General features: G+C 75.4%; 55 protein-coding genes and 1 pseudogene (1 of these 56 cut by a window edge). 25 read left to right on the forward strand and 31 right to left on the reverse strand.

The annotated features are described in order from the left end of the window. From ABZ806_RS21730 to ABZ806_RS21760, 7 genes and pseudogenes are all read right to left on the reverse strand, one after another. Window positions 1-185: pseudogene (locus tag ABZ806_RS21730) on the reverse strand (hypothetical protein); the annotation flags it as partial. Between the two features lie 48 nt (window positions 186-233). After that, window positions 234-1,466, reverse strand: coding sequence for an ROK family transcriptional regulator (locus ABZ806_RS21735; protein WP_500219156.1), 1,233 nt, complete (start codon window positions 1,464-1,466; stop codon window positions 234-236). Between the two features lie 132 nt (window positions 1,467-1,598). Further along, window positions 1,599-2,138, reverse strand: coding sequence for an FHA domain-containing protein (locus tag ABZ806_RS21740; protein ID WP_500219157.1), 540 nt, complete (start codon window positions 2,136-2,138; stop codon window positions 1,599-1,601). Window positions 2,139-2,312: 174 nt separating this feature from the next. Next, entirely contained in the window at window positions 2,313-3,518 is a 1,206-nt protein-coding gene (locus ABZ806_RS21745; protein WP_500219158.1) for an acyl-CoA dehydrogenase family protein, read from the reverse strand. A gap of 110 nt (window positions 3,519-3,628) precedes the next feature. Continuing rightward, window positions 3,629-4,699, reverse strand: coding sequence for a DUF3616 domain-containing protein (locus ABZ806_RS21750; protein ID WP_500219159.1), 1,071 nt, complete (start codon window positions 4,697-4,699; stop codon window positions 3,629-3,631). A gap of 61 nt (window positions 4,700-4,760) precedes the next feature. Continuing rightward, window positions 4,761-5,915: a cytochrome P450 gene (locus ABZ806_RS21755; RefSeq protein ID WP_500219161.1), complete on the reverse strand. Its 1,155-nt coding sequence runs from the start codon at window positions 5,913-5,915 to the stop codon at window positions 4,761-4,763. 61 nt (window positions 5,916-5,976) lie between these two features. Beyond that, entirely contained in the window at window positions 5,977-7,368 is a 1,392-nt protein-coding gene (locus ABZ806_RS21760) for a KamA family radical SAM protein (protein ID WP_500219162.1), read from the reverse strand. A 142-nt stretch (window positions 7,369-7,510) separates the two neighbouring features. Here ABZ806_RS21760 and kdd point away from each other — a divergent pair, with 142 nt between their 5' ends. Both kdd and ABZ806_RS21770 read left to right on the forward strand, forming a co-directional pair. Continuing rightward, window positions 7,511-8,569 carry an L-erythro-3,5-diaminohexanoate dehydrogenase gene (kdd, locus tag ABZ806_RS21765; protein ID WP_500219163.1) on the forward strand — a complete coding sequence of 353 codons (1,059 nt, stop codon included), beginning with the start codon at window positions 7,511-7,513 and terminating at the stop codon, window positions 8,567-8,569. A 52-nt stretch (window positions 8,570-8,621) separates the two neighbouring features. Next, window positions 8,622-9,953 (forward strand): DUF2252 domain-containing protein, encoded by a 1,332-nt coding sequence (locus ABZ806_RS21770; protein ID WP_500219164.1) that lies wholly within the window; start codon window positions 8,622-8,624, stop codon window positions 9,951-9,953. 28 nt (window positions 9,954-9,981) lie between these two features. Here the strand turns inward: ABZ806_RS21770 and ABZ806_RS21775 are convergent, their stop codons facing one another. Further along, complete coding sequence (locus tag ABZ806_RS21775) at window positions 9,982-11,574, reverse strand: PP2C family protein-serine/threonine phosphatase (RefSeq protein WP_500219165.1); 1,593 nt, start codon at window positions 11,572-11,574, stop codon at window positions 9,982-9,984. A 97-nt stretch (window positions 11,575-11,671) separates the two neighbouring features. On the opposite strand from ABZ806_RS21775, the gene ABZ806_RS21780 reads away from it, so the two are divergent. After that, window positions 11,672-12,472, forward strand: coding sequence for an SAM-dependent methyltransferase (locus ABZ806_RS21780; protein WP_500219166.1), 801 nt, complete (start codon window positions 11,672-11,674; stop codon window positions 12,470-12,472). Between the two features lie 72 nt (window positions 12,473-12,544). Here the strand turns inward: ABZ806_RS21780 and ABZ806_RS21785 are convergent, their stop codons facing one another. Together ABZ806_RS21785 and ABZ806_RS21790 are read right to left on the reverse strand one after the other, a co-directional pair. Next, entirely contained in the window at window positions 12,545-13,114 is a 570-nt protein-coding gene (locus ABZ806_RS21785) for a hypothetical protein (protein WP_500219167.1), read from the reverse strand. Between the two features lie 2 nt (window positions 13,115-13,116). After that, window positions 13,117-13,881, reverse strand: coding sequence for a bestrophin-like domain (locus ABZ806_RS21790; RefSeq protein ID WP_500219168.1), 765 nt, complete (start codon window positions 13,879-13,881; stop codon window positions 13,117-13,119). Window positions 13,882-14,153: 272 nt separating this feature from the next. On the opposite strand from ABZ806_RS21790, the gene kamD reads away from it, so the two are divergent. The 6 genes from kamD (at window position 14,154) to ABZ806_RS21820 (ending at window position 20,737) form a co-directional block, all read left to right on the forward strand. Beyond that, window positions 14,154-15,773 carry a lysine 5,6-aminomutase subunit alpha gene (kamD, locus tag ABZ806_RS21795; protein ID WP_500219169.1) on the forward strand — a complete coding sequence of 540 codons (1,620 nt, stop codon included), beginning with the start codon at window positions 14,154-14,156 and terminating at the stop codon, window positions 15,771-15,773. Next, window positions 15,770-16,648, forward strand: coding sequence for a lysine 5,6-aminomutase subunit beta (gene kamE, locus ABZ806_RS21800; protein ID WP_500219170.1), 879 nt, complete (start codon window positions 15,770-15,772; stop codon window positions 16,646-16,648). Before kamD ends, kamE begins: the two co-directional genes overlap by 4 nt. Then, entirely contained in the window at window positions 16,641-17,036 is a 396-nt protein-coding gene (gene kal / locus ABZ806_RS21805; protein ID WP_500219172.1) for a 3-aminobutyryl-CoA ammonia lyase, read from the forward strand. Before kamE ends, kal begins: the two co-directional genes overlap by 8 nt. Before the next feature lie 562 nt (window positions 17,037-17,598). Beyond that, window positions 17,599-19,329: an apolipoprotein N-acyltransferase gene (lnt, locus tag ABZ806_RS21810; protein WP_500219174.1), complete on the forward strand. Its 1,731-nt coding sequence runs from the start codon at window positions 17,599-17,601 to the stop codon at window positions 19,327-19,329. Between the two features lie 5 nt (window positions 19,330-19,334). Continuing rightward, window positions 19,335-20,081 carry a polyprenol monophosphomannose synthase gene (locus ABZ806_RS21815; RefSeq protein WP_500219175.1) on the forward strand — a complete coding sequence of 249 codons (747 nt, stop codon included), beginning with the start codon at window positions 19,335-19,337 and terminating at the stop codon, window positions 20,079-20,081. Window positions 20,082-20,188: 107 nt separating this feature from the next. Then, window positions 20,189-20,737: an FxsA family protein gene (locus ABZ806_RS21820; protein WP_500219176.1), complete on the forward strand. Its 549-nt coding sequence runs from the start codon at window positions 20,189-20,191 to the stop codon at window positions 20,735-20,737. Window positions 20,738-20,759: 22 nt separating this feature from the next. Here ABZ806_RS21820 and ABZ806_RS21825 read toward each other — a convergent pair whose 3' ends face one another. The 3 genes from ABZ806_RS21825 to ABZ806_RS21835 are packed head-to-tail and all read right to left on the reverse strand — an operon-like array spanning window position 20,760 to window position 23,922. Then, on the reverse strand, window positions 20,760-21,545 hold the full coding sequence (locus ABZ806_RS21825; protein WP_500219177.1) for an ABC transporter permease: 786 nt from the start codon (window positions 21,543-21,545) through the stop codon (window positions 20,760-20,762). Further along, window positions 21,542-22,996: a DUF1349 domain-containing protein gene (locus tag ABZ806_RS21830; protein WP_500219178.1), complete on the reverse strand. Its 1,455-nt coding sequence runs from the start codon at window positions 22,994-22,996 to the stop codon at window positions 21,542-21,544. The genes ABZ806_RS21825 and ABZ806_RS21830 overlap by 4 nt, the downstream gene beginning before the upstream one ends. Further along, the gene (locus ABZ806_RS21835) at window positions 22,993-23,922 is read right to left on the reverse strand and encodes an ABC transporter ATP-binding protein (RefSeq protein ID WP_500219179.1); all 930 of its coding nucleotides are present in this window, start codon (window positions 23,920-23,922) and stop codon (window positions 22,993-22,995) included. The genes ABZ806_RS21830 and ABZ806_RS21835 overlap by 4 nt, the downstream gene beginning before the upstream one ends. 135 nt (window positions 23,923-24,057) lie before the next feature. On the opposite strand from ABZ806_RS21835, the gene ABZ806_RS21840 reads away from it, so the two are divergent. Both ABZ806_RS21840 and ABZ806_RS21845 read left to right on the forward strand, forming a co-directional pair. Beyond that, window positions 24,058-25,044: a sensor histidine kinase gene (locus tag ABZ806_RS21840; RefSeq protein WP_500219181.1), complete on the forward strand. Its 987-nt coding sequence runs from the start codon at window positions 24,058-24,060 to the stop codon at window positions 25,042-25,044. After that, on the forward strand, window positions 25,041-25,703 hold the full coding sequence (locus ABZ806_RS21845) for a response regulator (RefSeq protein WP_500219182.1): 663 nt from the start codon (window positions 25,041-25,043) through the stop codon (window positions 25,701-25,703). Before ABZ806_RS21840 ends, ABZ806_RS21845 begins: the two co-directional genes overlap by 4 nt. A 78-nt stretch (window positions 25,704-25,781) precedes the next feature. Here the strand turns inward: ABZ806_RS21845 and ABZ806_RS21850 are convergent, their stop codons facing one another. The 3 genes from ABZ806_RS21850 to ABZ806_RS21860 form a co-directional block, all read right to left on the reverse strand. Further along, window positions 25,782-26,126, reverse strand: coding sequence for an RNA polymerase-binding protein RbpA (locus ABZ806_RS21850; RefSeq protein ID WP_500219242.1), 345 nt, complete (start codon window positions 26,124-26,126; stop codon window positions 25,782-25,784). 157 nt (window positions 26,127-26,283) lie between these two features. Continuing rightward, window positions 26,284-26,886, reverse strand: coding sequence for an ATP-dependent Clp protease proteolytic subunit (locus ABZ806_RS21855; protein WP_500219183.1), 603 nt, complete (start codon window positions 26,884-26,886; stop codon window positions 26,284-26,286). After that, the gene (locus tag ABZ806_RS21860) at window positions 26,883-27,455 is read right to left on the reverse strand and encodes a ClpP family protease (protein WP_500219243.1); all 573 of its coding nucleotides are present in this window, start codon (window positions 27,453-27,455) and stop codon (window positions 26,883-26,885) included. Before ABZ806_RS21860 ends, ABZ806_RS21855 begins: the two co-directional genes overlap by 4 nt. Before the next feature lie 172 nt (window positions 27,456-27,627). Here ABZ806_RS21860 and ABZ806_RS21865 point away from each other — a divergent pair, with 172 nt between their 5' ends. Continuing rightward, entirely contained in the window at window positions 27,628-27,921 is a 294-nt protein-coding gene (locus tag ABZ806_RS21865; protein WP_500219184.1) for a type II toxin-antitoxin system Phd/YefM family antitoxin, read from the forward strand. Here the strand turns inward: ABZ806_RS21865 and ABZ806_RS21870 are convergent. From ABZ806_RS21870 to ABZ806_RS21880, 3 genes are all read right to left on the reverse strand, one after another. Continuing rightward, window positions 27,911-28,471, reverse strand: a complete 561-nt coding sequence (locus tag ABZ806_RS21870; RefSeq protein WP_500219185.1) for a type II toxin-antitoxin system prevent-host-death family antitoxin — start codon at window positions 28,469-28,471, stop codon at window positions 27,911-27,913. The two genes, ABZ806_RS21865 and ABZ806_RS21870, sit on opposite strands and share 11 nt — an antisense overlap. 112 nt (window positions 28,472-28,583) lie before the next feature. After that, window positions 28,584-28,859: a hypothetical protein gene (locus tag ABZ806_RS21875; protein WP_500219186.1), complete on the reverse strand. Its 276-nt coding sequence runs from the start codon at window positions 28,857-28,859 to the stop codon at window positions 28,584-28,586. Between the two features lie 50 nt (window positions 28,860-28,909). Then, window positions 28,910-29,698, reverse strand: coding sequence for a glycerophosphodiester phosphodiesterase family protein (locus tag ABZ806_RS21880; RefSeq protein WP_500219187.1), 789 nt, complete (start codon window positions 29,696-29,698; stop codon window positions 28,910-28,912). Between the two features lie 104 nt (window positions 29,699-29,802). Between ABZ806_RS21880 and ABZ806_RS21885 the strand changes: the two genes are divergently transcribed. Further along, window positions 29,803-30,024: an EF-hand domain-containing protein gene (locus ABZ806_RS21885; RefSeq protein WP_500219188.1), complete on the forward strand. Its 222-nt coding sequence runs from the start codon at window positions 29,803-29,805 to the stop codon at window positions 30,022-30,024. A 7-nt stretch (window positions 30,025-30,031) separates the two neighbouring features. Here ABZ806_RS21885 and ABZ806_RS21890 read toward each other — a convergent pair whose 3' ends face one another. The 8 genes from ABZ806_RS21890 to ABZ806_RS21925 all read right to left on the reverse strand — a co-directional run bounded on the left by ABZ806_RS21890 (window position 30,032) and on the right by ABZ806_RS21925 (window position 37,581). Beyond that, window positions 30,032-31,870, reverse strand: a complete 1,839-nt coding sequence (locus ABZ806_RS21890) for a class I SAM-dependent methyltransferase (RefSeq protein ID WP_500219189.1) — start codon at window positions 31,868-31,870, stop codon at window positions 30,032-30,034. A 159-nt stretch (window positions 31,871-32,029) separates the two neighbouring features. After that, window positions 32,030-32,851 carry a rod shape-determining protein gene (locus tag ABZ806_RS21895; RefSeq protein WP_500219190.1) on the reverse strand — a complete coding sequence of 274 codons (822 nt, stop codon included), beginning with the start codon at window positions 32,849-32,851 and terminating at the stop codon, window positions 32,030-32,032. Continuing rightward, a complete protein-coding gene (locus ABZ806_RS21900; protein WP_500219192.1) occupies window positions 32,848-33,165 on the reverse strand; it encodes a TraR/DksA family transcriptional regulator in 318 nt (105 codons plus the stop codon). Before ABZ806_RS21900 ends, ABZ806_RS21895 begins: the two co-directional genes overlap by 4 nt. Before the next feature lie 152 nt (window positions 33,166-33,317). Then, window positions 33,318-33,887 (reverse strand): TrmH family RNA methyltransferase, encoded by a 570-nt coding sequence (locus ABZ806_RS21905; protein ID WP_500219193.1) that lies wholly within the window; start codon window positions 33,885-33,887, stop codon window positions 33,318-33,320. After that, the gene (locus ABZ806_RS21910; RefSeq protein WP_500219194.1) at window positions 33,884-34,498 is read right to left on the reverse strand and encodes a class I SAM-dependent methyltransferase; all 615 of its coding nucleotides are present in this window, start codon (window positions 34,496-34,498) and stop codon (window positions 33,884-33,886) included. Before ABZ806_RS21910 ends, ABZ806_RS21905 begins: the two co-directional genes overlap by 4 nt. Before the next feature lie 70 nt (window positions 34,499-34,568). Next, window positions 34,569-35,516, reverse strand: a complete 948-nt coding sequence (locus ABZ806_RS21915; protein WP_500219195.1) for a VWA domain-containing protein — start codon at window positions 35,514-35,516, stop codon at window positions 34,569-34,571. After that, window positions 35,513-36,568, reverse strand: coding sequence for a DUF58 domain-containing protein (locus ABZ806_RS21920; RefSeq protein WP_500219197.1), 1,056 nt, complete (start codon window positions 36,566-36,568; stop codon window positions 35,513-35,515). The genes ABZ806_RS21915 and ABZ806_RS21920 overlap by 4 nt, the downstream gene beginning before the upstream one ends. Then, window positions 36,565-37,581, reverse strand: a complete 1,017-nt coding sequence (locus ABZ806_RS21925) for an AAA family ATPase (protein WP_500219198.1) — start codon at window positions 37,579-37,581, stop codon at window positions 36,565-36,567. The genes ABZ806_RS21920 and ABZ806_RS21925 overlap by 4 nt, the downstream gene beginning before the upstream one ends. 231 nt (window positions 37,582-37,812) lie before the next feature. Between ABZ806_RS21925 and ABZ806_RS21930 the strand changes: the two genes are divergently transcribed. Further along, window positions 37,813-38,601 carry a hypothetical protein gene (locus ABZ806_RS21930; protein WP_500219199.1) on the forward strand — a complete coding sequence of 263 codons (789 nt, stop codon included), beginning with the start codon at window positions 37,813-37,815 and terminating at the stop codon, window positions 38,599-38,601. A 62-nt stretch (window positions 38,602-38,663) separates the two neighbouring features. After that, window positions 38,664-40,313, forward strand: coding sequence for a DUF885 domain-containing protein (locus ABZ806_RS21935; protein WP_500219200.1), 1,650 nt, complete (start codon window positions 38,664-38,666; stop codon window positions 40,311-40,313). Between the two features lie 45 nt (window positions 40,314-40,358). On the opposite strand, the gene ABZ806_RS21940 is transcribed toward ABZ806_RS21935, so the two are convergent. From ABZ806_RS21940 to ABZ806_RS21950, 3 genes are all read right to left on the reverse strand, one after another. Next, a complete protein-coding gene (locus ABZ806_RS21940; RefSeq protein WP_500219201.1) occupies window positions 40,359-40,739 on the reverse strand; it encodes a hypothetical protein in 381 nt (126 codons plus the stop codon). Window positions 40,740-40,854: 115 nt separating this feature from the next. Further along, window positions 40,855-41,811 (reverse strand): alpha/beta hydrolase, encoded by a 957-nt coding sequence (locus ABZ806_RS21945; RefSeq protein WP_500219202.1) that lies wholly within the window; start codon window positions 41,809-41,811, stop codon window positions 40,855-40,857. A gap of 107 nt (window positions 41,812-41,918) precedes the next feature. After that, window positions 41,919-43,088 carry an FAD-dependent monooxygenase gene (locus ABZ806_RS21950; protein ID WP_500219203.1) on the reverse strand — a complete coding sequence of 390 codons (1,170 nt, stop codon included), beginning with the start codon at window positions 43,086-43,088 and terminating at the stop codon, window positions 41,919-41,921. 72 nt (window positions 43,089-43,160) lie between these two features. Here ABZ806_RS21950 and ABZ806_RS21955 point away from each other — a divergent pair, with 72 nt between their 5' ends. Together ABZ806_RS21955 and ABZ806_RS21960 are read left to right on the forward strand one after the other, a co-directional pair. Then, window positions 43,161-43,748 carry a TetR/AcrR family transcriptional regulator gene (locus ABZ806_RS21955; protein WP_500219204.1) on the forward strand — a complete coding sequence of 196 codons (588 nt, stop codon included), beginning with the start codon at window positions 43,161-43,163 and terminating at the stop codon, window positions 43,746-43,748. Between the two features lie 181 nt (window positions 43,749-43,929). Then, entirely contained in the window at window positions 43,930-44,469 is a 540-nt protein-coding gene (locus ABZ806_RS21960) for an RNA ligase 1 family protein (RefSeq protein ID WP_500219205.1), read from the forward strand. Window positions 44,470-44,516: 47 nt separating this feature from the next. Here ABZ806_RS21960 and ABZ806_RS21965 read toward each other — a convergent pair whose 3' ends face one another. After that, window positions 44,517-45,257, reverse strand: a complete 741-nt coding sequence (locus ABZ806_RS21965) for a TetR/AcrR family transcriptional regulator (protein ID WP_500219206.1) — start codon at window positions 45,255-45,257, stop codon at window positions 44,517-44,519. Window positions 45,258-45,355: 98 nt separating this feature from the next. On the opposite strand from ABZ806_RS21965, the gene ABZ806_RS21970 reads away from it, so the two are divergent. From ABZ806_RS21970 to ABZ806_RS22005, 8 genes are all read left to right on the forward strand, one after another. Then, entirely contained in the window at window positions 45,356-46,351 is a 996-nt protein-coding gene (locus ABZ806_RS21970) for an ATP-binding cassette domain-containing protein (protein ID WP_500219208.1), read from the forward strand. After that, the gene (locus tag ABZ806_RS21975) at window positions 46,348-47,196 is read left to right on the forward strand and encodes an ABC transporter permease (protein WP_500219209.1); all 849 of its coding nucleotides are present in this window, start codon (window positions 46,348-46,350) and stop codon (window positions 47,194-47,196) included. Before ABZ806_RS21970 ends, ABZ806_RS21975 begins: the two co-directional genes overlap by 4 nt. A 58-nt stretch (window positions 47,197-47,254) precedes the next feature. Next, window positions 47,255-48,577: a hypothetical protein gene (locus ABZ806_RS21980; protein WP_500219210.1), complete on the forward strand. Its 1,323-nt coding sequence runs from the start codon at window positions 47,255-47,257 to the stop codon at window positions 48,575-48,577. 85 nt (window positions 48,578-48,662) lie between these two features. Continuing rightward, window positions 48,663-49,394 carry a response regulator transcription factor gene (locus ABZ806_RS21985; RefSeq protein WP_500219211.1) on the forward strand — a complete coding sequence of 244 codons (732 nt, stop codon included), beginning with the start codon at window positions 48,663-48,665 and terminating at the stop codon, window positions 49,392-49,394. Beyond that, on the forward strand, window positions 49,391-50,953 hold the full coding sequence (locus tag ABZ806_RS21990) for a sensor histidine kinase (protein WP_500219212.1): 1,563 nt from the start codon (window positions 49,391-49,393) through the stop codon (window positions 50,951-50,953). Before ABZ806_RS21985 ends, ABZ806_RS21990 begins: the two co-directional genes overlap by 4 nt. 63 nt (window positions 50,954-51,016) lie before the next feature. Beyond that, on the forward strand, window positions 51,017-52,417 hold the full coding sequence (locus tag ABZ806_RS21995; RefSeq protein ID WP_500219213.1) for a bifunctional glycosyltransferase family 2/GtrA family protein: 1,401 nt from the start codon (window positions 51,017-51,019) through the stop codon (window positions 52,415-52,417). Next, window positions 52,414-54,555, forward strand: coding sequence for an ArnT family glycosyltransferase (locus ABZ806_RS22000; RefSeq protein WP_500219214.1), 2,142 nt, complete (start codon window positions 52,414-52,416; stop codon window positions 54,553-54,555). Before ABZ806_RS21995 ends, ABZ806_RS22000 begins: the two co-directional genes overlap by 4 nt. A 25-nt stretch (window positions 54,556-54,580) precedes the next feature. Next, window positions 54,581-54,766: the start of an ArnT family glycosyltransferase gene (locus ABZ806_RS22005; RefSeq protein ID WP_500219215.1), read on the forward strand. The gene runs 1,860 nt beyond the window's last position; the window shows 186 of its 2,046 coding nt (coding positions 1-186); the start codon lies at window positions 54,581-54,583; the stop codon falls past the right edge of the window.

Raw genomic sequence — 54,766 nt, forward strand, 5'->3', positions numbered from 1 at the left:
TCTCCGGCGTCCTGCACCGCCTTCACCGGGTGGGGGGCGCTCCAGCCGCGCCCGCCCTCGTTCGTGGGCGGCGCGCCGGCCCGCGGGCCGCCGCCGGACGGGCCGCCGCCGGCCGTGCAGCCGGCGGCGAGGGCGAGCCCGGCGGCGGCGAGGGCGGCCGCGAGGCGTGGTGGGGTGGTGGGCACTGGGTCCTCCTTGGGGGTGGGGGAGGGCGTGCGGTCTTCCGGAACGGGTCAGGGGACGGTGGTGGAGAAGACCTCGTCGCGGGTCTCCCTGAGTGCCTGCTGGAGCGCCCCGGCCAGGACGGGGTTGCCCTCGACGGTGCTGAGCCGCACCCCGGGACGCGGGATCGTCAGGCTGTGCAGGTGCTGTTCGACGCGCGCGCGGAGCGGTTCCCCGCCCGCGCGCAGGACGTCGCCGGTCAGGACGACGAGTGCGGGGTCGATGACGGCCACGACGGTGGCGAGGGTGGCGCCGAGCCGGGTCGCCAGCTCGGTGAGGGCCCGTTCGGCGCGCGCGCCCGCGTCCGTGGCGGTGCGCCGGCCGGTGTGCTCGACGTCGGCGGCGGCGCGGCCGAGGGCGGTGGCGGCGTCGCGGCCCCGGAAGCCGTGCTCGCGCATCAGCCGCAGCACGGCGCCGCCGCCGGTGAGGCTGTGCACGCCGCCGGTGTGGGTGCGGCGGACGTCCCGCATCAGCGGCGCGCCCACCGCGGGCATGTAGCCGATCTCGCCGGCGCCGCCCGTCGCGCCGCGGTGCAGGGCGCCGTCCAGCACGACCGCCATGCCGACGCCGTCGGCGACCCACAGCAGCACGAAGTCGCGGGGGCCTCCCGCCTCGGGGGCGGCCTGGCCGCCGGCCCGCTCGGCCAGCGCGGCGAGGTTGACGTCGTTCTCGATCGCGACGGGCATGCCGAGCCCGCCGGTGAGCGTGTCCACCAGGGCGGGGATGTGCCAGCCGGGGATGTGCGCGGCGTAGCCGAGCCGCCCGGTGGCGGGGTCGACGGCGCCCTGGATGCCGATGACGGCGCGGGCCAGGCCGGCGCGGGCGAGCCCGGCCGCGGCGGCGGCGCCGTCGAGCGCCTCGGCCGTCCGGGCGACGGCGTCCACGCCGGTGCGCGCGGGGGTGGGCAGGGTGTGCTCGCCGACGACCGTCCCGGCGAGGTCGGCGACGCTGACCCGGATCCGCGCCGGGGTGACGTCGGCGCCGGCGACATGGGCGGCGGCGCCGTTGATCCGGTACAGCTCGGCGGTGCGTCCGGGCAGGCCCTCCCGGATCCCGTCGCGGACGACGAGGCCGGCCTGCTCCAGCCGGGCCAGCAGCTGGGAGGCGGTCGGCTTGGAGATGCCGGTGAGGTCGGAGATCTGCGGCCGGGTCAGCGGCCCGCGCGCGAGCAGGGCCTCCAGTGCCGCGCGGTCGTTGATGGCCCGCAGCAGGCTGGGGGTCCCCGGGACGGGGGTGGTGGACACGGCGGCGCCTCCGAGTTAAGAAGGTTTCCTAACTTGGAGGAGAAAGTAAGGACTCTTAACGAATACGTCAAGCCCCCCGGCAGGACCCGGACCGCGGGGGCGCCGAGGGGGCGCCGCGGGGGCGGGGGTGCGCTAGGGGGCGGCGGCGATGAAGCGGGAGTTGCCGAAGCCGACCTCGTCGCCGGGCCGCAGCCGGATCGGGCCGGTCAGCCGCCACCCGTTCACCCGGGTGCCGTTCATCGAGCCGAGGTCGGAGATCATCCAGGTCTCGCCGGCCCGGTAGATCTCGGCGTGGAACCGGGAGACGGTCAGGTCGGTGAGGATGAACTGGCAGGCCGGGGCGCGTCCGACGACGATCCGCTTCAGGTCGGCCGGCGGCAGCATGAACCGGGGCAGCCGGGGCGCCCGCCAGGCCGCCTCGATCCGCGCCGTCACCTGCGACACCGAGGACACCAGCCCGGTCAGCCGGTCGAGCACGCGGTTCTGCGGCGGCAGGTCGTGCACGATGCCGGCCAGCTCCGCCTGGCTGCGCGCCTGCAGCACCTGGTCCACACGGCGCTCGAACGTGTCGTTCGACATCCGGCCCTCGGCCACGCGGTCGCTGAGGACGCGCAGGGCCCGGTCCCGTTCCGTGTCGGACGCTCTCACCGGGAATGAGGCCTGACCGTCCATGGCTGTGAGTATCCAGTCCCCATCGTCGGCTGTCCAGAAATGGCCTTCGGCGGGGGCCGGGCGATCGCCCTCACCCGCCCCCCACCTCTTCGACGGCGCGCCCGCCGCGAAAGTTCGCGGCGGGCGCCGTGGAGCACGCGGCGGGCGCCGGCCTCGGGACCGGACGGCGCCGGGTCAGCGGGACAGCAGGTCGCGCGCGATGTGCGTCACCTGGATCTCGTCGGTGCCCGCGTAGATCTGGAACGACTTGGCGTCGCGGGCGAGCTGCTCGACGCGGTACTCGCTCATGTAGCCGTTGCCGCCGAACAGCTGGACCGCCTCCTGCGCGACCTCGCTGGCGGCCTGCGCCGCGTACAGCTTCATCGCCGACGCCTCGGCGAGCGTCGGGGCGCGGCCGGCGCGCTGCATCTCGATGTGCCGGAACACCAGGTTCTGGACGTTGAGCCGCGCGACCTCCATCTTGGCCAGTTTCAGCTGGATGAGCTGGAAGTCGCCGATCCGCTGCCCCCACAGCTCGCGGGTCTTGGCGTACTCGACCGACAGCTTCAGGCACTCCTCGATGACGCCGAGCGCCATCGCCGCGACGCCGGCGCGCTCGGTGACGAAGTTCTGCTTGGCCGACTCCTTGCCGCCCTGCGAGCCGGACGACAGCAGGCGGTCGGCCCCGGCGCGGACGTCGTTGAGGAACAGCTCGCCGGTGGGGGAGGAGTGCAGGCCCATCTTGCGCAGCGGCCTGCTCTGCTCCAGGCCCTCCATGCCCCGGTCGAGGACGAACGTGAGGATCTCGCGGTCGCGCGCGTCCCGCCCGTCGTCGAGCTTGCAGTAGAAGACGATCGTGTCGGCGTAGGGGCCGTTGGTGATGAAGGTCTTGCTGCCGTTGATGACGTACTCGTCGCCGGTCTTCTTCGCCGTCGCCTGCATGCCGCCGAAGGCGTCCGACCCGGAGTTGGGCTCGGTGATCGCCCAGGCGCCGACCTTCTCCATGGTCAGCAGCGGCAGCGCCCAGCGCTCCTTCTGCTCGGGCGTGCCGCGCTTCATGATGGTCCCGGCGGCGAGGCCGAGCCCGACGCCCATCGCCGACACCAGGCCGGGCGCGACCTTGCACAGCTCGATGACCGGGATCATGGTCATCGCCGCGTTCCCGCCGCCGGAGCGCTCCTCGCCCTCCCCGGACTCGCCCGCCTTCTCCCTGGCGATCCGGGACTGGAAGGACGAGCGGGCCATCTCGTCCATCCCGAACGTCTTGTAGAGGCCGCGCAGCAGGTCGTACGGCGGCAGCTCCCCCGACTCCAGGGCGTCCAGGTTCGGCCGGACCTCGGCGTCGATCCAGCCGCGCACCGCGTCCCGGATCATCAGGTCTTCGTCGGACCACTCGATCATGCTCTGCCCTGCCCCTTCGCGTTCTGCCGGTTCGGGGCCCATCCAAGCAGAACACAGAAGCAAGCGCTTATTCGGGTACCGCCGGCCGGGACCCGCTCAGCCGGGGCCGCTCACCCGAGGTCCACGACGTCGGCGAGGACGCCGCCCGCGTCGGTGAGCCGGGCCGCGGACGGGCTGTCGTAGACGACCATGAGCCGCGTTCCGGGCTCGTCCAGCACCGCGATGCCCTCGGCGTGGTCGTCGCCGTCGCCGTAGGGCAGCTCGCCCAGCGTCTCCAGCTCCTCGGCGGGGACGATCTCGGCGGCGTCCAGGCGCGCCGCGTCCGGCCACCGGACCACGCGCACCGGGCCGTCCAGGTCCATGCTGGGGCCGGTGAGGACGAGCAGGTCGTCGCCGTGCGGGCACAGGTCGCGGATGCCGAGGCCGCCGAGGTCGAGGAAGTGCGTGCGGTAGCGGTCCGCGCCGTCGCCGACGGGCAGCAGCCGCAGCCGCCGCGGGTCGCCGGGGTCGGTGTCCGGGCGGATCTCCACCAGCACCGCCCAGCCGCGCAGCACCGGGCCGCGCAGGCCGATGTAGAGCCGGTCGCCGTGCGCGGCGACGCCCTCGATGTCGATGCCGTTGTCCTTGCTCGGGATGGACAGGAACGGCGCGAGGTGCGGGTCGTCCGCCAGCAGGTCGGTGATGGAGTCCTTGTCCAGGCCGAGGACGGCGGCGGTGCGGCCGTCCCCGGCCTCGCGCACGACGGCGGGCAGCCCGTCCTCCCCGGTCACCAGGGGGAGCCGGGCGAGGATGAAGCGGTTGTCCTCGCGGACGACGGTGGCGAGCCGCTTGCGCGCCTTCGCCGCGCTCTGCCCCGGCTTGATCTTCTTGCGCTTGAGGCTGTGCGAGCCGATCGCCCACAGCCAGCCGTTGGCGCGCGCGAGGCCCTCGATGTCGGCCTCCTCGTCGGGGCCGGCGGGCAGCGGGACGAGGTCGGCGAGCGCGACCGTGGTCTGCCCCTCGTAGCCGGCGACGCGGCCGTCGCCGTCCAGCACGGCGGTGAGCCGCTCGATGGTGGCCGTCTCATCGCCCGCGACCCACAGGCAGCGGCCGTCCTGGCGCACGGCGGACAGGTTGGTGTGCGTCTCGGCTTCCCGGCTCTGCAGCCCGAAGCGCAGCTCGATGCGGCGTTCCACGATCATGGCGACATATTCCCATATCCGGCGCGCCCCTTTGGGCCGTCCACGGGGCCTGAACTGGCCTTTATTCGTCCCACCTGACGTCCAGGCGCGGCGGTTTGCGGAACACCAGGCCGTGCGGGCGGGCGGGGCGGTCCGGGTCGAGGCGGAGTCCGGGGAGCCGGTCCAGCAGCGCGGTGAGGGCCGTCCGGGTCTCGAGCCGGGCCAGGTGGGAGCCGAAGCAGAAGTGCGGGCCGTGCGCGAACGCCAGGTGCTCGGCCGCGTTGTGCCGCCGCACGTCGAAGCGGTCGGGGTCGGGGAAGACCGCCGGGTCGCGGTTGGCGCCGGTGATCGACACCCGCACCAGGTCGCCGGCGCGGATCTGCGCGCCGCCGAGCGCGGTGTCGCGGACGGCGTACCGGTCGACGACGGCCGCCGCGGGCTCCAGCCGCAGCGACTCCTCGATCGCCGCCGGCAGCAGTCCGGGATCGTCGCGGACGAGCCGCAGCTGGCCGGGGTGCCCGAGCAGGTGCAGCGCCGCGTTGGCGATCATCCCCTCGGTGGTGTCGATGCCGCCGAACATCAGGATCGCGGAGTTCGCGACGACCTCCGGCGTGGTCAGCCGCGCCTCGTCCCGTGCGGCCTCGGCCAGCAGGGAGCCGGGGCGCGAGGCGGTGATCGCCTCCTCGACCGCCGCGGTGAGCAGCCGGTACGCCGCCGCGGCGGTGGCCGGGGCGGTGCCGCCGGCGGTGATCGCCGAGACCGCGTCGACGAACGCGCCGTACCAGGACCGGACGGTCGCGGCGTCCACGCCGTCCAGGCCGAGCGCCTCGGTGACGACCGCGACGGCGAGCGGCCCGGCCAGCTCGCCGCGCAGCTCGGCCCGCCCGGCGGGGGCGAGCCCGGCCACCAGCCGGGCGGCCTCGTCCTCGACGAACGCGGTGAACCGCTCCCGGGTCCGCGCCGGGCGGAACGGGCGCGCGAACGGGTCGCGGTGCCGGGTGTGGGCGGGGCCGTCCAGCGACAGCATGCTCGGCCCGACGACCTGCGCGGTGGAGAAGCGCGGGTCGTCGACGGTGAAGGCGGCGGGGTCGCGCAGCACGCGCAGCGCCAGGTCGCGGGAGGTGACCAGCCAGCCGCCCAGCTCGGGGAGCAGGGCGGCCGGGGCGCGCTCGCGCAGCTCCGCGAGGTGCGGGTGCGGGTCGTCTTCCAGGTCGGCGGCGGTCAGCTCAGAGATCACCCTTACAAGGGTATTCCGCTGCATACCGGATCTACAACGTAAAGGCGCCGGGCGGGTCGCCTCACGCGGCCCCGGAACGCTCCCGCCACCAGGTCCGGCCCTCCTCCGGCAGCGTGTAGATCGGGTCGTGGTACTCGTACCGCCGGGTCAGCGCGTCCGGGTCGGACAGCTCCAGGCCGGTGCGGTAGTTCTTCGTCCAGTAGGAGATGCCGCGCTCGCGGTCGTAGTCGGCGAGCTGGTGCACCCACCGCTTGCCGACGTAGGGGACGTCGCAGACGATGCGCGGGGTGGCGAACCCGGGCAGGTAGCCCATGATCGCGTGCTGCAGCTCCTGGGCCTCCCACACCGCGAGCCGCCAGTGCTCGCTGTTCGGGATCATGTCGCACATGTACAGGTAGTACGGCATGATCCCGGCCTCGTCGAGCAGCGCGAACGACAGGTCGAGCAGCGCGTCCGGGGTGTCGTTGACGCCGCGCAGCAGCACGCCCTGGTTGCGGACGTCGCGGATCCCGGTGTCGAGCATCGCGCGGGCGGCCCTGGCGACGAGCGGGGTCACCGACTGGGCCGCGTTGACGTGGGTGTGGATCGCGATCTGCGCGCCGCGCCGGTGCGCCTTGGCCGCCAGCCGCTCCATGCCGGCGCGGACGTCGTCCTGCAGCCAGTGCTGCGGCAGGCCCATGAGCGCCTTGCTGGCCAGGCGGATGTCGCGGATGTTGTCGATGTCCAGCAGCGCGTCGACGAACGACTCCAGCCGCGCCCACGGCATGTTGGCGACATCGCCGCCGGAGACCACCACGTCGCGGACGCCGGGGGTGCGGCGCAGGTAGTCCAGCATGGCGCCGAGCCGGTCCGGCGGCTTGGTGGTGAACTTGTGCTTGTCGACATTCGGGGTGGAGTTGCCGACCAGGTCCATGCGGGTGCAGTGCCCGCAGTACTGCGGGCAGGTGGGCAGGAGCTCGGCCAGCACCTTGGTGGGGTAGCGGTGGGTGAGGCCCTCGACGGCCCACATCTCGGCCTCGTGCAGCGAGTCGCGGGAGGCGTGCGGGTGGGACGGCCAGTCGGTGCGCCGGTCGCCGAGGACGGGCAGCATGTAGCGCCGCACGGGGTCGGCGTGGAAGGCGGCGGTGGACGAGGAGTCCATCGTGTTCAGCATCTGCGGCGGCACCAGCATCGACATGGTGGCGCGCTCGGCCTGGTCGTGCTCCAGGTCGGTGTAGAACGACTCGTCCAGCCGGTCGCCCATGACCTGGCGGAGCTGCCGCAGGTTCTTCACGCAGTGGGCGCGCTGCCACTGCGCCGACTCCCATTCCTCCCGCGTGACGTCGCGCCATCCGGGCAGGCGCCGCCAGTCGGGCTCCTCCAGGGGCCGGCGCCGGTAGGCGTACGGCTGGCGTGCGGTCCGGTCGGACGCGTCGCCGGATACGGCCGCGTCCGGGTGCAGGGCAGTGGTCATCGTCGACCCCCTCCTCGCCTCACATTGATCGCGCAAAACTCTTGTATGAGCCCGACGTTACGGGAAGACTTTCGATGAAACCAGTGGTGCCCTGAACATCTTGCGCTACACCAGGCGATTTCGACAGAGAGGCGGGACGGCGATGACGGTGCCGGCGGGGACGGGCGGGACGGCGGGGACGGCGGTGGGGCTGCACCGGGTGCTGGAGCCGGCGGGCGTGCTGCCGCAGGCCGCGCACCGGCTCGACACCGACCCGGCGATCCGGCCCGGCGAGGTCCGCATCGGCGTCGAGCGCCTCAACCTGGACGCCGCCTCCTACCGGCAGCTGCACACCGCGCACGGCGGCGACCCGGACGCGATCCGCGCCGAGGTGCTGCGGATCATCGGGGAGCGCGGCAAGATGCACAACCCCGTCACCGGGTCGGGCGGCATGCTCGTCGGCGTCGTGGAAGAGGCCGGGCCGGAGTCGCCGCTCGGGCTGAAGCCGGGCGACCGCGTCGCCACGCTCGTCTCCCTCACCCTCACCCCCCTCGCGATCACCGACGGCCTCGCCGGCTGGGACGGGCTGTCCGAGCAGGTCCCGGCGCGCGGCCACGCGATCCTGTTCGCCCGCTCCATCGCCGCCGTCCTGCCCGCCGACATGCCGGTCCCGCTCGCCCTCGCCGTCATGGACGTGTGCGGCGCGCCCGCCCTCACCGCCCGCGTCGTCGCCGCGAAGTCGGCCCCGTCGGTCGCGGTGCTGGGCGCCGCCGGCAAATCCGGCTCGCTGGCGCTCGCCGCCGCCCGCCGCGCCGGCGCGTCCCGCGTGATCGGGCTCGTCCCCACCGCCGAGGAGGAGGAACGGCTCACCGCGTCCGGGCTGGCCGACGCCGTCGTGCGCGCCGACGCCCGCGACCCCGTCGCGGTCGCCGCCGCCATCGGGGAGCCGGTCGGCGTCACCGTCGTGTGCGTGGACGTGCCCGGCTGCGAGCACGGCGCGATCCTCGCCACCGCGCCCGGCGGCACCGTCGTGTTCTTCTCGATGGCGACCTCGTTCCCCGCCGCCGCGCTCGGCGCCGAGGGCCTCGCCGCCGACGTCACGATGCTGATCGGCAACGGCTACGTCCCCGGACACGCCGAGACCGCCCTTGACCTGGTCCGGACGGAACCGGCCGTGCGCGCGCTGTTCACCTCCCGGACGGGTCCGGATTCGGCACAATGACCGGGAACGCCCCGGCAGCGGCGGGGCTCACCCGATCATCGAGGGAGAGAGCATGGCGAGCATCACCGGGGAACTGCGCGGGCGGGACCCGAAGGAGCGCCGGGCGCAGATCGTCGACGTCCTGGTCGAGGCGTTCTCGGACCTGATGGAGCGCAGCCCCGCCGAGTTCCGCCGCCGCTTCCGCAAGATGGCCTCCGACCCGTTCGCGTTCTACCGGGGCAGCGCCTGCCTGTTCTACGCCGACATCGCCGGCGACGACGACCCCTGGGCCGACGAGCGCACGTCGCGCGTGTGGATCCAGGGCGACCTGCACGCGCAGAACTTCGGCACCTACATGAACGACGACGGCGTGTTCGTCTTCGACGTCAACGACTACGACGAGGCCTACGTCGGCCACTTCACCTGGGACGTCAAGCGGCTCGTGGCGAGCCTGGCGCTGCTGGCCTGGCAGAAGGCGATCTCCGACGCCGACATCCGCCGGCTGATCGAGACCTATGTGCGGGCCTACGTCGACCAGGTCCGCGGCTTCGCCGCGCACGAGGGCGACGAGAAGTTCGCGCTGACCCTCGACAACACCGACGGCTACGTCCGGGACGTCCTCGTCGCCGCGATGGGCGGCACCCGGATCGGGCTGCTGGAGGGCATGACGGTCGTGGACGGGCCCGACCGCCGGTTCCGCGACCGGCCCGGCGTCCGCCGCCTGGACGAGGCCGAGCGCGCCGAGGTCGAGGCCGCCTACCGGGAGTACCTGGACACCATCCCGCGCGAGAAGCGGTTCGGCAGCCTCACCTACGAGGTGAAGGACATCGTGGGCGCGTCCGGGTTCGGCATCGGCTCGGCCGGGCTGTCGGCCTACAACATCCTGGTGGAGGGCAACACCCAGGCGCTGGAGAACGACGTCATCCTGTCGATGAAGCAGGGCAACGTCGCCGCGCCCAGCCGCGTCGTGGACGACCCGCGCATACGGGAGTACTTCCAGCACCACGGGCACCGGACCGCCGTGTCCCGCCGGGCGCTGCAGGCCAACAGCGACCCGTGGCTCGGCCACACCCGGATCGGCGGCGTCGGCTACGTCGTCCAGGAGCTGTCCCCCTACGAGGAGGACCTGGACTGGGGCGGCCTCACCGAGCCGGAGGACATGCTCTCGGTCCTGGACGACCTCGGCCGCGCCACCGCCAAGGTGCACTGCGTGTCCGACACCGACTCCGACCACACCCTGGTCGGGTTCCAGGTCGAGGACGCCATCCACGCGGCGATCGGCCCGGACGAGTCGGCGTTCGTCGAGGCGATGGTCGCGTTCGGCACCGAGTACGCCGAGATCGTCCGCGACGACCACACCTACTTCGTGGACGCGTTCCGCAACCACGAGATCCCCGGCCTCTAGCTCCGGACCCCGCCCCGCCCCGCCCGGCTCAGCCGGCGGGGCGGATCAGGAGCAGGGCGATGTCGTCGTGGCCCTGCTGGTCGGCCAGCAGGGCCAGGACCCCGTCGGCGGTGTCCTCCAGCGAGCCGGCCTGCGAGGCGACCAGCGCGGACGCCAGCCGTGCGATGCCCTCGTCCACGTTGCGCATCCGGCTCTCCACCAGCCCGTCGGTGTAGAAGGCGAGGGTGGCGCCCGGCGGGATCTGCGCCGCGGCCTGCTCGTAGGCGGCCGGGTGCGCGGGGTCGGACACCCCGAGCGGCAGCCCGTGCGGGAACGCGAACCGCCGCGCCGTGCCGTCCGGGAGGGCCAGCAGCGGCGGCGGATGCCCGGCGCACGCCACCTCGCAGTGCAGCGTCGCGGGGTCGCAGACCATGCACAGGCAGGTCGCGAACTGGGCGGCGTCCAGGTCCTGGGCGATGGAGTCGAGCCGCTCCAGCACCTCGGCGGGCGGGAACTCGCAGCTGGCCAGGGTGTGCGCGGCGACCCGCAGCTGCCCCATCGCCGCGGCGGCGGTGACGCCGTGCCCGACCGAGTCGCCGATCACGATCGCGACCTTGTCGCCGGGCAGCGGCACCACGTCGTACCAGTCGCCGCCGACGCCGCTGCGGGCCGGCAGGTAGCGGTGCGCGATCTCCAGCCCGGCCGGCGCGGCGACCCCGGCGGGCAGCAGCCCGGACTTCAGCGTGGTCGCGGTCCGGTGCTCGCGCCGGTACAGGCAGGCGTTGTCGACGCACGTCGCGGCGCGGCCGGCGAGCTCGGCGGCCAGCGCCGTGTCGGCGGCGGCGAACGGCAGCCGGCCGCGCTTGCGGCTGAACACCGCGAACCCCAGCGCCCGGCCCCGCGCCCACAGCGGCACCGCCAGCAGCGACACGTGGTCGAGGAGGCCGTCCAGGACGCGCCCGGTCTGCCGGGCGAGGGCGTCCTGCACGGCGTCGCCGCCGAACTCGGTCATCTCGCCGGTGGTGAGGCACCGCGCGTACGGGGTGGACGGCGGGTAGACGATGACCTCGTTGACCGGGAACTCGCGGGACCACTCGCGGGGGTCGTCCTCGGCGAACGCGACCGCGAGGCGCCGCACCACGGCCGAGCCGTCGGCCTCCGCCGCGGGCTGGTCGTCGTCGGCGAGGAGCCGCTCCAGGACGTAGATGGCGCCGGCGTCGGCGAACCGGGGGACGGTGACGGCGACGATCTCGCGGGCGGTGCGGTGCAGGTCGAGGGTGGAGCCGATGCGGCGGCCCGCCTCGTTCAGCAGCTCCAGGCCGCCCGCCCACGGCGGGGACACCGTCAGCGCGACGGCGGTGGCGCCGCCCGCGCAGGCGATGGGGTCGCAGGCGACGGACACGCGGCCCCCGGCGAGCGGCAGCACGCCGGCCCAGGACCGGCCGGATGCGGCCGTCTTCAGCGCGGCGGCGAGCGGCTCGGCCGCGCCGGGCCGGTCGAGCAGGGCGGGCAGCGCCGCCCCGACCGCCGTGCCGGCATCGCGGCCGAACAGGCGTGCCGCGCCCTCGCTCCAGCCGGTGATCCTGCCCTCCGGGGTGAGCAGGACGGTCACCGGCCCGGGCCGTGCGGGGTGGTCGGACATCGGTCCTCGCTGTCCCGTTCGCGGGGTACCTCCGGGGCGCCGCGAGTTACGCTGAGTCCGCCCCGCACGGCACCCCTCGGTCTAAGGGAGACGATGCATGGACTCCGAGTGGATCCCACCCGAGGTCGACAGTCAGAGACCCAGCGTCGCACGGGTGTACGACTTTCTGCTCGGCGGAGCGCACAATTTCGCGTCCGATCGTGATCTGGCGACCGGGCTGCTGCGGGTCGAGCCGCAGGCGCGGGAGCTGGCGCGGGCGAACCGGGCGTTCCTGCGCCGCGCCGTCCGGGTGCTCGCCGCGGCGGGCGTCGCGCAGTTCGTCGACATCGGGTCGGGCATCCCGACGCAGGGCAACGTGCACGAGGTCGCGCAGAGCGTGAACCCCGGCGCGCGGGTGGTGTACGTCGACAACGACGACGTCGCCGTCGCGCACAGCCGCAGCATCCTGGCCGGCGACGAACGCACCGCGGTCCTGCAGGCCGATATGCGCGTACCCGGCGACATCCTGGCCGCCCCGGAGCTGGCCAAGCTCGTCGACCTGTCCGAGCCGGTGGCGTTCCTACTGGTCGCGGCGCTGCACCTGGTCAAGCCCGAGGAGGACCCGGCGGGCATCGTCGGCGCGCTGCGCGACGCCGCCGCGCCCGGCAGCCACCTGGTGGTCTCGCACCTGACCCACGACGCGCAGCCGGGCAAGACCGCCGCGATCGGCAAGCTCTACGACCGGGCGACCTCCCCGGCGGTCGCCCGGTCGCACGCCGAGATCCTCGGGTTCTTCGACGGCTGGGAGCTGCTCGACCCCGGCCTGGTGTACGTGCCGCTGTGGCGCCCCGGCGAGGGCGACGCCGTGGACGACCCCGAGCGGTTCCTCGTCTTCGGCGGCGTCGGCCGCCTCGGCTGAGGCGCCGCCGCCGCACCGCACTCGGCGGCCGACCACCCGCCGGCCGCGTCCCAACCTCACGAGGCGGTACGGCTAGCGGGCGAACGCGATGGCGGTGCCGGCGCTGATGACGACCGCGAGGACGACCAGGACCAGCGAGGTGCTCAGCGGGTTGCGGCGCCGTTCCGGCGCCTTCGCCGCGCGCGGCGCCGTGTGCGCGGGCGCCGGGGACGCCTGCGCGGGCTTCTTCTCCGGCGGCGGCGGGGGCGGCGGGGCCGGACGGGTCCGCGGCGGCGCGGGCGGGGCCGGTGCCGCCACCGGCTCGGGCCTGGGCGGCGGTGCCGGGGCGGGGGAGTGGACGGCCGGCGGCGCGGGCTCGGGCGGCTCCGGTGGCTCGGGCGGCGCCGGCTCCTGCGGCGGCGGGGGAGCCGGGGTCTCGGGCGGCGGTGGGGGCGGCGGCACGGGTGCGGGCGGTTCGCAGGGGGAGCCGCCCTGGCCGGCGCCGGGGCCGATCTCGATGTCGATGCACAGGCTGATCACGGGGTGCGGGACGGGGGGCGGGACGGGGTCGGCGAGCGCGCAGGCCGGGAGGGCGAGCGCGCCCGCGACCGCGGCGGGCAGTACGGCCGGCAGCGCGGCGGCGCGGAACGCGAGCGGGTGCATGGTCAGCCGCCCGCCCCGATGCTCTGCAGTTGCGCCTGCAGATGGGTGAACGCCTCCGGGCCGACCGCGAGGGCGCCGCCGAACACGTGCGCGATGTCGATGGTCAGGTAGGTCCCCGCGGCCAGCAGCGCCGCCATGATCGACAGCGGTATGAGCGTCGCGCCGCGCGGGCGGGCGCCCGACAGGAACGGCAGCAGCAGGACGGCGATGCCGGTGAGGACGGTCACCGCCAGCAGCCCGGCGGGCGGCGTCGTGCGGGCGTCCGCGGCGCGCTGGTTGCGGGCGGTGGATATCTCGCCGAGGTGGTCGAGGACGGCGGTGCGGGCGTCCTTCAGCTCGTCGGTGCCGGCCTTGACGGCGATCACGTAGCGGCGCAGGCCGTCCAGGTCCCGCTGGCCGGCCGGGCTGAGCCGGCCGTGCCGCATGAGCCGCCACTCGGGGCCGCGGACCAGCGCGACGTAGCGGTTCAGCTCCGCCTGGACGTGCCGCGCGTCCGGCGGCGGGAGCCGGCTCGCGGCCCAGTACGCCTCGGAGATCGCCTGGCTCTCGGCGTAGGTGTTGGAGCGCGCCGCGTCGGCGGTGGTCCACGGCACGACGATGGCGATGGCGAACGCCAGCAGGAACAGCGCCGACAGCATCGCGCCGGTGTGCGCGGTGGTGGGCCCGTCGGGGTCGGGGTCGTCCACGCCCCTCCAGTGCCGGACGAGCCGGCTCGCCACGAGCACCACGCCGATCGCGCAGGCCGCTGCCGCACAGTAAACGATCATGCCACCCCCGTTTGCGTCGTCATCACCGGGAGTGAGTCTAATTTCACGTACGGTGGCTACCGGCGGGTTCGGCGCTGACCGTCACCTGGAGGTGACATGACCGCCCGGACAGGGAAGGTGATCGGCGCGGGGTCGGGCAGGTTGGAGGAATGTGCCGCGAGTTCTTGTGAATTACGGTGTTCATGCCGGAAGATCTCCCGTAGAGAACCCGGTGAGAAGGATGATTGTTCGGACCCGGCCTGAGAGGGGCGGCTGCGTGAGGGGAGACGGCCATGGCGCCGCAGGGAAAGCTGGACCTCGACCCGGAGGTGGTGCGCACCGCGCGGCGGCTCGCCGCCCGGGCCGCCGAGCCGATCATCGGGATGGCCCGCTCCCACACGACCGCCTCGGTCGAGCGGGCGCTGCTGCGCCTGGCCGGCCTCACCGGCGCCGACGACGAGGGGCGCCCCTGGGCCAACCACCTCGCCGACGCCGTCCGCGGCCAGGTCGGCCTTGAGCACGGCCTCGCCCTGCCGGTCTGGGACGCGCTGCTGAACGGCCCGCACGGCTCCCTCGCCGACCTCGCCCAGGCCGCCGCGCGCGGCCGGGTGTCGTTCCGGCTCCCGTCCGGCGCCGACGCCGGCCACGCCCGCAAGGCCGCGGGCGAGGCCGCGCGCGGCGGCATGGCCCGCATCGACCGGCGCCGCGCCGAGCGCGACCGGCTGCTCGCCGAGCTGCCGGCCCCCGACACCGCCGACCCGCCGCGCCCGCTGGTCTACCTGATCGTGGCGACCGGCGACATCTACGAGGACGTCCCGCAGGCGCAGGCCGCCGCCCGCGAGGGCGCCGACGTCGTCGCGGTGATCCGCTCCACCGGCCAGTCGCTGCTGGACTTCGTCCCCGAGGGCGCCACCCGCGAGGGCTACGCCGGCACCTACGCCACCCGGGAGAACTTCCGGCTGATGCGCGCCGCGCTGGACGACGTCTCCCGTGAACTCGGCCGCTACGTCCGGCTGACGAACTACGCCTCCGGGCTGTGCATGCCGGAGATCGCGACGCTCGCCGGGCTGGAGCGCCTGGACATGATGCTGAACGACTGCATGTACGGGATCATCTTCCGCGACATCAACCCGCGCCGCACGTTCATCGACCAGCGCTTCTCCCGGCAGATCCACGCCCGCGCCGGCATCGTCATCAACACCGGCGAGGACAACTACCTCACCACCGCCGACGCGGTCGACGCCGCGCACACCGTCATCGTCAGCCAGCTGCTGAACGAGCGGTTCGGGCACGAGGCGGGCCTCACCGACGCGCAGCTCGGCCTCGGCCACGCCTTCGAGATCGACCCGGCGATCCCCGAGTCGTTCCGGCTGGAGCTCGCGCACGCCCAGCTCGTCCGGGAGCTGTTCCCCGGCGCGCCGCTGAAGTACATGCCGCCGACCAAGCACATGACCGGCAACATCTTCGCCGGCTACCTGCTGGACGCCTTCTTCAACCTCGCCGGCGTGATGACCGGCCAGTCGATCATCCTGATCGGGATGATGACCGAGGGCATCCACACCCCGTGGCTGTCGGACCGCGACCTGGCGCTGGAGAACGTCCGCTACGTCCGCGACGCGTGCGGGAACCTCGCCGAGGACTTCATGCCCCGCCCGGACGGGATGCTCGTCCAGCGCGCCAAGCAGGTCCTGTCGGAGTCGGTCGACCTGCTCGGCCGCATCGCCGACGACGGGCTGCTCGACGCGATCGCCGAGGGCACGTTCGGCGTCACCCGCCGCCCGCCCGACGGCGGCAAGGGCCTGGACGGCGTCGTGCCCCGCGCCGACGGCTACTTCAACCCCGCGATCGAGATCCTCGACACCGAGGACCCGCACGCCGCCCGCGCCGACACCGAGCAGGAGGTGCCCGCATGACGGTCGAGAGCACCGGAACCGGCACGCAGACCCCGCCGGGGACCCCGGCCGAACCCGCCGACACCCGGCAGATCATCCGCCCCTACGGCGACACCACCGGCGACGGCATGGTGCAGATGTCGTTCACGCTGCCCGTCCCCGCCGGCAAGCGCGCCGACGCCGCCGCCCTCCAGCTCGCCGGGAAGATGGGCCTGGACCCCGCCAGCGTCGTGCACGCCAAGCCGATGGGGCCCGACTTCACCTTCTTCATCGTGTACGGGAAGGTGCGGCACCTGATCGACTACGCGTCCATCCCCGTCCCGGAGGAGCGCGCCTACCCGCTGCTGACCTCGCAGGAGGTGAACCTGGCGATCCGCGAGGGGATGAACCGGCCGCTGGTCGTCGTCGGCGCCTGCATCGGCACCGACGCGCACACCGTCGGCATCGACGCGATCCTGAACGTCAAGGGGTTCGCGGGCGAGAAGGGCCTGGAGTACTACCGGGAGATCCAGGTCGTGAACATGGGCGCCCAGGTCACCGTCGAGGAGCTGGTGGAGCGCGCCAAGGCCGAGGACGCCGACGCCGTCCTGGTCTCCCAGGTCGTCACCCAGCGCAACGCCCACCTGCACAACACCAAGCAGATGGCCGCCGCGTTCCACGCCGAGTACCCGACCGCGGTCGCCGGCGGGATGGGCCGCCCGCTGCTGGTCGTCGGCGGCCCGCGCTTCGACACCGTCACCGAGGCCGACCTCGGCGTCGACCGGATCTTCGGCAAGGGCACCACGCCCGCCGAGGTCGCCAGCTACCTCGTCCACGCCCTGCTCCCCGACCAGCTCCCCGACCAGCCGACCGACCAGCCGCCCGCCCGCGACGACGGAGAGACCCACGATGAGTGATCCGCGCGAGGGGACGGCCGTCACGCACCGCCGCTACGTCCCCTACTCCCACGCCCACTACGCGGGCGACCTGGTGGACGGCGCCTACATCCTCGGGCTGTTCGGGGACGCCGCGACCGAGCTGTGCATCCGCACCGACGGCGACGAGGGCCTGTTCGCCTCCTACACCGACGTCCAGTTCCGCGCGCCGGTCAAGGCCGGGGACGTGCTGGAGACCACCGCCGTCCTCGTCCGGGCCGGCACCCGCAGCCGCGCGATGGCGTTCGAGGCCCGCGTGGTGTGCCGGGGCCGCCCCGAGGAGGGGGAGTCCGCCGCGCGGCTGCTGCCGGAGCCGATCATCGCCGTCACCGCGACCGGTACGGTGGTCGTCGCCGCACCCGGCGGCTGACCGCGCCGCCCCGTCGGCGCCGCGCCGCCGCCACGCCATGATCGCCGATCTTCCGGGCCGATTTCCCGGGCCGGTGATCATGGCGTTGACCTGCGGTGACACCGTGTCACCGCAGAACATGGCGCGGTTGACACCGGGCCGTGAGCCGGTAGTTTTGCTGCAGTCCAGCACGGGACTCACCGATCGGCCGCCCGAGGCGCCGCCGGGCACCGCAGCACGACGGGGACGGGGATCACGCGAGTGGTCGGCAACGTGCCCGCCTCAACCAGTGCGGTGCGCCGGGAGCGGACCCGGGCGGAGCCGCCCGATCGCGCGGGGGGTTGGACCCGGGAAGGGCCCGGACATCCAGTAGAAAACGGAGTTTCGCTCTCACCGCCTGTGAGACGGCTCCGGCCCGACGGATGTCGCGGGCCCTCTTCCGTGTCCGCGCCCCCGCCCGCACTGACCCCCGCACCGGCCCCGCACCCCGGCACCCCCCGCCCGCGCTCACGGGCCGTGGTCGCCGCGGGCGCCCGCGCCCGGTAGCGTTCCGGGGAGACGAAGAACGAACGAGGTGGGGGACGTGGCCCAGGAGACCCTCCCGGACCGGTCGCCGGCCCGGGGCCCCGGCGAGGGCCCGGACGGCGCGCCCGGCGGCGAGGCGCCGCGCGGCCGGCTGGGCCGGCTCGGCGCCGGCCTGCGCCGCGGCGGCCGCGCGGGCTGGCCCCGCACCCTGCTGGCCGCGGCCGCCGGGCTGACCATGTGGCTGGCGTTCCCGCCGATCGACCTCACCTTCCTCGCCCCTGTGGGCGTCGCGCTGCTGACGCTGGTGCTGCGCGGACAGCGGCCCCGCACGGGCGCCTGGCTGGCGTTCGTCGCCGGCGCCGCGTTCTTCGTCCCCGCCCTGGAGGGCATCATCCGGATCGGCCCGGACGGCTGGATCCTCCTCAGCTTCGTCCAGGCCGCCTACTTCCTGCCGATGGGCGCCGGGATCGCCGTCGTCACCCGGCTGCCCGCCTGGCCGGTCTGGACGGCCGCGCTGTGGGTCGCCGAGGAGCTGGTCCGCGGCCGCGTCCCCTTCGGCGGGTTCCCCTGGGCGCGGCTGGCGTTCAGCCAGACCGCCACGCCGCTGACCCCGTACGCGTCCTACGGCGGCGCGCCGCTGGTGACGTTCCTGACCGCGCTGCTCGGCGGGCTGCTCGCCTACGCCGCCGTCGCCGCCCACCGCGCCCGCCGAGCCCGCCGCGGCGACCGCGCCTCCGCCGGCGCCTCCGACGGCGCCTCCGCCGGCGCCTCCGACGGCGCCTCCGCCGGGGACCGGGACGAGGCCCCCGGCCCGCGGCGCCTGCTCGTGCCGGCCGCGGGCGCCCTCGCGCTGATCGCCGCCGTCACGGGCGGCGGGCTGCTGATCCCCACCCCGACCGCCGGCCGGCCCGTGACGGTCGCGGTGATCCAGGGCAACGTGCCGCGCCTCGGCCTGGACTTCCTCGGCCAGCGCAAGGCCGTCCTGAACAACCACGTCAAGGCCACCCACGAGCTGGCCGCGCGGGTCCGCGCCGGCGAGGTCGCCAGGCCCGAGCTGGTCGTGTGGCCGGAGAACGCCAGCGATCTCGACCCCTACGAGGAGCCGGACGCCTACAACGCCATCGACGGCGCCGTGAAGGACGTCGGCGTCCCCGTCCTGGTCGGCGCGCTCACCGACACCCCCGACGGGGAGAAGGTCGAGAACCGCGGCATCGTCTGGGACCCGCGGTCCGGCCCCGGCGACTACTACGTCAAGCGGCACCCGGTGCCGTTCGGGGAGTACCTGCCGTTCCGCGACGTCCTCACCAAGCTGATCACCCGGTTCGAGCGGATCCCGCGCGACTTCGCCAAGGGCACCCGGTCGGGCGTGATGCGGCTCGGGCCGGTGGACATCGGCGACGTGATCTGCTTCGAGGTGGCCTACGACAAGGAGGTCCGCGACGTGGCGCGCGGCGACATCCTGGTCGTGCAGACCAACAACGCCACCTACGGCCGCACCAGCCTGCCGCCGCAGCAGATCGCGATGTCGCGGCTGCGCGCGGTCGAGCACGGCCGTACGATCTTGGTCGCGGCGACCAGCGGGATCAGCGCGATCGTCGCGCCGGACGGCCGGATGCTCGAGGAGTCCCGCGAGTTCGTCCCCGACATCCAGGTCCGGACCGTCCCGGCCCGCACCGCGCGGACGCTGTCGGACCGCCTCGGGGAGGCGCCGGAGTGGGTGCTCGCGGCGCTCGCGCTCGGCGCGGTCCTCGCGGCGGCATGGACAGCCAGGAAGAACGAGGGGAATTGACACCGATGGAGATCCCAGCCGACCTCGGCCGGGTGCTCGTGATCATCCCGACCTACAACGAGCGGGACAACATCGAGCGCATCACCGCACGGGTGCGCAAGGCCGTCCCGGCGGTCGACGTCCTGGTGGTCGACGACGCCAGCCCCGACGGCACCGGCGACCTCGCCGACGCGATGGCCGAGAAGGACGAGCAGCTCAAGGTCCTGCACCGCGGCGGCAAGGACGGGCTCGGCCCCGCCTACATCGCCGGGTTCCGGTGGGCCGCCGAGCACGGCTACGACGTCATGGTCGAGATGGACGCCGACGGCTCCCACCAGCCCGAGGAGCTGCCGCGGCTGCTGGCCGCGCTGGCGGACGCCGACCTGGTCATCGGGGCCCGCTGGGTGCCCGGCGGCAAGGTCCGCAACTGGCCGAAGCGGCGCGAGGCGCTGTCGCGCGGCGCCAACACCTATGCCCGGCTGATGCTCGGCATCCCGCTGCACGACGCCACCGCCGGGTACCGGGCGTTCCGCGCCGCGACGCTGGCGAAGATCGGGCTGGAGGAGGTCGACTCGCGCGGCTACTGCTTCCAGATCGACCTGGCGCTGCGGGCGCTGCGGCAGGGCCTGCGGGTGGTGGAGGTGCCGATCACGTTCGTCGAGCGCGAGCACGGCACCAGCAAGATGAGCCGGGACGTGATGGCCGAGGCGGCGGTGCGCATCACCCAGTGGGGCATGGCCGACCGCGTCGGCAGGCTGCGCCCGCCCCGCTGAGGGCCGCTGAGGGCCGCCGGGGGCGGCGGGGCCAGTGGGGAAACGATCGGGCCCGTCCCGGCGTTGTACAGGGGAGAGGCTTTTGTGACGACCCCGAAAATGGAGCCATGCTGCCGCTGCTGATCCTCCTGGCGTTCCTGCTCGTGCCCGCCCTGGAGATCTTCGTGCTGATCCTGGTCGGCGGGGCGATCGGCGCCTGGCCGGTGATCGGGCTGCTGGCCGCCGAGACCGTGCTGGGGGCCTGGCTCGTCCGGCGGGAGGGCCGCCGGGCGTGGGGCGCGCTCAACGACACCGTCCGCACCGGCGTCCTGCGGGACCGCGAACTCGGCGACGCCGCGCTGGTGATGGCCGGCGGGATGCTGCTGCTGTTCCCCGGCTTCGTCACCGACGTGCTCGGCCTCGCGCTCGTGCTGCCGTTCACCCGGCCCCTGGTCCGGCGGGCGCTGTCGGCGTTCGCCGCGCGGCGGCTGCGGGCCGCCGAGGAGCGGGCCGCGACCGTGTTCCCGCCCGGCCCCGGCGGCGCCGGGTTCGACCCGTTCGGCCGGGGCCCCGGCCCCGGCCGCGTGGAGACCCCGCCGGGACCGGTGGTCCGCGGCGAGGTCATCCGCGAGGACGAGGCCGTCCGCGGGGACGGCGGCACCGCGTCGCGCGCCTGAGCGGACGCGCCGCCCCGAGGGGCTAGGCGTCCCGCGCGGCGAGCAGGGCACCGCCCGCCAGCAGCGCCGCCGCCGCGTACCCGGCGAGGACGCCGAGGCCCTCCCACGGCCCGATCGGCAGCCGGTCCAGGTCCCGCGTCGCCTGCACGGCCAGGCCCGCGGGCATCGGCGACACCTTCTCCAGCCGGTCCTGCCAGGTCGCGCCGGCCGCCAGCCGGTTGATCACCGGGACGATCCACAGCAGCGCCAGCACCGCCGTGACCGCCGCCGCCTGCTCCCGCAGCGCCGTCCCCACCCCGAGCGCCAGCAGCGCCACCAGCACCAGGTACAGGACGGTCCCGGCGGCGGCGCGCGCCGTCGGGCCGTCCAGCGGGGACAGCGGCGGGTAGCCGTTCGCGGCCGTGAACCCGCCGCCGGGCAGCAGTCCGCGCCCGGCCGCCAGCGACGCCAGCACCCCGAGGGCCCCGGCGGCGGTGACCGCGCCCGCGACGACGGCGGCCTTGGCGGCCAGCACCGCGGTCCGGCGGGGGACGGCGGCCAGCGTCGCCGCGATCGTCCCGGTGGCGTACTCGCCGCCGACCGCCAGCACCCCGAGCACGACGGCGGCGACCTGCCCGATCTGGACGCCCGACAGCGCCAGCTTCGGCGTGTCCTCCATGCAGCCAGCGGGGCTCGTGCAGTGGGAAGTGTCGACGGAGCCGGTCACGGCGGCGCCCACGGCGGCCGTGAGCACCGCCAGGGCGGCCAGCACCCACCAGGTGCTCGGCAGCGTCCGCAGCTTCGTCCACTCGGCGTGCAGGGCGTTCACGCGTCCCTCTTCCGGATCAGCCAGGCCGCGGCGGCCAGGGCCGCCGCCGTGTAGGCGCACAGGACCCCGAAGCCCGCCCACGGGGCGATGGCCTGGTCGAACCGCGGGACGGTGTGCTGGATCGCGAACCCGGCGGCCGGGGTGAGGCGCTCCAGCCACCGCGCCGCCGACAGCGGCAGCCCCGTCGCGACGATCTGCGGGACGAGCAGGAGCAGCAGCACGATCGTGATGGCGGGCGCGCTGCGCCGCACGATCACCGCGACCGACAGGGAGAACACCGCGACGGCGCCGAGCAGCGCCGCCGTGCCGAGGACGGCGCGCAGCACCGCGCCGTCCGACAGCGGCGGCGGCGACATCCCGTGCGAGCGGAGCACCGGTCCGGCCAGCAGCACCGCGCCCAGCGCCGCCGCGAGCCCGGCGCCCAGCCCCGCCAGCCCCGCCACGACGGCCTTGGCCGCCAGGACCCGGCCGCGGCGCGGGGACGCGGCGAACGTCGTGCGCAGCATCCCGCGGCGGAACTCGGCCGTCACGAACAGCACCGCGAGCGCGACGACCGCCGCCTGCCCGATCAGCACGCCGGTGAGGGTGGTCCGGGTGATGTCGTCGGCGAACTCGTCGGGGCCGATGTCGCCCGTGCCCTTCAGCGTGAACGTCCCGCCGGACCCGGTGCGGCCGTCGGCGTCCGGGTCGGCCGCCGGCCCGCCGGGCGTGCCCCGGTCGCGCCACGCCGCGCCCGGCGCCGCAGGCGAGAGCGACACGTGGTCGAACGTCGCGCGGGTGTCGCCGGGGCTGCCGGAGACGCTCTCGCCGCCGAACTGGCGCTGCACCTCGACGTGGTCGGGCACGGCCACGAACATGCCCGCCAGGGCCCGCTCCGGCAGCCCGTCCAGGCGGACCGAGCCGACGCGGTGCCAGGCCCGCCCGTCGGGGGAGTCGTAGCCGGTCACGGTCGTGCCGGAGCGGGTCAGCCTCAGCCAGCGCGGCAGGGCCGCCGCGCCGCCGCCCTGGCCGCCGCTCGCGTAGCCGGTCTGCAGCCGCACGCCGTGGCCCGGCGTCACCATCAGGGCCGCGTAGGGGGTGCCGCGCTGCGCGCTGCCCCGGAGCATCAGCCCGGCCTTCGCCCACGCGCCGCCGCCGTCCTGGGCCGCGACCCTGGCGGTCACCGAGCCGTCCCCCGCGAGCGGCCGGTAGGTGAAGTGCCCGAGGTCGAACGTCCCCGTCGGCGGGGGCGCGGCGTCGCCGCCGCCCGAGCCCGTGGAGTCGGTGCCCGCCGCCGACAGCAGCGCCACCAGGACCGTGAGCAGGACCGACGCCAGCAGGGTCAGCATCCAGCGGGGGACGGTGCGCAGCTTGGTCCACTCGGCCAGCAGCAGCCGGCCGAACCCGTCCCGCGCCTGCGCCAGGACGGCGCTGCGGTACGGCGTCCCCGCGGGGGGAGCGGGGGCGGTCACCGGGCCCCCTGCCCGGTCACGGCCTGGAACTCCACCGCGTCCCTGGTCAGCTCCATGTAGGCCTCCTCCAGTGTCGCCCGGTGCGCGGAGATCCCGCTGAACGCGACCCCGGCGCCGGTCAGCAGCGCGATGATCCGCTCGGACGGCAGGCCCGCGACCGTCACCGCGTCCGGCCCGGTGGCGGTGGCGGTGGCGCCCGCGCGGGCCAGCACCGTCATGGCCCCCTGCCGCTCGGCGGTGCGCAGCTCGACCCGGCCGCCGGACGCGGCGTCCAGCAGGTCCGCGACGCTGGTGTCGGCGATCAGCCGGCCCCGCCCGATCACCACCAGGTGGTCGGCGCCGCCCTCCAGTTCGCTCATCAGATGGCTGGACACCAGCACCGCCCGCCCCTCGGCGGCCAGCGACCGCAGCAGCCCCCGGATCCAGGCGATGCCCTCGGGGTCCAGGCCGTTGACCGGCTCGTCGAACATCAGCACCGGCGGATCCCCGAGCAGCGCCGCGGCGATCCCGAGCCGCTGCCGCATGCCGAGCGAGAACCCGCCCGCCCGGCGCCGCGCCGCGCTCGCCAGGCCGGCCAGCTCGATCACCTCGTCCACCCGCCGGGCCGGCAGCCCGTTGGCGTGCGCGAGCCAGCGCAGATGGTCGCGGGCCCGCCGGGCCGGATGCACCGCCGCCGCGTCCAGCATCGCGCCGAGCCGGCACAGCGGCGTCCGCAGCGACCGGTAGGGCCGCCCGCCGACCAGCGCCGTCCCGGCGTCGGGCCGGTCCAGGCCCATGATCATCCGCATGGTGGTGGACTTGCCGGCGCCGTTGGGGCCGACGAACCCGGTGACCTGCCCGGGCCCCGCGGTGAACGACAGGTCGTCCACCGCGACCGCCGCCCCGTACCGCTTGCGCAGGCCCCGCACTTCGATGGTTGCCTCCATGCCCAGGGAGGCTACGGACCGGGCCGGTCCCGCGTCGTCCCGCCGGGGAGCCGTCTCGGCGGGGCGGGGCCGGGGGACGCGGGTCCCTCCCGGGAGGGACGCCGCCGGGCCGCCGCACGCGCGACAATGGCGTCCGTGGGGGAGATCGGCGGGCGGTCGCGGTGGCCGGTTGCGGGCGCCTGCCTGGCCGCGGCGGGCGCCGCCGAGGCCGTCGTGCGCACGCACGGGTCGGGCGCCGTGCTGTCCCTGGCGATCGTGGTGGACGTGTGCGCCACGCTGCCGCTCGCGCTGGCCCGCGACCGGATCACCGGTGCCGCCGCGGCGATCACGGTCGCGGCCGCCGCGGCGTGCGTGCTGCACCGCGGTCCCGCCGTCGCCGCGCTGGTGGCGCTCGGCACCGTCTGGGCGGTGCTGGTGCGGCGGCGGCTCGCCCGGCGGCGCGCCGCGGCCGCCGCGCTCGCCGCGTCCCGCCGCGCGTTCGAGAGCACCCTGCTGGAGCACACCGCGCGGGGCGAGCGGGCCCGCATCGCCCGCGAGCTGCACGACGTCGTCGCCCACCATATATCGATGATCTCCGTGCAGGCCGAGACGGCGCGGCTCGCCGTCCCCGGGATGCCCGCCGAGGGCGCCGAGCGGCTGCTGGCCATCGGCGACACCGCCCGGACCGCGCTCACCGAGATGCGGCGGCTGCTCGGCGTGCTGCGCGAGGACGCCGGCGCCGAGCCGACCCGCCGCCCCCAGCCGGGCCTGCAGCAGCTCCTGGACCTCGTCGACGAGTCCCGCGGGCCGGTCGCCGCCGGGGTCCGGCTGATCGTCCGCGGGGACGTCACCGCGCTCGACCCCGGCCTGGAGCTCGCCGCCTACCGGATCGCGCAGGAGGCGCTCACCAACGCGCGGCGGCACGCCCCCGGCGCCGCCGTCGACGTGGAGCTCGACTACGCGCCGGACGCGCTGCGGGTCACCGTCCGCGACAACGGCCCCGGCCCGGGCGCGGGCGCCGCCGGGCACGGGCTGCTCGGCATGCGCGAGCGCGCCGCCGCCGTCGGCGGCGACCTGCGCGCCGGGCCCGGCCCGGTCGGCGGGTTCCTGGTCGAGGCGAGGCTGCCGCTGGAGGTGCCGTGACCGTCCGCGTGGTGGTCGCCGACGACCAGGAGGTCGTCCGCGCGGGGTTCGGGGCGCTGCTCGGCACCCAGCCGGACCTGGCGGTCGTGGCGACCGCGTCCGACGGCGCCGGGACCGTCGCGGTATGCCGCGAGCACCGGCCCGACGTCGTGCTCATGGACGTGCGGATGCCCGTCATGGACGGCATCGAGGCCACCCGCCGCGTCACCGCCGAACCGGACCCGCCGCGCGTCCTCATGCTGACCACGTTCGACCTCGACGAGCACGTCTACGACGCCCTCGTCGCGGGCGCCAGCGGCTTCCTGCTCAAGGACGTCACCGCCGAGCGGCTGTTCGACGCCGTCCGGGTCGTCGCCGCGGGGGAGGCGCTGCTCGCCCCGGCCGTCACCCGCCGCCTCATCGGCGAGTTCGCCCGGCTGCGTCCCCGGCCGCCCGACCGGGGCGTCCTGGCCGGGCTCACCCCGCGCGAGACCGAGGTGCTCCGGCTGGTCGCCGGGGGACTGTCCAACGCCGAGATCGCCGCCCGCCTCGTCGTGGGGGAGGAGACGGTGAAGACTCACGTCAGCCGGATCCTGCGCAAGCTCGGGCTCCGCGACCGCGTGCAGGCCGTCGTCGCCGCCTACGAGAGCGGCCTCGTCCGTCCCCGCACCGGCCCCTGACGCCGTTCCGGCGCCCGGACAGGGAACGGGCCCGCACCGTCGCCGGTACGGGCCCGTGGAAAAGACTTCCCTCGTTCGCTATGCGGACTTCCTGCGTCCTGCCCGCAGGATCTCCAGGCGCTCGGCGAGGACCTCCTCCAGGTCCTCGACGGTCCTGCGCTCCATGAGCATGTCCCAGTGGGTCCGCGGCGGCTTCCCCTTCTTCGCTTGCGGCAGCTCCCCGTCGACCCGCAGGGCCGTGGCGCCGCAGCTGCGGCATTCCCAGGTCATCGGCACCTCGGCCTCCGCGGCGAGCGTCACGGTGAACCGGTGGCCCTTCGTGCAGGTATAGTCCACCTCTTGACGAGGGGCCAGATCGGTATTGCGATCGTTCTCGTAGCTCGTCGCTCCGAGTCGGGTGCCGCGAAGTGCGCGCTCGGCCATCGTCACGTGCCTCCCAGACGGCTTGCGGTCTTGCCCTGACCAACGCTGAACACCCCGACAAGATTCCCTCGCCCGGGGTGATCCAACCCTGCAGTTTCCGGCCGCCCCGGGCCGCCGCCGCGGAACCTGCGGTCCCGCGGGCCGCTCAGCGCGTGGTTCAGCGCGTGGTGACGACCGCGTCGACCAGCCCGTACTCCGCGGCCTCCGCGGCGGTGAAGTACCGCTCGCGGTCCAGGTCGCGCCGCACCGTCGCGGGGTCGCGGCCGGTCGCCTCCGCCAGGATCGTCTCGGTCTGCTCGCGCAGCCGCAGCACCTCCCGCGCCTGGATGTCCAGGTCGGTGGCGTAGCCGCGGGACACCTCGATCTCCGGCTCGTGCAGCAGGATCCGCGCGCCGCGCAGCGCCTGCCGCCGTCCCGGCGAGCCCGCCGCCAGCAGCACCGCCGCCGCCGACCCGGCCTGCCCGACGCACGTCGTCTCGACCTCGGGCCGGACGTAGCGCATCGTGTCGCAGATCGCCAGCATCGCCGTCAGCGACCCGCCCGGCGAGTTGATGTAGAGCGCGATGGGCCGGTCGGGGTCCATCCCCTCCAGCGCCAGCAGCTGCGCGGTGACGTCGTTGGCGCTGGTGTCGTCCACCGGCGCGCCGAGGAACACGATGCGGTCCTCGAAGAGCCTGTTGTAGGGGTTGGTGTCCTTGCGGCCGTAGCTCGTCTGCTCCTCGTACTCGGGGACGAGGTACCGCCGTTCCGCACGTGTCATGTGCCCACCCGGTCGGTGCTGTCGATGACGTGGTCGACGAAGCCGTAGTCGCGGGCCTCCTCGGCGGTGAACCACGCGTCGCGGTCGCTGTCGGCCTCGATCTGCTCCAGCGGCTGCCCGGTGTGGAACGCGGTGCGCTCGGCCAGGGTCCGCTTGAGGTAGAGCGACTGCTCCGCCTGGATCTTGATGTCGGACGCGGTGCCGCCGATCCCGCCGTGCGGCTGGTGCATCATCACCCGCGCGTGCCGCAGCGCGTACCGCTTGCCCGGCGTCCCCGCGCACAGCAGCGTCTGTCCCATGGAGGCCGCCATGCCCATCGCGACCGTGGATATGTCGTTCGGGACGAACTGCATCATGTCGTAGATCGCCATGCCGGCGTCCACGACCCCGCCGGGCGAGTTGAGGTAGATCGTGATGTCGCGCCGCGCGTCCTCGGCCGCGAGCAGCAGCAGCTGCGCGTTCACCCGGTTGGCGAGCGCGTCGTCGATCTCGCTCCCGAGGAACACGATCCGCTGCGCGAGCAGCCGATCGAACAACTGCGCGTCCGCGATCCGCGGCACCTCCGCCACAGCCGCCCGCGACCTCCCCGCGAACGTCTCGGCCAGTCGCTCGCCGTCTTGCCTCGGTCCGCTGCTCACGGCACCCTCCTCGATCACCCGTACGTTACGTACGCTCTGTACATGAGAGCGTATTACCGCCCGGGAGGCCGGGCCAGGGGGAGATCGGGTGTTTCGCTATACGATGAATGACGTGGATGTTCCGGTGACCGAAGCACGAGCCCAGTTCGCGGATCTGGTGAACCGGGTCGCCTACACGGGCGAGCCCGTCAAGCTCACGCGGCGCGGCAAGGTGATGGCCGCCCTGGTCAGCCCGGAGGACCTGGAACTGCTGGAGGCGATCCGCGCCCAGCGCCTCGACCTCCAGGCCGGCGGCGCGGTCCCCCCGAGCCCGCCGCCCCGTCCCGCCGAACGCCCGCAGCAGTCCCCGCCCTTGCGCATCGCCGCCGAATACCGCCCGCCCGGCTTCAACCGCTGATCCCCGACGCGCGCCGGCGCCGGATCTCCAGGAGCAACTCCCAATCCTCGGGACTGACGATCGCCGCCACCGGCTTGTTATGGCGGGTGATGGTCACAGGTGGGCCGCCGTAGCAGACCTCGTTGACGAACTCCTTCAACCGCATTCGCACCTCGGTGGCGGTCACACAAGGTCCGAGGCTTTCTCCGGCGAGTTCCTCCAGTCTTCGGCGGGCGAGCTTGCGGGCCTCCCCTGAGGGGTTCCAGCCGGGGCGGTCCGCGACGTTGTGGAGCGGACTTTCCATCCGTATGGCCGCGAGTTCGGCCACTCGCGCCTCTTCCCGATCGTGCAGATGCTCGACGTGGACGAAGCTCACGTCGTCCCACCACGGCGACATGCGTTGGTGACGACTCCAGCGGATGTTCGGATCGCCAGCCGTGATCCCGACGTACAGGAGCCTGCCCTGCCCGTTGAAGAAGCGGTACAGGGTGTGGATCAGCGTGTTGCCGCGCTTGATCTCCTCGGGCAACGCGAGATCGTTTGGCGAGGAGTGCGGATCGAATGCTCGCACGGTCGTTCCCTTCGAGCTGCACATGATGGCTGACAGTGGTGGATGCAATCCATACTGTAGTCGAATGTGAGATCGATGGACTGGTCATCATAGAAATCGAGTGGGCGTTCGATTACCGGCGCGCACGGGCCTGCCCGTCGGCGCGGACGGCGCGTGGTCCCGGGTCCGGCCGCTGGTGGACGGCGAGCGGGGGATGCTCGCGCACCGCGAGGCCGACGGCAGCCCGCACGTCTACGCGGCGCTGCGGGCCGGCGACGCGGCGCACCTGGTCGGCCGGTTCGCCTCCCACCGGGTGCTCGGGATCGCCGTCGTCCTGGCCGGCACACGTCAGCCTCCACCACGACTTCACCCCTGCCGAGCACCAGACGGCCGCGCTCGGCCAGTTCACCGCCTGGCTCGCGGCCTTGTCCGGCTTGCGCGCCGCCGCCTGATCCCTCGTCAGGCGGTCCAGAGGCCGCGGGAGGTCATGATGCGGCGGAGGGTCGGGAGCTCGTCGGTCATGATGCCGTCGATGCCGATGTCCAGGAGGCGCTTCATCGCGGCGGGATCGTTGACCGTCCAGGCGTGGACCTGCAGGCCGAGGCGGTGGGCGTGGTCGATGAACGCCTCGGTGACGAAGGGGACGGGGCCGAGGCCGTAGGGGACCTGGGCGCAGGCGACGCCGGTGGCGGCCAGCCGGACGAGCTTGGCCGCGGGGCCGCCGTAGGACCGGGCGCGCAGCGCCATCACGCCGCGGGGGCCGAGCGCCATGCACACGTCGCGATCGGTGAACAGGGGGAGGCGGGCGCGCATCTGGGCCAGGCGGCGGGTGGAGAAGGACGTGATGCAGACCCGGTTCCAGGCGTTGGTGCGGTGCAGCGTCGTGGCGAGCGGGCCGATGACGTGGGCGTCCTTCAGGTCGATGTTGACGCGGGCGTCAGGGAAGGAGCCGAGGACGTCCTCCAGGCGGGGGATGGGTTCGGTGCCGTCGATGCGGGCCTTGGCGACCTCGGCGTAGGGGAGCCGGGAGAGGGTGCCGGTGCGGTCGGTGACGCGGCCGAGGGTGCGGTCGTGGAAGGCGACGACGACGCCGTCGGCGGTGGCGTGGGCGTCGGTCTCCAGGTAGCGGTAGCCGAGGCCGGTGGCGTGCTGGAACGCGGCCATGGAGTTCTCCGGGCGCCCCGCTCCGCCGCGGTGGGCGAAGGGGATCGGGCCCGGATGGTCGAGGAACTCATGCGATCGGCGCACCCGTCCGATTATGGCGGACCGGGCGGCCGACCCTGACCTTACTGTGTAAAGGGCCGCGGCGTGATGCTACCGTCGCCCCGCAGTCGATCAACGGAGGAGCAGCCATGGCTGGCGCAGACGACTACAGGGCGACGTTCGAGCTGGTGGACGTCGACGGCGACGGCTACATCTCGACGGCCGAGCTGAAGAACCTGATGAGCAAGCTCGGCCAGGACATCACCGCCACCCGGGCGGTGGAGGTGGTCGTGGCCGCCGACGCCAACGGGGACGGCAAGATCTCCCTGGCGGAGTTCACCGCGCTGATGGAGCAGGCGCCGCGTCCCTGACCGCGGTTCAGGCCGGCCGGCGCCGGATCTTGAGGGCGTTGTCGGTGCGGGTCATCGTGGTCCCGTCGGGGGCGGTCTGGAGGCGTTCGTTCTCGGCGCTGAGCAGCACCTCCCAGGAGCCGTCCGGGAGGCCGAGGGACGCCAGGACCTCGTCGGCGGTGGGCAGGTGCAGACCGGGGTGGGCGTCCGGGTCCCAGGGCGGCGGGCCGGCGTGCCCGGCGATGAGCAGGACGCCGCCGGGGGCGACGGCCGCGGCGGCGTCCCGCAGGATGGCCTCGCGCGGCATGGCCGGGTCGAGCGAGTGCAGGAACATGGCGGTGACCAGGTCGTAGGCCCCTTCGGGGAAGGACGCGGCGAGGTCGTGCCGCTGCCAGCCGACGCGGTCGGCGACGCCCGCCTCCGCCGCGTGGCGCGCTGCGCGCTCGAGGGCGGTCCGGGAGATGTCGGTGCCGGTGACGCGCCAGCCCCGCCGCGCGAGCCAGATGGCGTCGGCGCCCTCGCCGCAGCCGAGGTCCAGGGCGGTGCCCGGTGCCAGGCCGGTGACCTCCTTGACCAGGACGGCGTTGGGGGCGCCGCTCCAGATGTGGTCGTGCTCGGCGTAGCGGGCTTCCCAGAACTCTTCGTTGCTCATGGTCTCGTCCATGCCCCGATGATGGGCCGGAAGTTGGCGTTCCGGAGAATCGCGTTGCCGTTCCGGCAAAAGCCGCAGTGCCGCTGCGGCGACGATGGCGGGGGCCGCGACGAGGGCGTAGCAGAGCGGCAGCGGCAGCGTGTCCAGGAGGACGCCGGTCGCGGCCGTACCGCCGGCGGCGCCGAGGTTCAGCGCGGTGTTGACCCAGGCCGCGGCGCGGGTGCGGGCGGCGGGCGGGGCGGTCGCGTCGGCGATCAGGTAGGCGGTGGCCAGCGTCGGGCCGATGAACAGCCCGGCCGCGCACGCCGCCGCGCTCAGCGCGAGGACGGACGGTGCGAGGCCCGCCGCGGCCAGGGCCGCCCCGAGCGGGCACAGCAGGGCGGCCAGCCGGGCGCGTCCCGGCGCCGAGCGGCTCAGCGCGCCGTAGGCGAGGCCGCCGAGGGTGCTGCCGACCGCGAGCGCGGCCTCGACCCAGGCGACCGCGGCGGGCTGCTGGTGGTGCCGGGTGAACGCGACGGCCAGCAGTCCGGCCGAGCCGAGCACCACGCCGGTGGCCGCCGCGGCGGCGGACGGGGCGAGCTGGATCGCGCGCACGCGGGGTCCGCGCGTGCGCGCCGGCGGCCGCGGCGCCACCGCGGGGGAGGCGATCAGGCCGGCGGTCCCAGCGGCGACGAGGACGGCGCTGAGCGCGATCCCGAGGGACGGCGAGGCGACCGCGGCCAGCAGCCCCGCCAGGAGCGGGCCGATGACGAAGACCAGCTCCTCGCAGACGGTGTCGAGGCTGTAGGCGCGCCGCAGCAGCGGTCCGTCCGGCACCAGGACGTTCCACAGCGTCCGCATGACCACGCCCAGCGGCGGCATGGCGATGCCGGCCGCCGCGGTGAGCGCGGCCAGCAGCGGGAACGGGGCGCCCGGACGCCAGGTGAGGACGGCCAGCGCGGCGAGGGCGAGGCAGTAGGCGGCGGCCATCGGCGGCAGGGCGCGGCGCGGGCCGTGCCGGTCGATGAACCCGGCGCGCAGCGGCGACAGGACCGAGACGGTGAGGCCGAGCAGCGCCAGGAGCCCGCCGGCGCGGGCGTAGGAGCCGGTGGCGGCGGTGAACGCCAGCGTCAGGGACAGGAAGACCGTCCCGTAGGACAGGCGTCCGAGCAGCGCGAGGGAGAAGGTGCGGAAGGCGTGCGGCGCGCGCAGGACGGCCGCGTACGACGGTGTCACGGGGGTGTTCCTCAGGGAGAGCCCGCGGAGGGGCGGTTTACGGGGACGCCGAAGGCCGCCGCCGCGGTCCGCGGCGGCGGGGCGTTCTACCCGTAGATGAGGAACAGCACGGGACGCATTGTAGCGCACCCGTCGGCCGTGTCGGTTGGTGCGTGCCGGTCAGGCGCGGGTGAGGCGCCAGGCGTCGGGGGAGCGGCAGGCGTGGGCGAGGCCGCGGATGGTGGCGCGGGCCGGGTCGCGCGCGATGCTGATGGTGAGGCTCATCTCGGCGGTGAGGCGGCCCGGCAGGGACGGCAGCCGGGCGCCGCCGCCGGTGAGCAGGAGGCCGCCGTCGCGGGCGGCGCGGCGCAGCGGGGCGGGCAGGTCGGCCAGCAGGTGCTGGACGTCGGCGGCGAGCCGGTCGCGGACGTGCTCGGGCAGCCGGGGCGCGTGGTGGCCGGCCTGCCGGTCGGGGACGTACTGGACGGACCGCGCGGAGTGGACCCGGCCGCGCATGACGACGGCCATCTCGACGATGCCGGCGCCGATGTCGAGGATGAGCCGGGGCCGCGGGTCGCCGATGGCGATGCCGGCGCCGATGGCGGCGGCGAGCGGCGCCTCCATGGTCCGCACCGGGCAGCCGGCGGCCGCGCGGACGGCGCCGGCCGCGCGGCCGAGCTGGATGCCGCTGGCGGCGGCGGGCACGGCGAGCAGGACGTGCCGGAGCCGCAGGCCGGGGTCGGCCTCCAGGAGCGTCAGCCGGGTCAGCCGGGTGCAGGCCCCGGCGTCGGCGACCATGCCGTGCTCGATGGGGCGGGCCGGGACCGCGCGGGCGCGGCGGCGCCCGGCGGCGGGCGGGCCGGTGGTGACCGGGACGGGGCCGCCGACCGTGGACGGGCGGTCGACGATCACGTCCAGTGCGGGCACGCTCGCGCGGATGCGGCTGCTGCCGAGGTCGAGTGCGGCGCGCGGGCCGTCCAGCGGCGCCGTGGCGGTGGTCACCGTCGTCGCTGCTGGCACTTCACGCAGCGGCGGGCGTACGGGATGATCTCCAGGCGGCCTTCGGGGACGGGCTTGCCGCAGTCCTCGCACTTGCCGTAGGTGCCGTCGTCGAGGCGGGCGAAGGCGGCGTCGATCTCCTCCAGGTTGCCCTGCAGGGTGCTGCGGCGGGCCATGACGGCCTCGTCGGGGGCGCTCTCGCCGGCCAGGAGCTCCAGTTCCGCGATGTGGGTCCGGCGCTCTTGTTCGAGCAGCTCGCGGGCCTGCGAGGCCGTCGCGCCGCCGGGCGCACCGTTGACCGTGCTGTTGACCGTCATCGCCATGGGCTCCCTTGCAGATGGATGTCGGGGGTCGCCGGGGAAAGGACACGGCGAACTTCCACCATGCGGCAAGGGGGCGTGGACGGCCATGGGGGGTGGCACCCATTTCGGGTGGGTGCCGGGGTGCAGCCGCCGGGAGGCCGGGGCCGCTAGCCGCTCCATTCGCGGCGGCGGGCCTCGGCGAGGGCGATGGCGGTGGCGACGGCGACGTTGAGGGAGCCGACGCGCCCGATCTGGGGGATGTAGGCGACGGCGTCGGCGGCGGCGAGCAGCGCGGGGGAGCAGCCGTGGTCCTCGCCGCCGACGGCGAGGCAGACGTCGCCGTCCAGGGGCGCGTCGTGGAGGGGGACGGCGTCGGCGGTGAGTTCGACGGCCACCAGGCGCAGGCCCTCCTTGCGGACGGCGGCGGCGGCCTCGGCGGGGGTTCCGGCGTGCTCCCAGGGGACGAGGCGCTCGGTGCCGAGGGCGGTCTTGGCGACGCCGCGGTGGGTGGGGGGCGTGGCGTTGCCGGCGAGCCAGAGGTGCTCGACGCCGAACACGGCGGCGCTGCGGATGATCGAGCCCATGTTGAACGGCTGGGTGACCGATTCGACGAGCAGGCCGAGGCGGGCGTCGGTGCGGCGGCGCCAGTCGCGGTTGAGGCGCTTGACGTCGGTGCCGCGCAGCTGCCGGCGGCCGGGCGCGGGGTCCGGCGTGCTCTTGGGGTCGCGGGTGCTCATCGGGCGGGGCCTTCCGTGCGGGGCGAGACGCGCAGGACGCGGTAGGCGGACCGGGAGGCGATCCGCTCGGTGGGGAAGCCCTGGCCGGTGAGCCACCGCTGGAGGGAGTCGGAGCCGAGGTGCTTCTGGACGACGAGGTGGGCGAGGGCGCCGGGGGAGAGGCGGGGGAGCCAGCCGAGGAGGAGGTCGTGCAGGGCGGCCTTGCCGATGCGGATCGGGGGGTTCGACCAGATCGCGGTGAACCGCAGCGCGGGGTCGATCTCGTCCGCCAGGTTGAACCTTACATTGTCAAGGCCCGCGGCTTTGGCGTTGCCCTCGGCGATCTCCAGCGCACGCCGATTAACGTCAACGCCCCAAACTCTCGCCGAAGGCGAACGCTTTGCGAGGGTGAGGGCGATGGGCCCGTACCCGCAGCCCAGGTCGAGGAGGTCGCCGTCCTGCGGGGGCGGCGGGACCGTCTCCAGCAGGACGCGGGTGCCGGGGTCGACGCGGTCGGGGGAGAACACGCCGCTGTCGGTGTCGAGCCGCAGGTGCAGGTCCGGCAGGACGAGGTCGACGGTGCGGCGCCGGCTCGCGGCCCCGGGCCGCTCGGCGAAGTAGTGATCCCCCACGTCCGCCGACGCTATCAGTGCGCGCGCGGCGCAAAGACCGGCCGGGGCGCGCGCCTGGACGGCCCCCGCGTCAGGGCAGGCGGGAGAACCAGGCGAGGGAGACGCCGCCGGCGGCGAACGCGAACAGCAGCGCGATCCCGATGTAGCGGGCGGCGACGTCGCGGTGCTCGGTCTTGAAGCCGAGGGAGGTGCCGATGTTGTCGTAGACGTCGTCGAGCTGCCCGGCGTCGGCGGCCTCGTAGGCCTTGCCCTCGGTGCTGTCGGCGAGGGTCTTCAGCGTCTCCTTGTTGACCGAGACGCTGGTGGTCTCGCCCTCGATGTCGACGGTGCCGTACGGGGTGCCGAACGCGATGGTGGAGACCGGGATGTGGGCGACGCGGCTGGCGTCGATGGCCTCCTGGACCGAGCGGCCGGTGGTGTTGTCGCCGTCCGACAGCAGCACGATGTGGGCGGGCGGCGGGTCCTGCCGGGCGTCGGCGTCGAAGGACCGGACGGCCTGCAGCGAGGTGAACACGGCCTCGCCGATGGCGGTGCGCTTGGCCAGGACGAGCTGGTCGAGGGAGGCGATGGCGGCCTCCCGGTCGGCGGACGGCGCGGCGACGAGGTTGGCGTTGCCGGCGAACGCGACGACGCCGACGTTGAAGCGTCCGGGCAGGTCGCCGATGAACTTCTTGGCGGCGGCCTTGGCGGCGTCGAACCGGCTGGGCGAGACGTCCCTGGCCATCATGGACAGCGACACGTCCACGGCGACCATGATGGTGGCGCGGTCGCGGGGCACCTTGACGGAGGTCGCGGGCCGCGCGAACCCGACCATCATCAGCGTGATCATGGCGAGGAACAGCACGGCGGCGACGTGCCGGCGCCAGCCGGGCCGCCGGGGCGCGACCTGCGACAGCAGGGCCAGGTTGGTGAAGCGGACGGCGTACCGCTGCCGGCGCAGCTGCATGAGCAGGTACACGGCGGCCAGCAGCGGCAGGAGGCCGAGCAGCCAGAGTCGTTCGGGTGACAGGAAGGTCATGGGCGCACTCCCGCGGTGCTGACGGGCCGGCCTGCGGCGCGGCGCTGGCGGAGGGCGAAGCGTGCGACGTCGGCGATCCAGTCGCGGTCGGTGCGCAGGACCAGGTGGTGGGCGCCGCAGCGGCGCAGGGCGGCCCGGGTGCGCTCGCGCTGGGCGGCGGCCGCGGCGGCGTACCGTTGGCGGACGCGGCGGTTGAGCACGATCTCGTGGACGGTTCCGGTCTCGGGGTCGGCCATCTCGACGAGTCCGACGTCGGGGAGGTCGAGTTCGCGGGGGTCGATGATCTCGATGGCGAGGACCTGGTGGCGGGCGGCGAGGCGGCGCAGCGGGCGTTCCCAGTCGGGCCGGCCGTGCGGGCCCTCGCCGGCGGCCGCGGCGGGGTCGGCGCCGTCGGGGGCGAGGAAGTCGGAGATGACCACGCGGAGGCCGCGGCGGGTCTGGCCGCGGTCCAGGGAGGTGATGGCGGCGGCGAGGTCGCGGGGGGCGGCGGCGGTGCGGGCGGTGTCGGCGCGGTGCGCGCCGTCGTGCACGGACTGGGCGTCCAGGACGGCCTGGAGGAGGGCGTACATGGCGGCCTTGCCGGTGCGGGCGGGCCAGCGGCGCATGCCGTCGGCGTGCAGGAGGTAGGCGCCGGCGCGGTCGCCGAGGCGGACGGTGAGGAACCCGACGGCGGCGAGGGCGGCGACGGCGAGGTCCCGTTTGATCATGGTCTGGGTGCCGAAGTCCATGCTGGGGGTGAGGTCGACCAGGGCCCAGGCCTCGAGTTCGTGGTCGGCGATGAGGTCGCGGACGTGGGGGGTGGTGGTGCGGGCGGTGACGGCCCAGTCCATGTGCCGGACGTCGTCCTCGCCGGGCTGGTAGAGGCGGGCTTCGGCGAGTTCGGTGCCGGGGCCGGGGATGAGGCCGAGGTGCTCGCCGTTGAGCAGGCCGTCGAGGCGGCGGGTGACCTGGAGTTCCAGCCGCCGCAGGGTGCGCTCGGGGGCGAGGTGGGCGAGCTTGCCGCTGTGCCGGCGCCGGCCCGGGGTGCGTCCGGTGCCCGTGCGCCCGGTCATGCGGTCGTCACCGCCGCCGCTCCGTGGTTCCAGACCACGCGGGGCGGGGGGACGGCGGCGAGGATCTGGCCGATGACGTCGCCGGGGTCGATGCCGTCGGCGAGGGAGTCGAAGGTGAGGACGAGGCGGTGGGACATGACGTCGCGGGCGACGGCGCGGACGTCGTCGGGCAGGACGTAGTCGCGTCCCGACAGCAGGGCGAGGGCGCGGGCGGCGGAGGCCAGGCCGAGGGTGGCGCGGGGGCTGGCGCCGATCTCGATGACGCCGCGCAGGTCGGGGAGGCGGTACTGGTCGGGTTCGCGGGTGGCCATGACGAGCCGGACGATGTAGTCGGCGATGAGTTCGTGGACGGAGACCTCTTGGGCGGCGCGCTGGAGGCCGGCGAGGCGGCCGGTGTCGAGGATGCGGGCGGCCTCGGGCGGGTCGACGCTCATCCGCTGGAGGATCTGGAGTTCCTCGTGGGCGGCGGGGTGGTGGACGTCGATCTTCATGAGGAAGCGGTCGCGCTGGGCTTCGGGGAGGGGGTAGACGCCTTCGGACTCGATGGGGTTCTGGGTGGCGAGGACGATGAAGGGCCGGGGCAGGGGGTAGGTGTTGCCGCCGAGGGAGACCTGGCGTTCGGCCATGACCTCCAGGAGGGCGGACTGGACTTTGGCGGGGGCGCGGTTGATCTCGTCGGCGAGGACGAAGTTGACGAAGACGGGGCCGAGTTCGACGTCGAACTGCTCGGTGGAGGGGTGGTAGATGCGGGTGCCGACGATGTCGGAGGGGACGAGGTCGGGGGTGAACTGGAGGCGGGCGAAGGTGCCGCCGACGACTTCGGCGAGGGTGGAGACGGCGAGGGTCTTGGCGACGCCGGGGACGCCTTCGATGAGGCAGTGGCCGCGGGCGAGGAGCGCGACGATCATGCGTTCGACCATGTGGTCCTGGCCGACGATGACCTTCTTGACCTCGGCGAGGGTGTTCTGCAGGAGTGCCGCGGCCTCGTCGGCGTCGGTGGCGGCGATGGTCATGGTGGGCGTCCCCTCGCTGTGCCTGGTGTCCTTGCGGTCCCTGGTTTCCCCGGTGTCCCGGCCGCCCGGGGGCCTGCCGGCGGTGTGCCGGCGGTGTGCCGGGCGGGGTGCGCTACGACCCTACGCGATCACTTGTACCCGTTCGTTCGGGATACGTGCGCGCGGGTGGTGATCGGTTCGGCGGGGTGATCGGGCCGGTCGGGGCGGGGCGGGGTTGTTAGTGTTGCGGCCATGTCGAGGCCGTTGCCGCCGGGTGACCCCCTTCAGCTGGGGCCGTTCCGTTTGTCGGCGCGTTTGTCGGAGTCCGCCGCCGGGATCGTGTTCCTGGGGGTGGACGGTGAGGGGCGGCGCGCGAGTGTGGCGGTGCTGAACCGGGGTGCGGCGGGGGACGCGGCGGCGCGGGGCCGGTTCCGTGCGGCGATCAACGCGGCGGTGCCGGCGGCGGGGGCGGTGCCGGGGCGGGGGGCGGTGGGGGCGCCGGCGGGTGCGGCGCCGGTGGTGGCGGCGCAGCCGGATGGTCCGGCGCCGTGGGTGGCGACGTTGTACGAGGCGGACCGGGTGGGGGCGGAGCGGTTCCTGGAGCCGGTGGTGTTCCAGGGGTCGGGGCGTCCCTGGTGGGGCGGGCGGCGGCGGGGGCCGCAGTTCCAGCCGTACTGGCTGGGGTCGGGGGAGCCGGCGCTGGAGGGTCCGGCGCGTCCGGAGGCGCCGGTGCCGGGTGCGGAGCCGGTGGGGGAGCGTCCGCCGGAGCGGAATCTGGTGGCGGCGACGGTGGGTCTGGTGGCGGTGCTGCTGGTGCTCGCGCTGCTGATGGCGGTGCTGTTCGCGTGCCAGCCGGTGGTGAAGGAGCCGCCGCCTCCGCCGCCGGAGCCGGCGCCGTCGTTCCCGCAGCCGTCGCGGCCGTCGGTGCCGTCGTCGCCGTCTCCTTCCCCGTCGCTGGCGCCGACGTCTCCCGGTCCGTCGTCTCCGGGGCCGTCGCCGTCCCCGTCGGGGACCGGTGGCGATGACGGTGCGCCGCTGTGAGGGCGGGTGTTTTGGCACATTCCCATGATCACTTTTGCGGGTGCGGGTCGTAGCCTGGGGCGATGACCGCACTGGATGACCTTGCCGGCCGGTACGCGGACGAGTTCGCGGCGCTGGATCCGTGCCGGGCGGCGCTGATGGGGATCGCGGGGCAGGACGCGCGGTTGACCGACTACGGCCCGGAGGGGGCGGCGGCGCGGGCGGAGCTGGCGCGGCGGACGCTGGCGGAGCTGGGCCGGGTGCCGGTGGCGGGCGGGGACGCGGAGCGGGTCGCGGCGGCGGTGCTGCGCGAGCGGCTCGAGGTGGAGGTGGCGCTGGACGAGGCGGGGGTGCGGGAGGGGTTCCTGGACACCCTCGACGGGCCGGTGCAGCGGCTGCGGATGGCGGTCGAGCTGCTGGATCGGGGGCCCGAGACCGACTGGGCGGCGGTGCTGGGGCGGGCGGGGGCGCTGCCGGGTGCGCTGGCGGGGCTGCGGGTGTCGCTGGAGCGGGCGTGCGGGCGGGGGCGGGTCGCGGCGCGGCGGCAGGTCGTCCGCAACGCGCGGGAGTGCGCGGAGTTCCCGGTGTTCCTGGCGGGGTTGGCGGCCCGGTACGGGGAGGGGCCGCTGGGTGCGGCGCTGGCGGGGGCGGTGCGGGCGGCGTCGGCGGCGCTGGCGGAGTTCGCGGCGTTCCTGACCGGGACGCTGGCGGCGCGGGCGCCGGAGCGGGACGCACTGGGCGCCGACCGGTACCGGCTGGGGGTGCGCGATTTCCTGGGGACGGAGCTGGATCTGGCGGAGACGTACGCGTGGGGGTGGGAGGAGCTGGCGCGGATCGAGGCGGAGCTGGCGGTGGCGGCGGCGGAGATCGCGCCGGGTGAGCCGCTGCCGGCGGTGCTGGCGGCGCTGGACGCCGATCCGGCGTACCGGGTGGTGGGCGCGGACGCGTTCCGGGGGTGGATCCAGGAGCTGGCGGACCGGGCGATCGCGGATCTGGACGGGGCGCATTTCCACCCTCCGGAGGCGTTGCGGCGGATCGAGTGCCGGATTCCGCCGGTGGAGTCGGGGATCTACTATGTGGCGCCGGCGGAGGACCTGTCGCGTCCGGGGACGGTGTGGTGGACGGTGGAGGACCCGTCGGCGGAGATCGTGACGTGGACGGTGCCGACGACGATGTTCCACGAGGGGGTGCCGGGCCATCATCTGCAGTTGGGGGTGACGGCGCTGAATCCGCGGTTGAACCGGTTCCAGCGGTTGTCGAGCGAGCTGCATCCGGGGCACTGCGAGGGGTGGGGCCTGTACGCGGAGCGGTTGATGGAGGAGTTGGGGCACTACCGGGATCCGGCGTACCGGCTGGGGATGCTGGCGGGCGGGCAGCGGTTCCGGGCGGCGCGGGTGGTCTTGGACATCGGGTTGCATCTGGAGCTGCCGATCCCGGCGGGGTCGGGGTTTCACGAGGGGGAGCGGTGGACGCCGGAGCTGGGGCTGGAGTTCCTGCGGTCGCACCAGGGGTCTGACACCGATGCGGCGGTGGCGTTTGAGATCGACCGGTATCTGGGGCGTCCGGGGCAGGCGATCGCCTACAAGCTGGGGGAGCGGGTGTGGCTGGAGGCGCGGGAGGCGGCGCGGCGGCGTGCCGGGGCGGCGTTCGATCTGAAGGAGTTCCACCGGCGGGCGCTGGATCTGGGTCCGATGGGTTTGGATCTGCTGCGCGCCGAGCTGGCGCGCGCCTGAGCGGGCCCCGGCTGCCGGGTCGGTTCAGGGTCAGTTCGGGTGGGTTCAGACGGGTTCGGCGGGGTTGAGTCCGCGGGCGGGTGCGTGGAGGGCGGCGGCACCGGTTTCGCGGAGCCAGCGGCGGGTGCCGCGGCAGTGTTCGCCCTTGCTCGCCGTCCTGCCGCCGGCGGGTGCGGCGACGGGGGTCTCGCCGAGTTCGCCCGGACCGGTGCCACCGGTCTCACCGGTCTCACCGGTCTCACCGGTGTCGTCGGGGTCGTCGGCGGGAGCGTCGTCGGCGATGCGGGCGATGTGGCAGGCCTTCTCGTCGCCGTGGTCCAGGACGTGCTTGACGTAGTGGGGTGGCCACCGCAGCAGGATGCGGCGGCCGCAGGAGGGGCACGCCCACTCCTCCAGCCCGGACTCCGCGGTCCGGACCCTCCCCATTTCGTGTGTCGTGTGCAAGGCGGTGGCCCCCTCGGTCGCCGGCGGGTTCCGGCAAATCTGCCTTTGACCTGTGATTTCCGGTGCCAAGGGCGTTAAACGGTCCGGGCAAGCGGCTTTAAGGTCGGGGCCGAGCGGGGCCGGGGCCGTGCGGGGTGCCGGTGAGGGCGCGGTGGACGGCGGCGCCGATCTCGGCGACGGCGTCGGCGGGGCGGCGGGCGAAGGCGCCCCAGCCGAGGAAGCCGTGGTCCAGGCCGGTCCCGGTGAGGTGGGTGACGGGGACGCCGGCGGCGCGGAGCCGGGCGGCGTGGTGTTCGGCCTGGGGCCGCAGCCGGTCGTGCTCGGCGGTCGCGATGACCGCGGGCGGCAGCCCGGCGGGGTCGGGGTCCAGCAGCGGGGAGACGTCGGGGCGGGTGCGGTCGGTGCCGCGCAGGTAGGCGCGCAGGGCGCGGTCGACGCCTGAGCGGGGGAGCGGCAGGCCGTCGGGGTCGGGTGGCGGCGGCGGGACCTCGCGCAGGTCCAGGGCCGGGTACAGCAGCACCTGCAGGACGGGCCGGTCGGGGCCGGCGGCGCGCAGGATCCCGGCGGCCGCGGCGGCGATCTGCCCGCCGGCGCTGTCGCCGGCCACGCCGACCCGGGCGGGGTCGGCGCCCAGGCGGGCGGCGTTGGCGACGGTCCAGCGGACGGCGGCGACGGCGTCGTCCAGCGCGGCGGGGAAGGGGTCCTCGGGCGGGCGCCGGTACCCGACCGACAGCCACGCGACGCCGCTGGCGGCGGCGAGGGCCCGCACGACGGGGTCGTAGGAGTCGACGTTGCCGAGCACCCATCCGCCGCCGTGGAAGTAGACCAGGACCGGTGCGGGGCCGTCCCACGCGGGCCGGTACAGCCGGGCGGGCAGCGGTCCGGCCGGACCGTCCACATGCAGGTCGCGGACGGTGTCGATGGGCGGGCGCGGGGACCGGGCGAGGTCGGCGGCGTGCTCGCGGCGCGCGTCCTGGACCGTCCCGCCGCCGCTGTCGGGCCGGGCGAGGCGGCGGCGCAGGAACGCCAGGTACTCCGGATCGCGTCCCGTCACACCGGCGAGCCTACGGCGCGCCGGGCCGGCCGGGGGCGTGCGGGCCCGGCGGCGTCCCCGGTCTGGTGCGGCCGGTGTCGCGGCCGGGGTGCCCGTGGTCGCGGTGGTCAGGTGGGCGGGTGCCAGCGGAACAGCATGTCGGCCTGGCGGAGGACGGCGGTGGGGCCGAGGAGCCCGGCGAGCCGTAGCGCGGTGTCGCGGGCGGCGACGGGGACGCGGCCCGACAGGGCGGTCAGCCGCGCGACCTGGTGGGAGCGGCGCATCACCGCGGTGGTGCGGGGCAGCCGCGCGGCGGTGTAGGCGGCCAGGCCGCCGTCCCGGCCGGTGCCGGTGCCGGTGTGGGCGGCGGAGGCGGTGTGGGCGAGGACGACGGCGTCCTCGATGGCCTGGCAGGCGCCCTGGCCGAGGTTGGGGGTCATGGGGTGGGCGGCGTCGCCGAGCAGCGCGATCCTGCCCCGGTGGAGGGCGGGCAGGGGCCGGGGGAGGTCGTAGACGTCGTTGCGGAGGAGCGCGGCGGGGGACACGGCGTCCAGCAGGGCGGGGACGGGGTGGTGCCAGCCGCCGAACAGGTGCCGCAGTTCGGCGCGCTCATCGGCGGCGCGGGCGCCTTCGGGGGCGCGGGCGGTGGCGTAGAAGTAGGTGCGGCCGCCGGCGAGGGGGACCGTGCCGAAGATCTGGCCGCGTCCCCATGCCTCGCCGGGCGCGGCGTCGGGGAAGGGGGCGGTGACGAGGCCGCGCCAGGCGGTCGTGCCGGTGTAGCGGACGGGCGGGTGGCCGGGGAACAGCGCGGTGCGGACGGCGGAGCGGATGCCGTCGGCGGCGACGACCAGGTCGGCGCGGTGGGCGGTCCGGCGGCCGCGGGCGTCGGTGGTGGTGAGGGTGCCGTCGGGGTGCGCGTCGGTGGCGGTGGAGCCGAGGTGGACGGTGCCGCCGGGGAGCCGGGAGGCGAGGACCTCGACGAGGTCGGCGCGGTGGACGGCGACGGTGGGGTCGCCGTAGCGGGCCTGCGCGGCCTCGGCGGAGGTGCGGCTGAGCCAGGTGCCGTCGGGGCGGCGGATGCCGCCGGTTCCGGTCATGGCGGCGAGGGCGCGGACGGCGTCGCCGGCGCCGAGGGTGTCCAGGGCGCGCAGGGCGTTGGGGCCGAGGGCCAGGCCGGAGCCGGCGGGTTCCCGGGATGGGGCGCGTTCGTGCAGGTCCACGGTCCAGCCGCGGCCGTGCAGGGCCGCGGCGGCGGTGAGGCCGCCGATGCCCGCGCCGATGACGATCGCGTGCGGCATGCTGCCACCCTTCGTTGACTACGGACGTAGTGTCGATACTACGCCTGTAGTGCGGCGGGGTAGGATCCGGGGGTGAGCTCACCGCGCGCCCGGCTCGTCGCCGACACCGCCCTCGCCCTGCTGGCCGACCGCGGCATGCGGGGCCTGACCCACCGCGCCGTCGACGCGGCCGCCGGCCTGCCGCCCGGGTCGGCGTCCAACCTCGCCCGCACCCGCGCGGCGCTGCTGGAGCTGGCCCTGGCGCGCCTCACCGAGTTGGAGGAGGGCCGCTTCACCGGCACCGGCGCCGGCGCCCCGCCCGGCCTGTCCCGCGACGCGCTGGCCGGGCGGCTGGCCGGCGTGCTGCACCTGCAGCTGACCGCCGGCCGCGCCCACACCCTGGCCCGCTACGAGCTGGCGCTGGAGGCGACCCGGCGGCCGGAGCTGCGCGCGGTGTACGACGCCGCCGGGCGCCGGTTCCGGGACGCGGCCCGCGCGCTGCTGGCCGCCGCCGGTTCCGCCGATCCCGCCGCGCACGCGCAGGGCCTGGTCGCGCTCGCCGAGGGCCTGATGTTCGACGCGGTCGCCGGCGCCGGCGCGGACCCGTCCCCCGAGCGGCTGCGGGCCACCGTCGCGGCGTACCTGGCGGGCGTCCTGCCGCGCGAGGAGCCGGGCGGGTAGCGGGCGCCGCCCCGGTCGCGGGGAAAACCCGTTGCGGTGCACCGCGGGGCCGGGGGACCCTGATCACGGCGGGCGCAGCCGCCCCCGGCGCCGGCCCGGGATCGCACCCGCCGGCGCCACCGGTCCCGTCCCCGCGTCACCCTGGGGACGGGACCCCGCCGCTCGCACCCGGGAGGACGCCATGCGCAAGATCCCCACCGTGTTCGTCCGCGACTGGGACGGCGACCCCCGCTACGTGACCCGCGAACCCGACCCGGGCTGCGCGTGGGTGTTCGCCGGCGAGGGCCGCGCCACCCGCAAGTACGACGGCACCTGCGTCCGCTTCGACGGGGAGCGGTGGCTCGCCCGCCGCGAGGTCCGGGCCGGCCGCGACGCCCCGCCCGGGTTCACCGCCCTGTCCACCGACCCGGCCACCGGCAGGACGATCGGGTGGGAGCCGGCCGAGCAGTCGGCGTTCTGGCGGCACCTGCGGCCCGCCATCGGCGCGGACGCGCACGCGCCCGGCACCTACGAGCTCATCGGCCCGAAGATCAACGGGAATCCGGAGGGCGCCGACCGGCACCTGCTGGTTCCGCACGGCGCCGACGACCTCGGCGCGGTCCCCCTCGACCACGACGGCCTGGCCGCCTGGCTGCGCGCCCGCGCCTACGAGGGCATCGTCTGGCACGGCCCCGACGGCCGCATGGCCAAGCTCAAGCGCCGCGACTTCCCACCCGCCTGACCGACGGGACGGCCCCGACCCGGCCTGCGAGCGCTGTGCGCGGCCGGTCAGGTGCCCGGGGGGGCGGCGGAGGCGGGCAGTGCGCGGCCGATGCAGTCCAGGACGCGGTCCAGCCCGTAGCGGAACTGCTCCTCCTGGGTCATGTGCGGGAGGCGGGCGTCCATGACGATCCGCTCGAACATCGGGTAGCGGCCCGTGCCGAGCAGTTCGTGGACGTAGGCGGCGTTCTGCAGCATCCAGCGTTCGGGCGTCATCCCGCTCTGCCGCGTCTCCCGCGACCACTCGATCTCGCCGCGCACCACGCGCTCGACGTAGCCGTTCAGCATGTCCAGCAGGACGAAGACCTCGTCGATCGGGATCCCGACGTCCAGGGCGCCGAACCCGAACTCCAGCAGCCGCAGCCGGTTGGGGCCGAACGTGGCGCGGGGGCGCTGCAGGCCCGCCAGCCACGGGTGCGCCCGCCACACCCGCCGGGTGTTCTCGGCGACCACCGTCAGGTCGGCGCGCCAGTCGCCGCTCGGCCGGTCGGGGATGGCGGCCTCCAGCAGGACGTGGTCGATCATCAGCTCGATCAGGTCGTCGCGGGAGGGGACGTAGCGGTACAGCGACATCGCGCCGGTGCCGAGGTCGGCGGCGATGCGGCGCATCGAGGCGGCGTCGAGTCCCTCGGCGTCGGCGATGCGGACCGCGGCCTCGGTGATCTGGGCGCGGCTGTAGGCGGGCCGCGGCCCGCGGCCCTGCCGCTCGGGCACCGACCAGATGCTCGCCCGCTCCCCGCCCTGTGCCACCGGACCTCCTGTTCGCCGACCTTTCCAGCATCCTAGTTGCGTACGACGTACCCAGTTGTCTACCGTGGGATGCGTACACCGTACCCAGAGGAGGCGTCGTGACCGACGAACCGATCGTGGTGGCCGAGGCGCTGCGCAAGCGCTACGGCACCACCCAGGCCCTGGACGGCCTCGACCTCGCCGTCCCCGCCGGGACCGTCTGCGGAGTCCTCGGCCCCAACGGCGCCGGCAAGACCACCGCCGTGCGGATCCTGGCGACGCTCGCCGACGCCGACTCCGGGCACGCCCGCATCGCCGGGCACGACATCGCCCGGCAGCCCGACCTGGTCCGCGCCCGCATCGGCCTGGCCGGCCAGCACGCCGCCGTCGACGAGAAGCTCACCGGGCGCGGCAACCTGCGCATGTTCGGCCGCCTCTACCACCTGCCCCGCCGCGAGGCCCGCCGCCGCGCCGACGAGCTGCTGGAGCGGTTCGGGCTGGCCGACGCCGCCGACCGGCAGGTCGCCGGCTACTCCGGCGGGATGCGCCGCCGCCTCGACCTGATCACCAGCCTGATCCTGCGCCCCCAGGTGCTGTTCCTGGACGAGCCCACCACCGGCCTGGACCCCCGCAGCCGCGGCGAGATCTGGGACGCCGTCCGCGGCCTGGTCGCCGAGGGCACCACCGTCCTGCTCACCACCCAGTACCTGGACGAGGCCGACCACCTCGCCGACGACATCGCGGTCATCGACCACGGCCGCGTCATCGCCACCGGCACCCCCGACCGGCTCAAGGCCTCGATCGGCGACCGCCTCGACGTCGTCCTGGACGACCCCGCCGACGCCGGAGCCGCCGCCGGCGTCCTGCACGGCCTGACCGGCGCCCACCCCGCCCTGGACGGCCACCGGCTCTCGGTCGCGCTGCCCGCCGGGTCCGTCCGGCTCGCCGACGTCGTCCGCGAACTCGACCGCGCCGGCGTCGCCGCCGCCGACGCCGGCCTGCGCCGCCCCACCCTCGACGAGGTGTTCCTGCGCCTCACCGGCACCGGCACCGCCGCCGCCCACGACACCGACACCGATGCCGGCGCCGCCCGGGAGAAGGAGACCGTCCGATGACCGCCCTCACCGCGCCCGCCGCGCCGCCCGCACCCGCCACCCGCGCCGGGCGGCTGCGCTGGACGCTCGCCGACGGCCTGGTCCTCATCGGCCGCGAACTGTCGCGGATCCGGCAGGAACCCGGCGAACTCGTCGCCGCGCTCATCTTCCCCGCCGTCATGGTCGTGCTGTTCGGCTACGTGTTCGGCAGCGCCATCTCCGTCCCCGGCGGCGGCAACTACCGCGAATACCTCATGCCCGGCCTGTTCGCCATGGTCACCTTCACCGCCACCATGGCCGTCACCATGCGGGTCGCCACCGACGCCTCCCGCGGAGTCATGGACCGGTTCCGCTCCATGCCGATGGCCCGCTCCGCAGTCCCCTTCGGGCACACCGGCGCCGAGATCCTCAACGGCGTCCTCGGCATGGTCATCATGGCCGCCGCCGGGCTGATCGTCGGCTGGCGCGCCCACAACGGCCTCTGGCCCACCGTCGAGGCGTTCGCGCTGCTGGCCCTCATGCGGTACGCGCTGAGCTGGGCCGGCTGCTACCTCGGCCTCGTGGTCAAGAACGAGCAGACCGCCGACCAGCTCCTCCCGCTGGTGTTCCCGGTCACGATGCTGTCCAACTCCTTCGTCCCCACCGACGGCATGCCCAAGGTCCTGCAGGTGATCGCCGACTGGAACCCCGTCAGCGCCCTCACCGCCGCCTGCCGCGACCTGTTCGGCAACCCCGGCGCCGCCGCCGGCGCGGACCCGGCCTGGCCCGTCGCCCACCCCGTCGCCGCCACCCTCGGCTGGTCCCTGCTGCTGCTCGCGGTGTTCGTCCCGCTGTCGGTGCGCACCTACCGGCGCCGCGGCCGGTGACCCCGCCACCCCCACCACCCGCCGGCGGCAGTTATGGTGATTTGGGGGGCGGATCGCGATGAGGGGCGTGGCCGTGGACGACAAGGACCAGCACGACAGCGACCGGAACGAGCCCGGCTCGGACGCCGCCGGACGGCGCGACCCCGGGCTCGCCGAGCGGGCCCGGCGGGCCGACCGGGACGCCGCCGAGCGGCTGGAGGAGATCTGGGACGGGCTGGCCCCGGCCGCCGCGTCCGCCGCGCGGCTGGCCGCGCACGCCGGGGAACCGGTCCGCGACGCCGCCCGGGACGCCGCCGCGCTCGCCGCCGACCGCATCCTGGAGCAGGTCGCGGGCACCCCCGCCATGAAGGCCATCGAGCGGGCCGCCCGGGACGCCGCCGTCCGCACCGCGCGCGCCGCCGCCGAACGGGCCGTGACCGAGGCCCGCGCCGCCGCGGCCGCCAACCCCGCGACCGCGGGCGCGTTCGAGGCCGCCACCGCCGCCATGACCCTCGCCGAGCAGCTGGCCGGGCAGGCCGCCCGGCACCCCATGGCCGCCGCCGCGCGCCGCCTGGCCGCCGACAGCCCCCTCGCCCGCGCCGCCACCGCCACCGCGCTCGACGTCGCCGGGCGCACCGCGGCCGCGCCGGTCGTGCAGGCCGCCACCCGGATGGTGGTGGACGCCGCGATCGACACCGTCGCCGACGCCGCCGTCGACGCCGCCATGACCGCCGGGCGCGACGTCGTCGCCCGCGTCGTCCGCGAGACCGCCGAGCAGGCCGCCCGCGACACCGCCGCCCTGCTGCGCGACACCGCCCGCGGCACCGCCCGCGACAGCGGGCTGGCCGCCGAGCTGGCGCCGCTGGCCGGGCTCGCCTCCCGCGCCGCCGGATCGGAGGCCGCCCGCACCGCCGGGGACCTGGTCGCCGCCGCGGCGGGCAGCGCGTTCGCCCGCACCGCCCGCGACCTGGCCGTGCGCGCCGCGTCCCGCACCCTCACCGCCGCGATGGAGGCCGTCCTGCGCGAACTGCTGCGCGACGCCCTCAAACTCGCCATGAAGGAGCGGCTGCGCGGCATGATCCTGGAGGTGTCCCGCGACGTCGTCGTGGACGTCGCCAAGACCACCTGGACCACCGCGACCCGCCCCGCCCCCGTCAAGACGACGGTCAAGGCGACGGTCGTCGAGACCGGCGCGCCGGACGGGGACCCGTGGGCGCGCGCCGCCGCCGAAACAGCCGCCGCCGGGGTCGAGGCCACGGTGGAGGTCACCGTCGAGACGCCCGCACCCGACCAGGAGCCCGACGGCGCAACCGGAAGCGGGCCCGGTGCGGGGCGGGGCGGCGGCGACGCGTGGGCGCGGGCCACGCGCCGCAGCGCCGCGCAGACCCCGCCCGGGCCGTGAACCGGCCCTCAGAAGATCCTGAGAGAACCATGAGAAACCCCGGCCGGTGCACGGGCCTCCCACCGGCGCTGTTTACGGTGAGTGCATGGAGCCCGGCACCCGGGGAGCGGAACCCGCGCGGATACTGGTCGTCGACGACGAACCCGCCGTCCGCGAATCGCTGACCAGCAGCCTGGAGTTCGAGGGATACCGGGTCGCCGGCGCCGCCGACGGCGTCCTGGCCCTCCAGCGGGTCGAACGCGAGCCCCCCGACCTGGTCGTGCTCGACGTCCTCATGCCGCGGATGGACGGCCTGACCACCTGCCGGCGGCTGCGCGCCCTCGGCGCCACCATGCCCGTGCTGATGCTCACCGCCCGCGACATGGTCGGCGACCGCGTCACCGGCCTGGACGCCGGCGCCGACGACTACCTCGCCAAGCCGTTCGAGCTGGACGAGCTCCTGGCCCGCGTCCGCGCCCTGCTGCGCCGCGCCGCCATGAACGCCGCCGCCGGCGCGCCCGGGGACGGCGGCGTGCTCGCCTTCGACGACCTGCGCATGGACACCCTCACCCGCGAGGTCGCCCGCGCCGGGGCACCCGTCGAGCTGACCCGCACCGAGTACATGCTGCTGGAGATGTTCCTCACCCACCCCCGCCAGGTCCTCACCCGCGAGCAGATCCTGGAGACCGTGTGGGGGTTCGACTTCGAACCCGCCTCCAACTCCCTGGACGTGTACGTGATGTACCTGCGGCGCAAGACCGAGGCGGGCGGGCTGCCGCGGCTCGTGCACACCGTCCGCGGCGTCGGGTACGTGCTGCGCACCGCGGCGTCCCCATGAACGGCCGGGCGGCGACCCGCGCCCCCGCGACCCGCCCCCCGGTGACGCGGCGGCTCACGCTGCGCGCCCGGATGGCGCTGCTGACCGCCGCCGCCGTCGCGCTCGCCGTCGCCGCGTGCGCCACCGCCGGGTGGCTGCTCACCCGCAACCAGCTGTACCGGGAACTCGACCGGCGGCTGGCCGTCACCTCCGGCGGCCCGCCCGGCGCCGGCCCCGGCCACGACCGGCCGTTCCGGGGGAGCGCCCTGCGGATCGAGGACGCCCTCGCCCGCTGCGCGCAGGACCCCGCCGGCAGCGTCAACCCGCCGCCCGGCCCGTACGAGATGACGCAGGTCGTCACCGCCGACGGGCGGCGCTGCACCCTGCCCGGCGCCGGCGCGCTGGAGGTCACCGCCGCCGACACCGAGGTCGCCCGCGGCGAACGCGGCCACGTCTACCACGACGGGACCGGCGTCACCGCCTCCGGCGCCGCCGACCACGTCCGCGTCCTCACCCGCCCCTTCCGCGCGCAGGACGGCACCACCGCCGCGGTGTCCTACGCCATCTCCCTGGACGAGGTCGAAGGGCCCCTGGACAACCTGGCGCTGCTGCTCACCGCCGTCACCGCCCTCGGCGTCCTGGTGTCGGCCGCCGCCGGCCTGGCGATCGCGCGGGCGTCGCTGCGGCCGGTGGACGAGCTGACCGGCGCCGTCGAGCACATCGCCCGCACCGAGGACCTCGCCACCCGCATCCCCGAGGAGGGCACCGACGAGATCGCCCGGCTCAGCCGCTCCTTCAACGCGATGACCGGCGCGCTGGCCGCCGCCCGCGAACGGCAGCGGCAGCTCATCGCCGACGCCGGGCACGAACTGCGCACCCCCCTGACCAGCCTGCGCACCAACATCGACCTGCTGCTGCGCGCCGAGGCCACCGGCCGCGACCTGCCGGCCGCCGCCCGCCACAACCTGCTCACCAGCGTCAAGGCGCAGATGCTGGAGCTGTCCAGCCTCGTCGGGGACCTGCTGGAACTGGCCCGGCCCGACGAGACCCGGCCCGTCCCCGAGACCGTCGCGCTGCACGACGTCGTCGCCCGCGCCGTGGAACGCGCCCGGCTGCGCGGCCCCGGCCTCACCATCGACACCCGCACCGGCACCGACGGCACCGGCACCGACGACGGCGGAGGCGGCACCGACGCGGGCACGGGGGCAGGCGCGGGCGCCGGGATCGGCCCCTGGTACGTGCTCGGCGACCCCGCCTCGCTGGAACGCGCCGTCGTCAACCTCCTCGACAACGCCGTGAAGTTCAGCCCGCCCGGCGGCACCGTCACCGTCCGGCTCACCGGCGGTGAGCTCACCGTCCGCGACCACGGCCCCGGCATCCCCGGCGAGGACCTCCCGCACGTGTTCGAGCGGTTCTGGCGGTCCCCGTCCGCGCGGAGCCTGCCCGGCTCCGGGCTCGGGCTGTCCATCGTCGCCCGCGTCGTCGCCGAGTCCGGCGGGCACGTCGCGCTGGAGCCCGCCCCCGGCGGCGGCACCCTCGCCCGCGTCCGCCTCCCCGGCACCCCCGGCCCCCGCGACTGATTCTCATGCCGTGTTAAGCGGCGCCTCACCGGCCTCCCACGGCCGCCGCCCAGCCTCGGTCCCATGAGTCACCTCATCACCGAACGGGGCACGCCCGCCGCGCCGCCGCCTTCGCCCCGCGACCACGGGGGACGGGGCCGGCTGGTCGAGGTGGTCGTCCCCGTCCACAACGAGGAACGCGTCCTGGCCGCCAGCGTCGAGCGGCTGCACGCCTACCTGGCCGCGACGTTCCCCTACCCGTTCCGCGTCACCGTCGCCGACAACGCCAGCACCGACGCCACCTGGCCGATCGCCGGGGAACTGGCGGCCCGGCTCCCGCACGTGCGGGCCGTCCGGCTGGAGGAGAAGGGACGCGGGCGGGCGCTGCGGCACGTGTGGAGCGGCAGCGACGCCGACGTCGTCGCCTACATGGACGCCGACCTGTCCACCGACCTGGACGCGTTCCTGCCGCTGGTCGCCCCGATCATCTCCGGGCACAGCGACCTGGCCATCGGGTCCCGCCTCACCCGCGGGTCCGCCGTCGTCCGCGGGCCCCGCCGCGAAGTCGTCTCCCGCTGCTACAACCTGCTGCTGCGCACCGCCCTCGCCGCCCGCTTCACCGACGCCCAGTGCGGGTTCAAGGCCGCCCGCACCGAGATCGTCCAGGCGCTGCTGCCGCAGGTCGAGGACGAGGCGTGGTTCTTCGACACCGAACTGCTGCTGCTCGCCGAACGCAACGGGCTGCGCATCCACGAGGTCCCCGTCGACTGGGTCGACGACCCCGACTCCCGCGTCGACGTGCTGCGCACCGCCCGCGACGACCTGCGCGGCATGGCCCGCGTCGGCCGCCGCATGCTCACCGGCGCGTTCCGCGCCCCCGTCGGCCGGGCCGCGCCCGCCCATGCCCTCGCCCAGGCGCCCGACCTGCCCGCGGGGATGCGGCGGCAACTGCCCGCGTTCGCCGCCATCGGCGCCGTCAGCACCCTCGCGCAGCTCGCCCTGTTCGTGCTGCTGCGCCTGGTCATGGGGCCGCTGTGGGCGAACGCGGTGTCGCTGACCATCACCACCATCGGCAACACCGCCGCCAACCGCCGCTTCACCTTCGGCGTCACCGGCACCCGCCGGGCCCTGCGCCACCAGCTCGAAGGCGGCGCCGCGTTCCTGCTCGGCCTGGCCCTGTCCACCGGCGGCCTGGCGCTGCTGCACGCCGCCGCGCCCGGCGCGTCCCGCACCGTGGAGATCGCCGCGCTCGCCGCCGCCAACGCCGCCGCCACCCTGGCCCGGTTCCTGCTGATGCGCGCCTGGATCTTCCACCCCCGCCGCCTCGGCGCACACCACGGCGCCCAGCAGACCGGCCAGCAGACCGGCCAGCAGACCGGCCGGCACACCGGGCAGCTCGACGGACCGGCCGACGGGCAGACCGGCGGGCGGCAGGCGGCGCGGGTGCCCGCGTCCGGGGACGGCGCCGGAGGGACGGCGTCATGACCTCGACTCTCACCGCACCCGCCGGCAGGCGCCGCGCCCCCGCCGCCGGGCGCGTCCGGCGGCTGTTCCTCGGCGGCGGCGACGATCCCCGCTGGGCCCGTCCCGCGCTGTGGGCCATCCTGATCCTCGCCGCAGGGCTGTACGGGTGGGGGCTGTCGGAGGCCGGATACGCCAACTCCTATTACTCCGCCGCCGTCAAGAGCGGCACCCAGAGCTGGAAGGCGTTCTTCTTCGGCGCCCTGGACGCCGGCTCCTACATCACCGTCGACAAGCCGCCCATGGCGCTGTGGGTCATGGGCCTGTCCGCCCGGATCCTCGGGTTCGGGACCTGGAGCCTGCTGCTCCCGCAGGTCATCGAGGGCGTCGCCGCCGTCGCGGTCCTCTACACGACGGTGCGGCGGGCGTTCGGGCACGCCGCCGCGGTCATCGCCGCCGCCGTCCTGGCGCTCACCCCGATCACCGTCGCGATCAACCGCGACAACAACCCCGACACCCTGCTGGTCCTGCTGATGGTCGCCGCCGCCTGGGCGTGCCAGCGCGCCGTCGCCACCGGGCGGGTGCGGCCCCTGCTGCTCGCGGCGTTCCTGGTCGGCTGCGGCTTCAACACCAAGATGCTGCAGGCGTTCCTCGTCGTCCCCGCGTTCGCGCTGGCCTACCTGATCGCGGCGCGGCCCGGGATCGTGCGGCGGCTGCTGCACCTGCTGGCCGCCGGCGCCGTCCTCGCCGTGTCGTCGCTGTGGTGGGTGCTGGCCGTCGACCTCGTCCCCGCCCGCTCCCGCCCCTACATCGGCGGCAGCACCGACGGCACCGCCTGGGACCTGGTCATCGGCTACAACGGCGTCGGCCGCGTCCTCGGCCAGAACGGCGGCGGTCCCGGCGGGCGCGGGGGAGGCGGCGGATTCGGCGGCCAGGCCGGCGCCGGACGGCTGCTCAACGACATCCTCGGCGGGCAGATCTCCTGGCTGCTCCCGTTCGCCGTCCTCGCCCTCGCCGCCGGGCTCGTCCTGCTGCGGCGCCGCCCCCGCACCGACACCGCCCGCGCCGCGCTGATCCTTTGGGGCGGATGGCTCGCCGTCCACTACGCCGTCTTCAGCTTCGCGCAGGGCACCTTCCACCCCTACTACTCCACGGCCATGGCGCCCGCCATCGCCGCGCTCACCGGCGCCGGAACCGTCCTGCTGCTCGCCGCCCACCGCCGGTCGGCGGCGTGGGCGTGGGTCCTGCCCGCCGGGATCGCCGCCACCGGGGCCTGGGCGTTCGTCCTGCTGGGCCGCACCCCGGACTGGCATCCGTGGCTGCGGTGGCTCGTCGCCGCCACCACCGCCCTCGCCGCCGCCGCGCTCCTGACCGGACGCCTGATCCCGCGCGCCGGAACCCGCATCCGGACCCGCGCCGCCGTCGCCGGGCTCGCGCTCGCCGCCGTCGCGGCCCTGGCCGGGCCGGGCGCCTACGCGGTCTCGGCCGCCTCCACCGCCACCAACGGCACCAACCCGCTCGCCGGGCCCGCCACCGGCAACGGCTTCGGCATGCCGGGCGGACGCGGCGGCCCCTCCGGCACGCCGCCCGGGATGCCGGGCGGACGTCCCGGCGCCATGCCCGGCGGACCGGACGGCCAGAACGGGCCGGACGGGCCGGACGGGCAAGGCGGGCGGAGCGGGAAGCAGCCTCCATGGGAGACCGGCGGCGGCCAGAACGGCGGCGGCCGGGACGGGCGCGGGCCGCGCACGGGACCCGGCGCATCCGGCGGGTTCGGCGGCGGCGGGCCCGGCGGGCGCGTCGATACGCGGATGATCTCCTACCTGGAGCGCGACCAGGGCGGCGCCACCTGGCTCGTCGCCGTGTCCAGCGCCCAGGAGGCGTCCTCGATCATCCTGCGGACCGGGCGGCCCGTCATCGCCATGGGCGGCTTCACCGGCAGCGACCCCGCCATGACCACCGCCAAACTCCAGCGGTACGTGCGGGAGGGAAGACTCCGCTACATCCTGCTCGGCGGCGGAATGGGGCCCGGCCGTGGCGCGGACTCCGCCGTCACCGCCTGGGTCCAGCAGCACGGCACCCTCGTCGACCCGAGCGAGTACGGCGCGTCCACCGGCAGCACGACCTCCGGCAGCGGCACCCGGCTGTACCGGCTGGGCTGACTCCGACCGACCACGGGAGATCCAGATGACCTCCACGACCCAGGCCGCCCCGCCCGCATCCCGCACGCCGCGCGGATGGGGCGGCCTCCCGCGCCGGCTCCCGCGCCGGCTCCTGCGCGGCCCCGCCGCCGACCCGGCGTGGGCCCGGCCGGCGCTGGCGGCCCTGCTCGCCGCGACCGCCGTCCTGTACCTGTGGGGGCTGGGCGCGTCC

Origin of the sequence: Spirillospora sp. NPDC047418 (assembly GCF_040643275.1) — a bacterium.
Taxonomy (GTDB): domain Bacteria; phylum Actinomycetota; class Actinomycetes; order Streptosporangiales; family Streptosporangiaceae; genus Spirillospora.

What these genes read in the sequence shown, in the direction of transcription:
- ABZ806_RS21740 (WP_500219157.1), bottom strand. Translation starts at nt 2,138, where the DNA reads ATGGACGGTCAGGCCTCATTCCCGGTGAGAGCGTCCGACACGGAACGG.
- ABZ806_RS21745 (WP_500219158.1), bottom strand. Translation starts at nt 3,518, where the DNA reads ATGATCGAGTGGTCCGACGAAGACCTGATGATCCGGGACGCGGTGCGC.
- ABZ806_RS21750 (WP_500219159.1), bottom strand. Translation starts at nt 4,699, where the DNA reads ATGATCGTGGAACGCCGCATCGAGCTGCGCTTCGGGCTGCAGAGCCGG.
- ABZ806_RS21760 (WP_500219162.1), bottom strand. Translation starts at nt 7,368, where the DNA reads ATGACCACTGCCCTGCACCCGGACGCGGCCGTATCCGGCGACGCGTCC.
- kdd (WP_500219163.1), top strand. Translation starts at nt 7,511, where the DNA reads ATGACGGTGCCGGCGGGGACGGGCGGGACGGCGGGGACGGCGGTGGGG.
- ABZ806_RS21770 (WP_500219164.1), top strand. Translation starts at nt 8,622, where the DNA reads ATGGCGAGCATCACCGGGGAACTGCGCGGGCGGGACCCGAAGGAGCGC.
- ABZ806_RS21775 (WP_500219165.1), bottom strand. Translation starts at nt 11,574, where the DNA reads ATGTCCGACCACCCCGCACGGCCCGGGCCGGTGACCGTCCTGCTCACC.
- ABZ806_RS21780 (WP_500219166.1), top strand. Translation starts at nt 11,672, where the DNA reads ATGGACTCCGAGTGGATCCCACCCGAGGTCGACAGTCAGAGACCCAGC.
- ABZ806_RS21785 (WP_500219167.1), bottom strand. Translation starts at nt 13,114, where the DNA reads ATGCACCCGCTCGCGTTCCGCGCCGCCGCGCTGCCGGCCGTACTGCCC.
- ABZ806_RS21790 (WP_500219168.1), bottom strand. Translation starts at nt 13,881, where the DNA reads ATGATCGTTTACTGTGCGGCAGCGGCCTGCGCGATCGGCGTGGTGCTC.
- kamD (WP_500219169.1), top strand. Translation starts at nt 14,154, where the DNA reads ATGGCGCCGCAGGGAAAGCTGGACCTCGACCCGGAGGTGGTGCGCACC.
- kamE (WP_500219170.1), top strand. Translation starts at nt 15,770, where the DNA reads ATGACGGTCGAGAGCACCGGAACCGGCACGCAGACCCCGCCGGGGACC.
- kal (WP_500219172.1), top strand. Translation starts at nt 16,641, where the DNA reads ATGAGTGATCCGCGCGAGGGGACGGCCGTCACGCACCGCCGCTACGTC.
- ABZ806_RS21815 (WP_500219175.1), top strand. Translation starts at nt 19,335, where the DNA reads ATGGAGATCCCAGCCGACCTCGGCCGGGTGCTCGTGATCATCCCGACC.
- ABZ806_RS21820 (WP_500219176.1), top strand. Translation starts at nt 20,189, where the DNA reads ATGCTGCCGCTGCTGATCCTCCTGGCGTTCCTGCTCGTGCCCGCCCTG.
- ABZ806_RS21835 (WP_500219179.1), bottom strand. Translation starts at nt 23,922, where the DNA reads ATGGAGGCAACCATCGAAGTGCGGGGCCTGCGCAAGCGGTACGGGGCG.
- ABZ806_RS21850 (WP_500219242.1), bottom strand. Translation starts at nt 26,126, where the DNA reads ATGGCCGAGCGCGCACTTCGCGGCACCCGACTCGGAGCGACGAGCTAC.
- ABZ806_RS21855 (WP_500219183.1), bottom strand. Translation starts at nt 26,886, where the DNA reads ATGACACGTGCGGAACGGCGGTACCTCGTCCCCGAGTACGAGGAGCAG.
- ABZ806_RS21865 (WP_500219184.1), top strand. Translation starts at nt 27,628, where the DNA reads ATGAATGACGTGGATGTTCCGGTGACCGAAGCACGAGCCCAGTTCGCG.
- ABZ806_RS21885 (WP_500219188.1), top strand. Translation starts at nt 29,803, where the DNA reads ATGGCTGGCGCAGACGACTACAGGGCGACGTTCGAGCTGGTGGACGTC.
- ABZ806_RS21900 (WP_500219192.1), bottom strand. Translation starts at nt 33,165, where the DNA reads ATGACGGTCAACAGCACGGTCAACGGTGCGCCCGGCGGCGCGACGGCC.
- ABZ806_RS21905 (WP_500219193.1), bottom strand. Translation starts at nt 33,887, where the DNA reads ATGAGCACCCGCGACCCCAAGAGCACGCCGGACCCCGCGCCCGGCCGC.
- ABZ806_RS21915 (WP_500219195.1), bottom strand. Translation starts at nt 35,516, where the DNA reads ATGACCTTCCTGTCACCCGAACGACTCTGGCTGCTCGGCCTCCTGCCG.
- ABZ806_RS21920 (WP_500219197.1), bottom strand. Translation starts at nt 36,568, where the DNA reads ATGACCGGGCGCACGGGCACCGGACGCACCCCGGGCCGGCGCCGGCAC.
- ABZ806_RS21925 (WP_500219198.1), bottom strand. Translation starts at nt 37,581, where the DNA reads ATGACCATCGCCGCCACCGACGCCGACGAGGCCGCGGCACTCCTGCAG.
- ABZ806_RS21930 (WP_500219199.1), top strand. Translation starts at nt 37,813, where the DNA reads ATGTCGAGGCCGTTGCCGCCGGGTGACCCCCTTCAGCTGGGGCCGTTC.
- ABZ806_RS21935 (WP_500219200.1), top strand. Translation starts at nt 38,664, where the DNA reads ATGACCGCACTGGATGACCTTGCCGGCCGGTACGCGGACGAGTTCGCG.
- ABZ806_RS21940 (WP_500219201.1), bottom strand. Translation starts at nt 40,739, where the DNA reads ATGGGGAGGGTCCGGACCGCGGAGTCCGGGCTGGAGGAGTGGGCGTGC.
- ABZ806_RS21950 (WP_500219203.1), bottom strand. Translation starts at nt 43,088, where the DNA reads ATGCCGCACGCGATCGTCATCGGCGCGGGCATCGGCGGCCTCACCGCC.
- ABZ806_RS21960 (WP_500219205.1), top strand. Translation starts at nt 43,930, where the DNA reads ATGCGCAAGATCCCCACCGTGTTCGTCCGCGACTGGGACGGCGACCCC.
- ABZ806_RS21975 (WP_500219209.1), top strand. Translation starts at nt 46,348, where the DNA reads ATGACCGCCCTCACCGCGCCCGCCGCGCCGCCCGCACCCGCCACCCGC.
- ABZ806_RS21980 (WP_500219210.1), top strand. Translation starts at nt 47,255, where the DNA reads ATGAGGGGCGTGGCCGTGGACGACAAGGACCAGCACGACAGCGACCGG.
- ABZ806_RS21985 (WP_500219211.1), top strand. Translation starts at nt 48,663, where the DNA reads ATGGAGCCCGGCACCCGGGGAGCGGAACCCGCGCGGATACTGGTCGTC.
- ABZ806_RS21990 (WP_500219212.1), top strand. Translation starts at nt 49,391, where the DNA reads ATGAACGGCCGGGCGGCGACCCGCGCCCCCGCGACCCGCCCCCCGGTG.
- ABZ806_RS21995 (WP_500219213.1), top strand. Translation starts at nt 51,017, where the DNA reads ATGAGTCACCTCATCACCGAACGGGGCACGCCCGCCGCGCCGCCGCCT.
- ABZ806_RS22000 (WP_500219214.1), top strand. Translation starts at nt 52,414, where the DNA reads ATGACCTCGACTCTCACCGCACCCGCCGGCAGGCGCCGCGCCCCCGCC.